Source organism: Pseudonocardia asaccharolytica DSM 44247 = NBRC 16224 (genome assembly GCF_000423625.1).
Taxonomy (GTDB): domain Bacteria; phylum Actinomycetota; class Actinomycetes; order Mycobacteriales; family Pseudonocardiaceae; genus Pseudonocardia; species Pseudonocardia asaccharolytica.
This window is the reverse complement of record NZ_AUII01000007.1, coordinates 1-57,671: the sequence shown is the minus strand read 5'-3', so window position 1 is coordinate 57,671 and position 57,671 is coordinate 1. Positions and strand designations below refer to the sequence as shown.

Genomic DNA, 57,671 nt, shown 5'->3' with positions numbered 1-57,671 from the left:
CCCCTCTGTGCGCTCGGTGCCGGACGACACAGGGTCGACGTATGGCAGCTGTTCGCCGCCAAACCGTACTCGGCCGGACGATTGAACCGGCAATGGCCTCCGTACCGCCGCTCGGGGTATACGACGCGACCGTTCGGCGACGATCCGCGGTTACCGGGCGGTCGCGCCGACGCAAGGCCACCCCCTCGGGAGGGACGCTGGTCCGAACGGTGCGCCCGGACCGCAAAGATGATCACGTAACGGAGTGGGCCGGTCGGCAGATAACCCCCGTGATGGCGAATGTTGTAGGTGACGATCAGGCGCGGCGAGCGCGGCCCGGTTCCGGTGAGCGCGAGCGTCCGAGCGGTGCGGCGGTGGGGAGATCAGCGATGCGACGTCATGACCCGCGGGTGTCGGTGGTGGTTCCGACGCGGAATGAGGCGCGGAACCTCGAGGTGGTGTTGCCGGCGATCGCGGCGGTGCGGCCTGCGGTGCATGAGGTCATCGTCGTCGATGGGCATTCGGTGGACGGGACGGTGGAGACCGCGCGGCGGGTGCTGCCGTGGGCGCGGGTGATCACACAGACGCGCCGGGGCAAGGGCAACGCGATGGCGTGTGGATTCGCGGCGGCCACCGGTGATGTGCTGGTGATGTTCGATGCCGACGGGTCGGCGGATCCGGAGGAGATCCCGGCGTTCGTCGCGGCGTTGGTGGCGGGGGCGGATTTCGCCAAGGGCAGCCGGTTCGTGGCCGGTGGGGACAGCGAGGACATCACGTTGTTGCGCCGGTCCGGGAACGCGGGGCTCAACGGGGTGGCGAATGTGCTGTTCGGGACGGCGTACACGGATCTGTGTTACGGATACAACGCGTTCTGGGCGGACGTGCTGCCGGTGCTGGAGCTGCCGGAGGTGGCGGCGCCGGGGCCGGCCGAGGGGATGTTGTGGGGGGACGGGTTCGAGATCGAGACGGTGCTGAACTGCCGGGTGGCGGCCGCCGGGTTGCGGATCACCGAGGTGCCCTCGGTGGAGCGGCGGCGGATCTTCGGGGAGACGAATCTGCGCACGTTCGTGGACGGGGCGCGGGTGTTGCGGACGTTGCTCGCCGAGCGGCGGCGGGCGGATCGGCGGCGGGCGCAGTTGCTGGCCCGGGCGCGGGCGGCGCGCGCCGGGACCGCCGAACCGCAGCAGCCACCGGCCGCGTCCCGGATGCCACAGCGCAACCCGCTGCCGCCTACCCAGGCACCCGTCGGCGAGCGTGTCCTGGTCCCGACGCCCGCCGCCGGCATCCCCACCCTGCCGGCGGAACCGGGTCCGCCCCCCGCGCTGCGGCGCCCGTCGCCGAAGCCCCGTCCCCGTCACGATGGGTGACCTCGACCTCGAACGGGTCTGATGGCCGCCGCCCGCGTGGTGGAGGCGAATTGCCCGGCAACCCCCGCCCTACACTCTGAGCCGGGCCGGGTCCGTCGGGGCATCCGGCCGGCCCCCGAGTCCGGCGACGAACGGAGCGATCTGCAGTGAGCGTGCCCACCGCGGCCGAGCTGACCCGTGCGCGCACGGCACGGCGGGTGGTCGCGCTGCTCCTGGTCGTCGCGGGCATCGCGGCCTGTGTGCTGAGCCTGTTGACCGTCACCGGCGGCGTCGTCGGCGAGCTGCGCCTGCTGCTGACGATCAGCTTCCTGCTGCTCGGACCCGGCTGGGCCGCGGCGGGGTTCCTGCGTCGCGCACCCGCGGCGCACGTGTGGCTGCTCACGATCGGCACCGGCGTGGCCACGACGCTGCTGGCCGGCCAGATCATGGTGAGCTCCGGTTTCTGGCATCCGGCTGCGGCGCTGTACGTGATGACCGTGGTGAGCGTGCCGTTCCTGCTGCGGCACGCGGTGGTGGCACAGTGAGCACCGGCAGCGGCGGCCCGGCACGCGGTCGACCGACGAAACGACCGGCCCGGGTCACCCGGTGACGACATGGAAGCCGTCCGCCGGCAGGGCACCGGTCGGGGCCGCGGGCACGCCCGACCACGGCCGGCCGGCGGGTGATGATTCCCCGACCGTGCGGATCTCCGCGCGCGGGCGGCCGGTCGAGGACCTGCCGACCGAGATGCTCCCCGCGGTCGACCCCGGGAGATCCAGCGGCAACGGGGGCGTCGGCGACGGTCTCGCGCTCTCGCTGAGCGCCGCGCTCGGACCGATCGCCGGCCTCCTGAGCTGGGTGATCGCCGCGCGGGTCATGCCACAGGCGGAGTTCGGCCAGGCATCGGCCGTGGTGTCGGCGTTCATCCTCGTCGCGGGCGCCGCGCAGCTGAACCTCGGCGTCGGCATCCTGCGCTGGCTCCCGGGGTCGGGGCGACGCGCCGGGCGGCTGGTCTGGTCCAGCCTGCTGTTGATCATGCCGCTGTCCGGGCTGATCGGGCTCGTCTACGTGCTGGTCGTTCCGGAGCTGGCCCGCACCGCGGCCGGACCGGACGGCAGCCTCGCCCTCGGGGTTGTGCTGTTCGTGCTCGCCGCCGCCGGCTGGGGCGTCTTCGTCGTGCACGACTTCATCCTGGTCGCGATCGGCAAACCGTGGTGGGCGGTCTGGCGCAACGGGCTGTTCGCCGTGGTCCGCATCGGGCTGCTGGTCGCCCTCTGCGCCTATGCCGGGCTCGGAGCCCAGGGCGTGGTGCTGTCCTGGGTCGGGCCGATCGTGGTCTGGATCGCGGCGGGATCGGCCGTGATCTGGGCGCTGGTGCGCCGCTACGGCCGCCGCGCCCTGGGCGGTGTGCTGCCCGGCCGCCGCGAGGCGGCGCGCTTCCTCGGGCCGACCGCGATCTCCCAGATCGGGACCACGCTGCTGTACAACCAGGTCACGCTGCTGGTGATCCTGCGCTACGGCCCCGAGACGGGCGCGGCGTTCTTCGTCGCCTGGCAGGCGGTGACCGTCATCGACATCGGGGCCACCTTCTTCATGAACTCGCTAGCCATCCACGTGGCCCGGGAGCCACACCGGCTGCCCGAGCTGGCCGCCGCCGCCCGCCGCCGGTTGCTGCTCCTCTTCCTTCCGGTGCTGGGACTGGGCGCGCTGCTCGCCCACCCGGTTCTGTCGATCTTCGGAGAGGGCTATGCCGAGGTCAGTACGATCCTTCAACTGCTGCTGCTCGGTCTGGCGTTCCGCCTCGTCGTCGCGCACGAGCTGGGGGTGCGCCAGGCCGCGGGCAGGGCGATGCAGTACGCCACGCTGCAGCTGGTCAGCACCCTGCTGGTGCTGTTGGTCGTCATCGTGATTCCGGTCCGCGACGGCAGCCCCGACCAGGCGCTGCTCCCGATCGCGATCGGCTATGTCGCTGTCCAGGTCATTTGCGCGGTCGGCGTCCGGATCCGGCGCCAGACCAAGCTGGAGGTTCGCCCGTGAGTGGGCTCGCAGGGCCATCGTTTCACCCAGCGTCGCAGCGGCGGCCGAGGAGTGCCCGGAGGGAGGGGCCATGACATCCACCGGCACCCGCTCCCCCGGCGATGGCCAGCGCCACGGCGACCTCGACCCGCCGACCACGCTGATCCCCGTCACCCCGCCGGCCGAGGCCCCGACGACGGCCCTGCCGGTGCAGCCGCCGAACCAGCCGGTTCCGCCGCCGAGCCGCCCGCAGGCGCAGGACACCGCCCCGGTGGCGGGGTGGTGGCGCTGGCTCTCCCCGGTACTGGCGGCGCTCGCCCTGCTGCTGCTGCCCGTCGCCGCGGCCACCACCGACCTCGACGCCCTCGACGGCTGGGGCCTGGCCAAGATTCTTCCGCCCGCGGCATGGGCGTCGCTCGCCCTGGCCGTCGCGGCGTGCGTCGCCGAGCTGTGGTCGCCACGTCCGCGCATCCCCATGCTGGGCGTCGCCACCGCCGTGCTCATCCTGTGCAGCGTCGGCATGCCCTCGGTCGTGCAACCCACCGCGCGGTTCACCACCGCCTGGCTGCTGGCCGGTTTCACCGACGCGATCGCAGGCACCGGTGTCCCGCCGACCGGTATCGACGCGCGCTTCTTCTGGCCTGCGTTCTTCGCCCAGTGGGCCTTCTTCCGGGACGCGGGCGGGGCGACCCAGCTGGACGAGGTGCTGCGCTGGTTCCCGCCCGTGGTCGTGGGCGTGTGGGCGATCGGCGTGTACGCGCTGGCCCGATCGATGCTCGGCGGCACCCGGACGCCGTGGGTGGCGGCGTGGCTGTTCGTCGGCCTGAACTGGATCGAACAGGACTACTACTCCCCGCAGGCCACCGGCATCGTGCTGCTGCTGACCGTGCTCACGTTCTGCCTCGGCCCGCTGGCCACCCGGCGGACCGACGCGGCGGGGGTTCCGAGCTGGCCCGCCGCCCATCCCGACGCACCCAAGCTGCCGCTGCTGCGCCGCTGGGCCGTCGCCGCGATGACCCCGCCGAACCGCCCGACGCTGCCGCCGCGCCAGCTGTTGCTCATCTACTTCTGCGCGGCGCTGTGCCTGCTGGCCGTCGCGCCCGCGCACCAGCTCACCCCGTTCGCGATCATCGGCCAGCTGGCTGTGCTCGCCGTCGTCGGCCGGTTCCGCGGCCGCGGGCTGGTGATCGTCGCGGTGCTGGCCGTCATGGTCTATTTCCTCATCGCGGCCCGCGACTTCTGGATGACCCAGCTCAGCCTCATCACCGGCAGCGGTGATGAGGAGGGCGCGCTGCAGGCCGGGATCGCCGACCGGCTCACCGGCGACACCGGCCAGGTCGTCGTCAAGCTGCTGCGCATCGCCGTGCCCGGCCTGACCTGGCTGCTCGCCATCGCCGGTGCCTGGGTCTACTGGCGACGCCGCCGTGATCTGGTGCCGATCGCGCTGGCCGCGGTGCCCATGGCCTTCGCGGCGCAGGGCTACGGCGGCGAGGTGTTCCTGCGCATCGTGCTCTACGGGCTGCCGATCCTGACGATCCTGGGTACCGACGCGCTGCGTTCGCTGGTGCGCCGCAACCGGGCGTGGGAAAAGGTGCTCGCGGTCGGCATGCTCGTCACCTTCGGCACGCTGGTGCTCATCCGCGGCGGCAACGACGCCTACATGCTCGTCACGCCCGAGGACGTCACGATGACCCGCCAGGTGTATGCCGAGGCGCCGCCGGGCAGCAAGGTCATGCCGCTGAGCAACGTCGGCCCGTACGGCCTGGAGGGGATCGGCGAGTACCACCGCGGCTCGAACGTCGACGGCTGTGTCCACCTGGCCAACGACCCGCTGCGCTGCATCGACGAGGAACTGCCCGACTACCTGCTGATCTACCCGTCGATCGAGAACGAGGGCGTGTACCTGAACGACAAGCCGCCCGGCTGGTCCCAGCAGCTGGTCCAGGAGCTGGTCGCGACCGGCAACTACGTGGTGCAGTACCAGCACGGCTTCAACGCCGTGCTGGTCAAGCGCGGCATGCCCGGGTGGAACACGCCGCTGGGCGGTGATCTGCCGTGAGCGGGGCCGGTTGGGTCTGGACGACGTTCGGGGTGCTGCTCGCGCTGATGGCCGCGCGGGCCTGGGTCGTGGAGACCGGCTACCGCAGGCTCGGCCGCACGCCGGTGAAGGTGCAGGTCCTGACCGGTGCTGTCGCGGTGGTGCTGGTCGGGCTCGTCGTCCTGCTCGCCGCGAACGGCGGGCTGCAGCTGGCCGACATGCTGATCAACGGCCAGGACACCACCGCGGCGACGGACCCGGCCGCCCCGGGAGACCAGGCGCCGCCCGCTCCCGACGCCCCTGGACCCGGCGCCCCGCCCCCTGCCGCACCCGGCGCCTGAGCAGCGCCGGCCCACCCCGACGGCGCCCGCCCTGCCCGGTTCGTGACCAGCGGCGGCGAGGCCTGGCCGAGGGAGTGTGCCCGATCAGCGCGGAACGCCGACGGCGACGTACTTGATCTCGAGGAACTCCTCGATCCCGACCGAGCCGCCCTCGCGTCCCAGACCGGACTGCTTGACCCCGCCGAACGGCGCGGCGGGGTTGGACACCAGCCCGGTGTTGAGCCCCACCATGCCGCTCTCCAGCCCCTCGCAGACCCGCAGCGCCCGGTTGAGGTCGTCGGTGAACACGTAGTTGACCAGGCCGAACTCGGTGGCGTTGGCCGCGGCGAGCGCCTCGTCCTCGTCGTCGAACACGCTGATCGGCGCGACCGGCCCGAAGATCTCCTCGTGGTTGAGTCGCGACTGCTGCGGCACGTCGGTGAGCACGGTCGGCCGGTAGAAGTAGCCGGGCCCGTCCACCGGCTCCCCGCCGACCTGCACGGAGGCCCCGTGCGCGACGGCGTCGGAGACGAGGTCGACGACCTTCGCCAACCCCTTGGCGTCGATCAGCGGGCCGACCTGCACACCGTCCTCGGTGCCGCGCCCGACCTGCAGCGCGCCCATCCGCTCGGCGAGCTTCGCGGCGAACGCCGGGGCGACCGAACGCTGCACCAGGAACCGGTTGGCCGCCGTGCACGCCTCACCCATGTTGCGCATCTTGGCGAGCAGCGCGCCGTCGACCGCGGCGTCGAGGTCGGCGTCGTCGAACACGAGGAACGACGCGTTGCCGCCCAGCTCCATCGACGTCCGCAGCACCTTCTCGGACGCCTGTTCGAGCAGCTTGCGGCCCACCGCGGTGGACCCGGTGAACGAGATCTTGCGGGCCCGGCCGTCGCGGATCAGCGGCTCCATCACCCCGCCGGCGTCGCTGGTGGTGATGATGTTGAGGACGCCGTCGGGCAGCCCGGCCTCCTGCAGGATGGAGCCCAGCGCCAGCATCGACAGCGGGGTCTGTCCGGCCGGTTTGATCACCATCGCGCATCCGGCCGCGACCGCCGGTCCGATCTTGCGGGTGCCCATCGCCAGCGGGAAGTTCCACGGGGTGATCAACAGGCATACCCCGACCGGTTGTTTCATCACCAGGAACCGGTTGGCGCCGTTGGGGGAGACGGCGTAACCGCCGTCGATCCGGACCGACTCCTCGGCGAACCAGCGGAAGAACTCGGCGGCGTAGGTGATCTCGGCGCGGGACTCGGCGAGCGGCTTGCCCATCTCGCACGTCATCAGCAACGCGAGGTCGTCGAGCCGTTCGGTGATCATCTCGTAGGACCGGCGGAGGATCTCCCCGCGTTCGCGCGGGGGCATCGCGGCGAAGCCGTCCTGGGCGGCGGTGGCGGCCGCGAGGGCGTCCATGCCGTCCTCGGGCCCGGCGTCGGCGACCTCGCAGAGCGCCTTGCCGGTGGCCGGATCCTCCACCGGGACCGTCCTGCCGGACGCCGCCGCCCGCCACCGGCCACCGATCAGCAGGTCCTTGGGGGCTCCGTCGAGCACGGCCTGCTCACGGTCGGAATCAGTCATGCCGCGATGCTGCCACCGCGTCCGGTCGCGTGCAGCCCCCGAAGCCCCGCGGGGTGCCGGCGATACCGAGAGCAGGGGCGGGGAGGCGAAGATGGGCCCGTGACCGAAACGCTGCCGAGGCTGCCCACGCTGGTGCCGCCACCGATCGAGCTGCCCGAACGGGCCGCCGCACTGCGGGCGGAGGTCCGGACGTTCCTTGCCGGGGAACGGGCTGCGGGCGCCTGGCATCCGCGGGCCGATGTCTGGCTCTCCGGCTGGGACGAGCGCTTCTCCACGGAGCTGGCCAAGCGCGGCTGGCTGGGCATGACGATCCCGGCCGAGTACGGGGGGCATGGCCGCACCGCGCTGGACCGGTACGTGGTCACCGAGGAGCTGCTCGCCGCCGGGGCGCCGGTCGCGGCGCACTGGGTGGCCGACCGGCAGATCGGGCCGTCGCTGATGCGGTTCGGCACCGAGGAGCAGCGGCAGCGGTTCCTGCCGGGCATCGCGCGCGGCGAGGTGTACTTCGGTATCGGCATGTCCGAGCCCGACTCGGGCTCGGACCTGGCGTCGGTGCGCAGCCGCGCGGAGCCGGTCGACGGCGGGTGGTCGCTGACCGGCACGAAGGTGTGGACCTCCGGTGCGCACCGCGCGCATGCGTTCTTCGCGCTGGTGCGCACCTCGCCCCGGGATGAGCGCAATCGGCACGCGGGCCTGTCCCAGCTGATCGTCGAGCTCGATGCGCCGGGGGTGACGATTCGCCCCATCCCGCTGCTCACCGGGGCGCACCACTTCAACGAGGTGGTCCTCAACCGGGTTTTCGTGCCCGACGCGATGGTGCTGGGTGAGATCGGCGCGGGCTGGCACCAGGTGACCAGCGAGCTGGCGTTCGAGCGGTCCGGTCCGGAGCGGTTCCTCTCGACGTTCCCGCTGCTGGTCGCGCTGGTCGGCGAGCTCGCCGGAACCGAGTTGGACCGGGGCCGCCGGCAGGCGCTGGGCGGGCTGGTGGCCCGGTTGTGGACGCTGCGCCGGATGTCGCTGGCGGTGGCGGGCTCGCTGGAGTCCGGGCTGGCGCCGGAGCTGGCGGCCGCGCTGGTGAAGGATCTGGGCACCCGCTACGAGAACGAGGTGATCGACGCTGCGCGGCTGCTGGTGTCGATGCCGCCGGATCCGGGCGCCGAGCACGGCTATGCGCGGTTGCTGGCCGATGCGGTGTTGCACGCCCCGGGTTTCACGCTGCGCGGGGGGACGAACGAGGTGCTGCGCGGGATCGTGGCGCGGGGATTGGGGCTGCGGTGAGGAACGAGCCGAGCATGCGGGGTGAGCACCGGCACGAGCTGCGCGAGCTCGCAGAGACGATCTTCGCCGATGCTCGGTCGCGGGCGTCCGCGTCGGAGACCGGGTTCGACGCCGGACTGTGGACGACCCTGGAACAGGCCGGACTCGCCCGGCTGACGTTGCCGGAGGCCGCGGGCGGCAGCGGCGGCTCGCTGACCGATCTGGCGGTCGTGCTCGAGGCGGCCGGGGCGTATGCGGCGCGGGTGCCGCTGGTCGAGACCGATCTGCTGGCCGGGTGGCTGGCGCACGCCGCGGGGCTGGAGGTGCCGGCCGGGCCGCTCACCGCGGCCACCGCCGAGCTCACGATCCAGCCCACCGGCGACGGGGCCACCGTCTCGGGCACGCTGCCGCGGGTGCCGTGGGCACGGGCGGCCACCGCGATCGTGGTGCTGGCCGGCGACCGTGTGCTGGTGCTCCCGCCGGCAGCGGTGGAGATCACCGAGGGCAGCAACGTCGCCGAGGAGCCCCGCGACACCGTGACCGTCGCCGACGTGACGCTCGGCCCGGGCGCGGTGGCCGCGGCACCCGACGGTGCGACGGCCCGGTTGGGGCTGCGCGCCGCGCTCGGCCGGACGCTGCTGCTGGCCGGTGCGGCCCGAGGCGCTCTCGCGGAGTCGGTGCGCTATGCGGGGGAGCGCGTCCAGTTCGGACGTCCGATCGGGAGGTTCCAGGCGATCCAGCAGCAGCTCGCGCTGGCCGCCGCCGAGGTGGCCGCAGTGGCGGCCGCGTCGGCCGCCGCGGCCCGTACCGCGGCGGCCGACGGGTTCGGTGCCGACACCACCGCGTTCGCCGTCGCCGCGGCGAAGGCGCGGGCGAGCGAGGCGGCCGGCGTCGTCGCGCGGATCGCGCATCAGGTGCACGGCGCGATCGGGTTCACCCGCGAACACGCGCTGCGGCTGGTCACGACGCGGCTGTGGGCCTGGCGCGACGAGGACGGCAGCGAGGCGAGCTGGAACGACGAGCTCGGCGCCCGGGCGCTCGCCGCGGGCGGGGAGGGTCTGTGGCCACTGGTGACGGGCGCGCCGTGACTCACCCGAGGGGCTTTGTGGGTGATCGCACACACATCGTGGTGCCCGCACACCCATTCGGTCGCCTGTGTGAGCACCACGACGCGTGTGTGAGCACGCCACGACACCGAGGCCGCGGCGGCGCGGAGCCGATCCGTCCGGTACCGGTCGCTCTTTGCCGTCCGGGCCGCGATCGTGCGGACCGGGCGAACGGGACACTGTCCGTATGGCACCCACCTCGGACGTCGTCTCGACGAGGCTCGCGGCGTTCCTCGCCGACCTCGACCGGGCGACGCCGTATCTGGTGCTCGACCCCGACGTCGTCGCGGCCCGGTACGGGGAGCTGACCGCCGCGTTCCCGGGCGCCCAGGTGCTGTACGCGGTGAAGGCCTGCCCCGAGCCCGCGGTGCTGCGCACGCTCGCCGCGCTCGGCGCCGGGTTCGACGTCGCGAGCCTGCCGGAGATCCGGCTGTGCCTCGACGCGGGCGCCGACCCGGCGGTCCTCTGCCTCGGTAACCCCGTCCGCGGTCCGGAGACGACCGCGGCCGCGCACGCCGCCGGGATCCGCCGCTTCGTCACCGACAGCCGCGAGGACCTCGCCGATCTGGCTCGGCACGCGCCGGGCGCCTCGGTGCTGGTTCGCGTGCTGGTCGACGACGGGGGCTCGGCCACCCCGTTCTTCGGCAAGTTCGGCGCGCTGCCCGCGGAGGCGGCGGAGTTGCTGCGCCGCGCCGGTGCCGTGGGTCTGCGTGCCGCCGGGGTGACCTTCCACGCAGGGTCGCAGCAGGTCCGGCCCGCCGCTTACGCCCGCGCGGTGCGGATCGCGCTGCGGGTGGCCGGGGCGGGCGGGCTGCGCCGCCCGGTGCTGGACATCGGGGGCGGGCTGCCGGTGGGCTATCGCAGCACGGTCCGCCCGCCCGCGGAGTTCGGCCGCGTCGTCGACGAGGCGGTGGCCGGGGTGGTCCGCGCGGGCGTCGTCGATGGGGCGGAGCTCGTGTTGGAGCCGGGCCGAGCCCTGGTCGCCGAGGCGGGGGTGCTGCGGACCCGGGTGCTGCGGGTGTCGCGGCGCCCGGGGGTGGATCACCGGCGTTGGGTCTACCTCGACGCCGGCCGCTACCAGGGCCTCGCCGAGACCGAGGGCGAGGCGATCGACTACCCGCTGCGGGTGCCGGGGCGGTCCGGTCCGCGGGGTCCGGTGGTGCTGGCCGGCCCGACCTGCGACGGCGACGACGTCCTCTACCGGCGCAGGTCGTATGCGCTGCCGTTGACGCTGCGCGCCGGTGACCACGTCGACCTGCTGCACACGGGCGCCTACACCGCCTCCTACGCCTCGGTCGGGTTCAACGGGTTCCCCCCGCTCCCGGTGCACGTCACCTGACCCGGTGAGTGCGTAACAGTGTTCTAACACTGTTACGCACTCACGGGGGTAGGCTGCCGGCACGTGTCCAGAACGCTCCCTCTCCCCATCGGACGGCACGTGCTCGCCGAGCTCACCGGTGTCGACCCGGCCGTCCTCGACGACGTCGAGGCGCTGCGCACAGCCCTGACCGACGCGCTGGTCGCTGCCGGGGCCCAGGTCCGCAAGGTGGTCGCCGAGGTGTTCGCTCCGCAGGGGGCCACGCTCGTGGCGCTGCTCGCCGAGTCGCACGCCTCGATACACACCTGGCCCGAGCACGGCACCGCCCAGGTCGACGTGTTCACCTGCGGCGAGCATGCCGACCCCGAGCTCGCGGTCCGGCTGCTGGCCGGCGCGCTCGGCGCCGCGGACATCCGCCTCGACACCGTCGAACGCGGGGGCCCGCCGCGTACGCTCACCGAGCCGATCAGCCCGGGGCTCGTGCGGCGCTGGGAACTCGGGCGGGTGCACCACCGGGCCAGGACGCCCTACCAGCAGGTGCTCATCGCCGACACCGCGCACGGCGTCACCCTGTTCTGCGACGACGAGCGGCAGAGCGCGGCGGCGACGCAGCTGGTCTACCACGAGGCCCTGTTCGTCCCGGCCGTCCTGCTCGTGAAGCGGTGCGAGCGGGTACTGGTGATCGGGTCGAGCGAGGGTGTGGTGAGCGAGCTGGCCGTCGCCGCGGGAGCCCGCCACGTCGATCACGTCGATATCGACCCGGACTGCGTGCGGGCGTGCGCGCGGCATCTGCCCTACGGCTACACCCCGGACGCGCTCGCCGCCGCGGAGCGCCACGACGGCCCGGTGCACGTGCACTACGGAGACGGGCGGCAGTGGGTGGAACACACCGGCGAGCGTTACGACGTCATCGTCGTCGACCTGCCCGACGAGCGGCCCGATGAGCCGGATGCGCAGCTCAACCGGCTCTATGCGGCCGATTTCCTGGGCCGATGTCGGGATCGGCTGGTGCCCGGCGGCGTGCTGGTGTCCCAGGCCGGCAATCCGGCGCTGTGGCGGGCGGACACGCTTCGGGCGGCCTGGCGGCGCTTCCGCGAGGTCTTCGGCGCGGACGGCGTGGTGTATCTGGGGAGTGACGAGCACGAGTGGTCGTTCCTGTTCGGCTGCCCGGCACCGCCGCCGGACCCGGTGGCCGTGATGCGCGAGCGGCTGGCCGGGCTGGCGTTCCGGCCCGTCTCGATCGACACGATGACGCTGCAGAGCCGGACCGTGCCGCCGATATCGATACGGGAAGACCGTTTTTTCCCGATCCACCCTTTTCGACACCCCTGACGTCCAATACCGGATTCGCTCGCTGCTGCACCGTTCTCGGGAGATCTCCGATCTGGCGGTGAAGTGATATTGCTAGGGTCCGCTTCGTGCAGGTGGGCGAGACGACGACTCCGATTCCCCAACAATCCGTCCCGGATTCCGTTTCTCGACACCGTCGAATTCCGTGGCTGCGCGGCTGGCGGGCTCCGGTGCATCGGGACGGGCTCGCCCTGGTGCTCAGCTCCGCGCTCACCTCGGGCGTGGGGCTGCTCTACTGGGTCGTCGTCGCGCGACTGTTCCCGCCGGAGGTCGTCGGTGTCAACCAGGTCGCGCTGTCGACGATGATGCTGCTCGGCGGCGTCTCGCACCTCAACCTGACCTACGCGTTGCTGCGCTTCGTCCCGGTCGCGGGCCGGGCCTCGCGGCGGCTCGTGGTCGCCGGCTATCTCGTCACGGCGCTGATCGCCTCGCTGGTCGGTGGCGTGTTCGCACTCGGCGCCCGGATCTGGGCGCCGCAGCTCCTCGAGGCGGTCGGCCAGCTGAACCTGCTCGTGTTCTTCATGCTCGCGACGCCGGTGTGGGCGATCTTCACCGTCCAGGACTACGTCCTCACCGGCATCCGGAAGGCGACGATCGTTCCACTGGAGAACCTCTCGTTCTCGCTGCTGAAGATCGTCCTGCTCGCGCTGGCCGCCTGGTTCACGGTGCAGGGTGGCATCGCGGTCTCCTGGGTCGCCGCGACCGCGGTGGTCGTCCTCGGGGTGAATCTCTGGCTGCTGCTGTGGGCCCTGCCCGCGCACGGCCGGGAGAACGCCGGCAAGGCCGTCCCGATCACCCTGGGCTCCATCGCGACCTATCTGCGGGCCGACTACGCGGGAGCGGTGTTCTGGCAGGCCGCGATCACGGGGCTGCCGGTCCTCGTGCTCGCCCGGCTCGGCCCCGGGGCGGCGGCGACCTACGGGATCGTCTGGCAGATCGGGATGGCGCTCTACCTGGTGGCCTCGGGCATGGGGCAGTCGATGGTCGCGCACACCGCCACCGACCCCGGCGGGCTCGAGGCGGCTCACAAAGCCCTGGTGACCAAGGCCCTGACCCTGATCGTCCCGGTCGTCGCGGTCCTGGTGCTCGCCGGCCCGGTGGCCCTGTCGATCTTCGGCCCGCACTATGTCGAGTTCGGTACCGGCGCGCTGGTACTGATCGCCTTGTCCGCCGTGCCCAATGTGATCACCGCCGCCACGGTCAGCTCGGCGCGGGTGCGGCAGCGGATGGGCGTGTTGTTCGCGGTCCCGGCGACCATCGCGACGATCGTCATCGTGCTGTCCTGGGCGCTCACGCCCTATCTGGGGATCACCGGGGTGGCGCTGGCCTGGCTGATCGGGCAGACCATCGTCGCCGGAGTCATCCTCGTCGTCACCGCCCCCTGGCTGCCGCCGCTGCTGGCCACCCGCATCGACGCCCTGCGCAGCGCCGCCCTGCTGCGCCGGGTCGGCCCGGACGCGGTGCTCACCGCCGGGGTGGACGACCCGGACCGCTGGGTGCTGCGCGAGCGGCTCGCCGGCGGGTCCGAGTCGGTCGTCGTCAGCGTGCAGCCGCAGGATGGGCCGGGTGCCCTGCTCAAGGCCTGCGACACCGTCCGCAGCGCGGCCGGGCTGCGCCGGCAGACCGAGGTGCTCGCCGCGTTGCACAGCGACGAGCGCATCGCCCACTGGGCCGTGCTGATCCCCAGGATCCTCGGCGCGGGCGACGTCGGGGGCAGCTACTGCGTCATGGAGTCGCGGATGCCGGGCGAGCCCGGCATGGCTGCGCTGCACGACCCGGCGCGGCGGCGGCTGTTCACCGCCAGCGCGATCAGCACGATCAGCGAGCTGCACCGGTGCACGTCGACCACGCTCGTGACGGGCGACGACCAGCTCCGCCGCTGGGTGCACGACCCGATGGACATCGTGCTCGACGCGCTGCCCCGGAACCTGCGCAGCAGCGCCTGCCGGATCGCCGACGAACTCGACCGGCGCCTCCGCGGCCGCCCACGGCCGTCGGATGGACGCACGGGGACTACGGCCCGGTCAACGTGCTGACCAGACCGGACGGCCGGATCTCGGCCGTCGTGGATTGGTGCGAAGCGGACGAGCACGGCCTCCCGGTACTCGATGTGCTCGTCTTCCTCCAGCTGTCGCAGGTGATCGCCGACGGCGAGGAGCTGGGGCCGATGGTGTTGCGCCGGCTGGAGCAGCCGCTGCCGCCGGGCGCGCAGCTGCTGGCCCGCGCGCAGCGGACGCTCGGCGGCGAGCCACTCGACTCACCCACGCTGGCCGTGCTGGGCTGGCTGCAGCACGTCAGCAAGACGATGGCCAAGTCGCGGGAGTACGCGGCCAACCCGGTCTGGAACCGGCGCAACCTGCGCGCGGTGGTGCGCGGCGCGGCGACGTCCTACGCGGCGGCCGGCCAGGCAGGACGCGGTCACACCGGGGCATAGCCGGGGTCACCGCCGCGTTCAGCCTCACCCGATGGCCCAGCCTCACCCGATGGCCGCGCCGAGGGCCAGCCCCAGCAGGTAGGTCACCGCCGCGGCGGCGGCGCCGATCGCGAGCTGGCGCAGGGCGCGGCGCAGCGGCGGCCCCCCGGACAGCAGCGCAACGGTACCGCCGGTGAGCATCAGCGCGATCCCGGTCAGCACCGCCGACACGATCACGGCGGACCCACCCGTGACGCCGAACAGGAACGGCAGCACCGGTACCACGGCGCCCAGTGCGAAGAACAGGAAGCTGGACGCCGCCGCGCGGATCCCCGACCCGACGACCTCACTGCCGTCGCCGCCGGCCTTCCGGGGGGGCGGATCGGGATGCGGGCGGCGCAGGACGGCATCCGCGTGCCGCTCCGCCTCCTCAGGTGGCATCCCCCGGGCTCGATACACCAGCGCGAGCTCGTTGGCGTCGACGTCCAGCTCGGGAACGAGCGATCTCGTCGACTCGTCGGGCTGCGCCGCGTCCAGCAGTTCGCGTTGCGAGCTGACCGAGACGTACTCGCCCGCGGCCATCGACAACGCCCCCGCGAGCAGCCCGGCCAATCCGGTCAACACCACGGTCCGGCCGGTCGCCCCGCCCCCGATCACCCCGAGGACCAGCGCGACGTTGCTCACCAATCCGTCGCTGGCCCCGAAGACCGCGGCGCGCAGGGTCCCGGACATCCGTGCCCGGCCCCGGGCGGCCAGCCCGCGCACCACCTCGCCGTGGATCCGTTCGTCGGCCGCCATCGCCGGCAAGGCGTCGACATCGGGCTGGTAGAGCCGGGTCTCGGCCTGCTGCATCAGCGCCAGCACGAACACCCAGCCGAACCGCCGGGCGAGGCTGGCCAGCAGCCGCATCCGCAGCGAGCCCCGCCGCGGCCGCCCGACCTGCTCACCGAGCAGGCCTTCCCAGTGTGCGGCGTGACGCCCCTCGGCGTCGGCAAGGCCGAGCAGGATCTCGCGCTCCTCGCCGTCACGGCGGGAGGCCAGCTCGCGGTAGACCCTGGCCTCCTCGCGCTCGTCGGCCAGCTGGCGTCGCCACCGCCGGATCGTCGCGGGTGATGGATTCGGCGCGGACCTGGCTTGCTGATCTCCCACGGTCGGCATCCTCCCAGGGTGGTCCGGTGGTCAGGGTGCGCGCCGGTCGGGCAGGGCGGCGCGGCGGCGACGGCCGAACCGGCCGAGGGCGGCGACGGCGCGCGGGGGCAGGCCGGCGAGCAGGCCGCGCTGCGGGACGCCGCGCACCTCCTCCGGCCCGGCTCCGACCTCCGCGAGCACGTCGTTGGCCGCCAGCACCCCGGCCGCCGCGGCCCGCTCCATCAGCCCGCAGACGAACGGGAGCTCGACGAAGTCGCCGGCGACCCGCACCCCGCGGGCGTCGGTGCGCACCCCGGGCCGCAGGCCCGCCGAACCGGGTGGGAAGGCCGGCGCGACGGCCTCCATCCGCTGCTGCAGATGCACCAGGGGGGTCTGCGCGGTCTCGGGCCACAGCGCGGCGAGCTCGGCGCGCATCCGCGTGGTGGCGGTGTCGGCGTCGGGCGCGTCGCAGGAGTACGAGTGCAGTTCCACGACCGCACCTCCGGTGCGGGCCGCCCAGTCGGCCGACGGCTGTTCCAGACGCGAGTAGACGGTGATCGAGTCGAGGGTCGGTTCCCGGCTCACCGCGCTGAACGTCGCCCGCTGCGCCGCCACGTCGCGTCCCAGCCACAGCCGGGTGACCGCGTACGGCGGTGCCACCCGCAGCGCCGCGGCCTGCGCGGCGAGCCGGGGCGCCGCCGCCGCGGCGGCCGGGGAGGCGGCCAGGACCGCACGCAGCGCGCCAGGGTCGAGCGCCAGGACGACGTGCCGGGTCGTCAGCTGGGAGCCGTCGGCGAGCGCGAGCCGCCACCGCGCATCCGCGGGGGCGAGCGAGACGAGCGCGGTGCCCGGCCGCACCCGGGCTCCCCTGGCCCGCAGGTAGCGGGCGAACGGGTCCCAGATGCAGCTGAGGTGGTCGGTGCCGGGCGCGTCGAAGCCGATGCCCTCGGGATTGCCGAGGAAGTAGTAGTGGAACATCGCGATCAGCTCGGCGGCCGACAGGCCGTCGGCCCCGGAGAAGAAGGACCGGGCGAACGCCTCGAACAGCATGGCCCGCGCCCGGTCCGACACCCCCAGACCGGCCAGGAAGTCGGCGGCGCTGAGGTGGTCGAAGGCCGGTGTGGTGCGGCCGCGTTCGAAGGTGAGCAGTTCGGTGCCGAGGGCGACGTCGGCGTCGCGCAGGTCGCGCACGGTGAGGCTGGGGGAGCGGGCGAACAGCGCGAGCAGGTTGAACGGCGGCGCGGCGGGCAGTCCGGTGAGGTCCTCCGGCGGCCAGCGCCGCGAGATCACCGGGTAGCCGCCGATCGGGCGCAGGAAGCCGAGCTCGGGATCGATCCGGCGCAGCACGGCACGCCAGGTGTAGTAGTGCCGGAAGAACGCGTGGAACCCGTGCTCGACGATCTGTTCGGTGCCGTCGGGCAGGGTGTGCGGCCAGGCGCCCAGCCGTCCGCCGAGGGTGGGTTTGGCCTCCAGCAGGGTGGTCGCCACGCCCCGCTCGGCCAGGATCGTCGCGGCGCTGATCCCGGCCACACCGGCCCCGACGACCACGGCCTCCGTCCCCGCCGGGGCCTCCCGCGCCACGGTGGGGTCGGCCGGCACCAGTACCCGAGGTCGCATCCGCAGCGGCGCCGCTCGGCCGATCAGCTGGTTCACGGCCCGAGCCTAGGTGCGCCGCGCCGCCGGCCCGGACACGGTGGCCGGGAGGGGCCTGCGCCGCACGGGTGTCCCCTGGGAGACACGCAGATCCAGCGACTCGCCCGCGGAAACACCGCGGCTCGCGGGCGCTCGGTGGTCAGGCCTCGGTGGTCAGGCCTCGGTGGTCAGGCAGAGCCTCGGTCGTCGGGGTGCAGCTGGGGGGCGTTGACCCCGCAGTGGGCGCAGCGTTCGATCGGCAGCCGCTGGGCCGGCGGCTCGCCGCCGAACGACACCCTGAGCGCCGCGAAGGCGATCGCGGCCGCGGCGACGAGCAGCCCCGCCCCGATCAGCATGGCGGTCCGGAACCCCGGGTCGAACGTGGCCGGGTCGGAGTAGCTGGCCCCGGTGATCCCGGCCAGGCCCGGGATCACCGCGACGGCGAGCAACCCGGCCGCCCTGGCGACCGCGTTGTTGACCCCGGACGCGGCGCCGGCGTGCCGTTCGGCGGCCGCGTCGAGCACGGTCGCGGTGAGCGGGGCGACGATCAGCGCCAGCCCGGCCCCGAACACCCCCACGGCGGGCAGCACGTCGGCGAGCCAGGTCGAGCCCGGCCCGATCCGGCGCATCAGCAGCAGTCCGGTGGCGCCGATCAACGATCCGACGGCCAGCGGCAGCCGCGGCCCGAGCCGCTGGGCCAGCGCGCCGACCCGCGCCGAGAACAGCAGCATGATCACGGTGATCGGCAGCAGCGCCGCGCCGGCCTGCAGCGGGGTGAACCCGGAGACGGTCTGCAGTTGGAGCACGAGCAGCACGAACACGACGCCCAGCGCGCCGTAGATCAGCAGCGTGACGACGTTCGCGGCGGTGAAGACCGGGTTGACGAACAGCTCCGTCGGGATCAGCGGATGCCGGGAGCGTCGCTCGACCAGCACCAACGCGGCGAGCCCCAGCAGTCCGACGGCAAGGGCGGCGAGCAGCGCCGGGGTGGCCCCGCCGCCGATCCCGGTGAGCGACCAGGTGAGCGCGGCCAGCCCGAGCACGGCGAGCGCGGTGCCCGACACGTCCAGGCCCGGTACGGCCTGTGGATCGCGGGTCTCCGGCACGTGCCGCAGCGCCACCACGATCACCAGCGCGGCGAGTGGCAGGTTGATGAGGAAGACCAGTCGCCAGCTCCACTCCACGAGCCAGCCGCCCAGAAACGGCCCGATCGCCGCGCCGAGCCCGCCCAGCCCCGACCATGCCCCGACGGCTGCCGCCCGGTCGCCGGGCCGGAAGGACGCGGAGATGATCGCGAGGCTGCCCGGGGTGAGCAGTGCGCCGCCGACGCCCTGCAGCGCCCTGGCCGCCACCAGCGCCTCGATGTTCGGGGCGATGCCGCAGATCAGTGACGCCAGCGCGAACCACACCACACCGGTCACGAAGACCCGGCGGCGACCGAAGCGGTCGCCGAGCGACCCGCCCAGCAGGATCAGCGAGGCAAGGGTGAGCGCGTAGGCGTTCACCGTCCACTGCAGGCCGCTGAACCCCCCGCCGAGGTCGCGGCCGATACGCTCCAGGGCGACGTTGACCACCGTCGAGTCGAGCATGGCCATGCTCGACCCGAGGACGGTGGCCAGCAGCACCCAACGGCCCGAGGACGTGCCCATCCGCAGTGGTTGCGGGCCCGGCGCGGCCATGGTGGCCAGGGTAGGGCCGGCCGGCGTCGGCCCGCCGGGCGGCCGCCCGATGCGCGCCGCGGACGTCGCCGGCCGGCCATCGCCCTGGGGCGCACCCCGCGTGGCCGGTCCATCACCGTATGGTCGCGAGGTCGTTGATCGGTCAAACGACGCTGATCAGTTGGGACGGCGCGGGAGGCGCGGATGGGCGCACACAGCCGGCGGCCGGGGCGTCGAGGTCACCTCGTGGCGCGGACGGCGGTGGTGGCGGTCGCGGTCGCGGTGGGCGGTTCCGTCCTGGCCGGTATCGGCGCCGCGCAGCCCGTCGCGCCCGGTCTGGTGCCCGGCACCCCCTGCACGCCGGCCGCTCGCGCCTGCGTCGACGTCGCCGGCCGCGTGGCCTGGCTGATCGACGGCGAGCGGATCGTGCGCGGACCGGTCCGGGTGCAGACCGGGGACCACGAGGACCCGACGCCGCGGGGCACGTACGCGGTGCAGTGGAAGGCCGAGCAGTACACCAGCCGCGAGTACCTGATCCAGATGCCCTATTCGGTGTTCTTCGCCCCGGGTGGAATCGCCTTCCACGAGGGCCGCCAGGACACGCCGTCGGCGGGTTGTGTCAAGCTGGTCCACGATGACGCGAAGGCATGGTTCGACTACCTCCAGGTCGGCGACGAGGTCCAGGTTAGGTAAACGTAACCACCGGCTTTCTACCCGGGGTAGAATGCCTGTTGTGCCGAGCCTGGGTGAGTTGGAACGCGCTGTGATGGACGTGTTGTGGGCCGCGTCCACACCATTGACCGCCCGCGAGGTGCAGGACGGGCTGGGGTCGCGGGAACTGGCCACGACGACCGTGCTGACCGTGCTGGGGCGGCTCGAGCGCAAGGCGCTCGTGACCCGCACCCGCGACGGCCGGGCACACCACTACCGGCCGGTGGCCAGCCGCGAGGATCATGTCGCCGAGCTGATGCGCGACGCGCTCGACGGCGCACCGGACCGCGGGGCGGTGCTCGCCCGGTTCCTGGGCTCCATCCCGCCCGACGAACGTGCTGCGCTGCGCGACCTGCTGGGTTGACCTGGGTTTCGTGCCCCGTGCCGTCATCGATGGAGCTGACCGCGCTGGCCTTGCTCGTGCTGGGTGTCGTCCTCGCCGAGCCGGCGAGCCGCGCGCTGGCCACCGCACGCTGGCCGGCCCGCGATCCGGTCGGGGCCCTGCTGGTCTGGCAGGCCATCGGCCTGGCAGGCGGGCTCTCGCTGCTCGGCGCGGGTCTCGTCTACGCGGTCGCGCCGCTGGGTGACTCGCCCGCGCCCGCGTTCGCCACGCTGGCCGACGCGGTCGTCGCGGGTCGGCTGCCACCCGAGGTGCGCACCGCACACGTGCTGGCTCTCGTCGCGACGGTCCTGCTCGGGATGCGGCTGTTCGTCGTGCTCGCCTCGGTCACCATCCGCACCCTCAAGGCCCGCCGCCGCCACCGCGACCTGCTCGATGTGCTGGCCACCCCGTGGCCCGACGCGCCGGGAACCCGGGTGCTCGACCATCCGCTGCCGGTCGCCTACTGCCTGCCCGGTCGCAGCTCCCGGCTCGTCGTGTCCGCCGGCGTGCTGGAGGTGCTCGAACCCGACGAGGTGCGCGCGGTGCTCGCGCATGAGCAGGCGCATCTGCGTGAGCGTCACGACCTCGTGGTGCTGCCGTTCGTGGCATGGGGCGCGACCGCCCCGTTCGTCCGCGGCATGGTGTGCGCGCAGCTGGCGGTGGCCGCGCTGATCGAGATGCGGGCCGACGACGTCGCGGCGGCCCGCGCGGAGCCCCATGAGCTGGTCGGGGCGCTGCGGGCGGTCGGCGGATCGGCTCCCGCCGCCGCGCTGAGCTCGTTCACCACCGCGCTGCACGCGCGGATCGGGCGAATCTCGGCGCCCCCGGAGCCGCTGGCGGCGCCGCTGCGGCTACTGGTGCGGGCGGTGGCGGTCGCGCTGGTCGCGGTGCCGACCGCGGTGCTGCTGCTCCCCGGGTAGCCGGCGGCCTCAGCGGGCGAGCTGCGCGTCCGTCGTCGCGAAGTACCCCAGCGTGCCGGCGATCGCGTCGCTGAAGCGGTCCAACGCGGTCCGGTTGAGGTTGTCCAGGCGGTCGCAGGCGGAGTGGTAGCAGGGGTCGAACACTTCCCCGGCCCGCCCGCCCCAGGCCCGGGCCTGCTCGCCGGTCTTGGTGTCGGCGTCGCCGGCAAGAACCCCGCCGGTCGGGATCCCGGCCTCGACGAACGGTTCGTAGTCCGAGCTTTCGTCGAACCGGGTCAGCTCGGCCGTGACCCCGGTCGAGGCGAGCTGATCGGCCAGCACCCGCCCGATGTCCGCCGACCCGGGCGGGCCGGACCTCGACGTCCGGCCGTCCGCGCTCCCCTGGACGAAGTAGCCGCCGTTGGGGGAGGCCACCATGTCCACGTTCACGTACAGCGCGATCGCGGAGCGCTCGGCATCCGCGAGTCCCTCGACATAGCCCGTCGAGCCGTAGAGGTCCTCCTCCTCGCCGCCCCAGAACCCGAACCGGATCGCATCGGCCACCGGTGGTGATCCGCCCAGCCGCACCGCGATCTCCAGCAGGGAGGCCACTCCGGAGGCGTTGTCGTTGATGCCGGGACCGTCGCGCACCGAGTCCAGATGTGCCCCGACCATCACGAGGTGCTCCGGGTTCCCGGTGCGGGTCTGCGCGATCACGTTCCGGACCGTGGCCGCGCCGCCGTCGTGCTGCCACATCCGGAACGTCGGTGTGCTCACCGCGAAGCCCGCGTCCCGCAACACCCCCGCGACGTAGTCGACGCTCGCGTCGTAGCCCGGGCCCGGGGACACCCGGGTCCCGCCGTTCTCGTCGGCGATCCGCTGCAGCGCCTGGGCGTGGGCGACGGCGCCCTCGCCCGTGACCTCGGCCTTCAACTGCGCGGACAGGGTGCCGTTGGGCTGCCCCGACGCGGGGCCGGGCGGCGCGCAGCCGGTCATGGCCGCCGCCGCGAGAACGGCCCCGATGACGGCCGCGGCCGCACGTGCTGCTGCCCGCATGTGATCCCCCAGTCGGCCGTCAGCCCGGCGGCGCCGCCGCCGCGAGCGGGCACGACGGCGGCGGACCATCCTGTGCGGCTCGGGAGGCGAGCGTCAAGGTTGTGGCCCGCGGGATGTCTGATATCTCCGGAAATCTCCGGACCAAATGTAATGCGAGTATCCGTCCATTTGCGGTGATCGCTGGCAGCGGAGCCATGGATCGTCGATCGGCGTCCCTCGAACGGCCGGGGAGGGGGACTGTCTGTGTGTCATGACATCGGCGGTATCAGGGGCCGAATGGGTGGTTGCGCGCCGAGGCCGAAACAATGCCGGGCGGCGCACCGACGGCATATGAGTCGGCGACGACGGACTGGGGTGATCCGCTCGCCGAAGAACGCCGTATCGGACAGTGCGGCGAGCCGGTCGGGTGGCCGGCCCGAAAGCCGCGATGGCCGCAAAGGTGACGACGGGACGGCGTGGGGGGAATGCGCCTGCTGCGCGGGCCCACGGGGGAGGATCGATGGCGCAGCCCGATGAACTCGAGGCCAGGACACGCCCGCGACTACGCGGGGACCTGCCGGGGTTGCGTCCTCCGCTTCGACCCGAGCCAGGTCCGCATGCCGGCCGACCCCGCATGCCGTTGCACAGGTATTTCGCGGATGTTCCCGCAGCTAATGCGGCACACGGTTGTTGTGTGCTTTTCCGGACATGTCAGGAAATTTCCGACCTCTGTTTCAAGGAGCTCCGGTGGTGGGAAAATCTGCCGAGGTCATGACGGCCGGTCTGGCTGACTCCTCGGCCACCCACAGCGGGTATGCCGGCCCTGCGACCGACACCGAGAAGACGCTTTCCGAGGTGCTGGCCGGCATCGTCCGCGTCGAGCGGGTGTCGGTGGTCAGCAACTTCTTCGACGATCTGGGCGCCGACTCGTTGGTGATGACCCATTTCTGCGCGCGGGTGCGGAAACGGGGGGGCCTGCCACCGGTGTCGATGCGCGACATCTACCGGCACCCGACGGTCAGGGATCTGGCGGCGGCGCTCGGGGACGCCGCGCCCGCCCCCGTCGAACCGCCGGCCCCGGAGCCGGTCGAGGCGACGGAACCGGCCGGCACGCTGCAGTACGTCCTGTGCGGGACGCTGCAGCTGCTGTGCTTCCTCGGTGCCCTCTACCTCGGCGCGGTGGTCAGCACCCTGGGCTTCGAGTGGGTCTGGGCCGGCCCGAGCCTGTTGGAGAGCTACCTGCGGGCGGTTCAGTTCGGCGGCGCGCTCTTCGTCGGCATGTGCACCCTTCCGATCCTGGCGAAGTGGCTGCTCATCGGGCGGTGGAAGCCGCAGCGGATCCGCGTCTGGAGCCTGGCCTATGTCCGGTTCTGGCTCGTCAAGACCTTGGTCCGGGCGAACCCGCTGCTGTTGTTCGTCGGTGGCCGGTCACCCACCAGCGCGACCTCGCCGCTGTATGCGCTCTATCTGAGGGCGCTGGGCGCCAAGATCGGCCGCGGGGTGGCGATCTTCTCCCGGGCCGTGCCGGTGTGCACCGACCTGTTGACCATCGGCGAGGGCACGGTCATCCGCAAGGCCTCGTCCGTCACCTGCTACCGCGCCCACGCCGGCCAGATCCAGACGGGCCCGGTCACCCTCGGGAAGGACGTGTTCGTCGGCGAGGCGACGGTGCTCGATATCGAGACCTCGATGGGCGACGGGGCCCAGCTCGGCCATTCCTCCACCCTGCACGCCGGGCAGGCCGTGCCCGAGGGCGAGCGCTGGCACGGATCCCCGGCGCAGCGCACCGAGGTGGACTACGCCGACCTCGCCCCGGCCCGCTGCGGCGCCCTGAGACGGGCGGCCTACGCCACCGGGCAGGTGCTGACCGCGTTGGTGATCGTCCTGCCGCTGGCGTTCGGCTTCCTGGGGATACTGCTCGATGAGACCCCGCGTAGTGGGTTCCTGGACGCGACGCCGATGGCCTTCACGTCCTGGACGTTCTACTACAACGCCCTGGTCCTCTCCTCGGTGTTCTTCTTCGGTTCCGTTCTTCTCGGCTTCCTCGTCGTGGTCACCGTCCCGCGCGTGCTCAACCTCGCCATCACACCGGACAAGGTCTACCGCCTGTACGGCATCCATTACTGGCTGCACCGGACGATCGCGTTTCTGACCAACCGCAACTTCTTCATGACCCTCTTCGGGGACAGCTCCTACATCGTCTACTATCTGCGCTGCATCGGCTACGACCTTTCCCGAATCGAGCAGACCGGGTCGAATTTCGGCACGATGGTGCTGCACGAGACCCCGTTCCAGGTCTCCGTCGGCAGCGGGACGATGGTCGCCGACGGACTGTCGGTCATCAATGCCGACTTCTCGAACACCTCCTTCCGCGTGTCCCGAGCGTCGATCGGGCCACATAACTTCCTGGGAAACCACATCGCCTATCCCGCGCAGAGCAGGACGGGCGAGAACTGTCTGCTCGCGACGAAGGTCCTGGTTCCACTCGACGGACAGGTCCGGAAGGATCATGGCCTGCTGGGCTCGCCCAGCTTCCCGATACCGCGCTCGGTCGAGCGGGACAGCAGGTTCGACCACCTGAAGAGCGGGGACGGGCTGCGCCGCGGCCTTGCCGCCAAGAACAGGTACAACCTGCGCACGATGGGCGTCTTCCTGCTGGTGCGGTGGGTCCACTTCGTCGGCATCATGCTCCTGGGTCTGGCACTGGCGGATTTCTACGGACAGTTCGGCCCGGAGGCGGTCGCCGTGGAGCTCTTGGCGTCCCTGCTGTTCACCATGACCTATTTCATCCTGCTCGAACGCGCCGTCGCGCGGTTCCGGGCCCTGCGTCCGCAATTCTGCTCGATCTACCAGCCCTATTTCTGGTGGCACGAACGGTTCTGGAAGCTCGTGATACCAGGATTCGACCTGATGTTCAGCGGCACACCGTTCAAGAACATCATCTCCCGGCTGCTGGGAGTCCGGATCGGCCGACGGGTCTTCGACGACGGCTGCGCCATGCCCGAGCGGACCCTCGTCGCCATTGGTGACGACTGCACGCTCAATGCGGGAAGCGTGATCCAGTGCCATTCCCAGGAGGACGGCAGCTTCAAATCCGACCGCAGCACGATCGGCGCCGGCTGCACCCTCGGGATCGGCGCTCTGGTCCACTACGGCGTGACGGTGGGCGACGGCGTGGTGCTCGCTCCCGGCTCCTTCGTCATGAAGGGCGAGGACATCCCCCGGTACGCGCGGTGGGGCGGAAACCCGGCCAGGGAGATTCGCGACAGCGTCGGCGCCGCACTGGTCAGGCGCACATAGCACGGCCCGACGGGGAGGGAGGCAAGACTCGATGGGGGTGCCAGCAGACGCCGGCCGGGAGTTCTGGCGCGGGATGCTCGTCGACGGCGGCTTCACCGCGATCCCCCGGTGGACCCTCGATCCGGTGCCGGGTGTCGCCGAGCACGAGACACCGATCCCCGGCGACCTCGTCGCGGCGGTGCGCCGGTCGACGCACGACACGGCGGGACCGCTGCGCTCGGTGCTGCTGACCGCGCACGCCGCGGTGCTCACCGCGCTGTCCGGCGAGCACGAGGTGACGCCCGGCTACGTCGCCGCGGCCGGCGACCCGCCGTTGCCCTGCCGGCTCACGACCGAACCCCGCACGTGGCGGGGGTTGCTGCGGCACGTCCGCCGGGCCGAGGCGCAGCTGCGCTCGTACCAGGACTTCCCGGTCGAGGATCTCCGGCGCGAGCTGGGCCGGACCGAACCGGAGTTCGAGACCGTGTTCGACCCGACCGGCGGCGACGGTGTTCTCCGCGACCTCGCCGAGGACATCGTGCTGTGGGTGGGCCTCGCCCACCGCGGCGGCCGGCTCGCGCTGCGGCTGCGGTACCGGACCGACGCGCTCGACGCGGAAGCTGCCGCCCGGATCGGCGGCTATCACCTCGCCGCGCTCGGGCTGATCGCCGCCGATCCGGACGCCGAGCACCGGCGGCAGAGCCTGCTGTCGGCCGACGAGCTTCGCTTCCAGCTCGCGGGGCTGGCCGGCCCGCGCCGGGAGCTGCCCGACCGCCGGTTCCACGAGCTGTTCGAGCGGCGGGTGCGGGCGCACCCGGACGCCGTCGCGGCCGTGCACGGCGAGCGGCGGTGGACCTACCGGGAGCTCAACGCCCGGGCCAACCGGCTGGGACGCGCCCTGCTGGCGCGGGGGCTGCGCCGCGAGGGTGTCGTCGCGGTGGTCACCGAGCGCAACCTGGACTGGATGGCCGCCGTCCTCGCGGTCTTCAAGGCCGGCGGCGTGTACCTGCCGATCGAGCCGCATTTCCCGGCCGACCGCATCGCGACCACGCTCTCGCGCGCCGAATGCGGGATCGTGCTGACCGAAGCCGGCAGCACCACCACGCTCGACAAGGCGCTCGACTCGCTGCCGGGAGTCCAGCGGCTCCTCGTGGACACCGCGTACGCGCAGCAGGGTGCCGACGGTGATCTCGGTATCGGTGTCGCTCCGGACCAGCTCGCCTACATCTACTTCACCTCCGGCTCCACCGGTGAGCCCAAGGGCGCGATGTGCGAGCACGCGGGCATGCTCAACCACCTCTACGCCAAGATCGACGATCTGGGGGTCGGCGAAGGGCGGGTGGTCGCGCAGACCGCACCCCAGTGCTTCGACATCTCGCTGTGGCAACTGTGCTCCGCGCTCCTGGTCGGCGGGCGGACCCTGCTGGTCGAGCAGGAGGCGATCCTGGACGTCGCACGGTTCGTCGACACGATCGCCCGTGGCCGGGTCGGCGTGCTCCAGGTCGTGCCCTCCTACCTCGAGGTCGTTGTCGCCTACCTGGAGGAGCACCCGCGCGAGCTGCCGGACCTGCGGTGTGTGTCGGTCACCGGCGAGGCGCTGAAGAAGGAGCTCACCCAGCGCTGGTTCGCGGTCAACCCCGCCATCAGGCTGGTCAACGCCTACGGGCTGACCGAGACCTGCGACGACACCAACCACGAGATCATGGACCGGGCGCCGGACTCCGACCGGGTCCCGCTCGGCCGGCCCGTCAACAACGTGGTCGTCTACGTCGTCGACGAGCACCTGTCGCCGGTGCCGCTGGGCGCACCCGGCGCGATCGTCTTTTCCGGGGTCTGCGTCGGCCGCGGCTACATCAATGATCCCGAGCGCACCCGGCTGGCCTATCTGCCCGATCCGCACCGCCCGGGTCAGCGGCTCTACCGCGGCGGCGACTACGGCCGCTGGCGGCCCGGCGGCACGCTGGAGTTCCTCGGCCGCCGGGACACCCAGGTCAAGATCTCCGGCTTCCGGATCGAGATCGGCGAGATCGAGAACACCCTGCTGCGGGTGCCCGGGGTCCGCGACGGCGCCGTCGTCGTCGCCGGGACCGACCAGGCCCGACATCTCGTGGCCTTCTACGCGGGCCGGCGGCCGATCGAGGTCGCCGTCCTGCGCGACCAGCTGGGCGAGTCGCTGCCCGAGTACATGGTCCCGTCGGGGTTCCACTGGCGGGAAAGCCTGCCGCTGACCGCCAACAGCAAGATCGACAGGAAGCGGCTGACGGCGCTCGCCCGCGATCTCGACGGCCGTGATGTCGCCGCGGAGGGCCACCTGGTCCCGAGCACGCCGACCGAGCGAAGGCTGGCGGCCGCATGGGCGAGGGTGCTGGGCATCCCGGCGGACCTGATCGGCCGCCGCGACGACTTCTTCGACCGGGGCGGCACGTCGCTGTCGGCGGTGCGGCTGGCGATCACCCTGGACCGTGCGGTGTCGCTGGCCGACATCACCCGGCACCCGATCCTGGCCGATCTGGCCGGGCTGGTCGACGGCCGGTCGCAGCGGCGCCCCGGGTTGCTGCAGGTGCTCTCGGAGTCCGGCGGCGCGCAGGCCGGTGCCCTGGTGTGCTTCCCCTATGCCGGCGGCAACGCGGTGAACTTCCAGCCGATGACCGCCGCGCTGCGGGGCGGGCCCGCGGTCTACGCCGTCGAACTGCCCGGCCACATCGTGGCCGGGCAGTTCGACGGCGCCGAGCGCGAGCCGTTCGCGCCGATGGCACGGGTGGTCGAGCAGGTCTGCACCGAGCTCACCGCCGAGCTCACCCGGCATGGCCTGGACGGGGTCGCATTGTGGGGCCACTCCTCGGGCGCCGCGTTCGCGCTCGCGACGGCCGGCGCGCTGGCCGAACGCGGGGTGGACGTCCGGCGGGTGTTCCTCGCCGCGCAGCTGCTCGGTGACGCCGCCGAGCGGCGTGCCGCCATCGCCGAGCTGACCGGGCGCAGCAGCGCCGAGCTCGCCGCGGAGCTCGCCGCGGAGCGCGGCTACCCCGAGCTCGGCGAACTGGATGCGCGGCGCGCCGAGCAGGTCGCTGCCGCCTACCGGCACGACTGTGTGTCCGCGCATCGCCACCTCGCCGACGCCCTGGACACCCCGCCCGCGGTGAAGCTGTCCGCGCCGGTCACGGTGGTCGTCGCCGCCGACGACCCGATCACCGCGGAGTTCCCGCGCCGGCACGGCGAATGGCGGCTGCTGGCCGAGCACGTCGACCTGCACGAGCTCGCCGACGGCGGCCACTACTTCCTGCGCACCCGCCCGGCCGCGGCGGCCAGGGCCGTGCTGCGCGCCCTCGAACCGTTGACCTCGTCCTGAGCACGAACCGGAAGGAAAGCGAGATGTCGTCCTCATCCCCGTCGCCCCTGCTCGAGGTGGACCTGCACGCCGGCAAGCCGCCGATGTTGCGGGCCGAGGCCACCGGCGACGCGCTGGGCTGGGCCGCCGAGCATCGGGACGCGCTGCGCGCCGCCGTCGCCGTGCACGGTGCGGTCCTGGTCCGCGGCATCGGGCTGCGCGACGCGGCCGAGATCGCCGCCGTCTTCCGGCGGCTGGCCGCCGGCCTGATGACCGAGCGGGAGGCCTTCGCCGCCCGCCAGACCTACTCCGACGGCGTGTACTCCTCCTCGAAATGGCCGCCGAACCAGCCGATGTGCATGCACCACGAGCTGAGCTACACGCTCGAGATCCCCGGCCTGATGCTGTTCGCGTGCCTCGAGGCGCCCACCGACGGCGGGGCGACCGGGGTGGCCGACGCACCCACCGTGCTCGACGCGCTGCCCGCCGAACCGGTCACCCGGTTCGAGCGGGAGGGCTGGCTGCTCGTGCGCAACTACAACGACGAGATCGGGGCGTCCTTCGCCGAGGCATTCGGCACCTCCGACCGTGGCGCCGTCGAGAGCTACTGCCGAGCGAACGCGATCGAGTTCGAGTGGCAACCCGACGGCGGGCTGCGCACCCGGCAGCGGCGCAGCGCCGTGGTGGCGCACCCGGTCACCGGCCGACGCTGCTGGTTCAACCAGATCGCGTTCCTCAACGAATGGACGCTGGATCCCGAGGTGCGCGAGTTCCTGGTGGACGTCTACGGCGCCGACGGGCTGCCGTTCAACACCTGCTTCGGCAACGGCGACCCGATCGGCGAGGACGTCGTGCGGCTGCTCAACGAGGTCTACGAGGCCCACACCGCGCGTGAACCGTGGCAGCCCGGCGACCTGATGCTCGTCGACAACATCCGCACCGCGCACAGCAGGGAGCCGTTCACCGGATCGCGCGAGGTGCTCGTCGCGATGGCCGATGCGGTGCGCGTGGCCGACTGCTCGCCGACCGTCGAGGTGACGGCTCGATGACCACCACCCGTTCCGCCGCATCGCAGGCCGCGGCCCGGGCGACGGGGCCCGAGCCCACCGCCGTGCCACCGTTCGCGGTGATCTCCGGGGCCCAGGTCCAGCGCGCACTGGCCGGGCGCGAGAAGCAGATCGTGGAGCTGGTCGGGGCCACCTACCGGCTGCACGGTGCCGGTGACTCGGTGAACCCCCCCTCCTACTTCCTGCGGTTCCCGGACCGCCCGTCCTCCCGGATCATCGCGCTGCCCGCCTCGATCGGGGGGCCGGTGCGGGTGGACGGCCTGAAATGGATCTCCAGCTTCCCGGAGAACGTGGCGGCCGGCATCCCGAGGGCCTCGGCCGTGCTGATCCTCAACGATCACGACACCGGCTACCCGTTCGCCTGCCTGGAAAGCTCGATCATCAGCGCTGCCAGGACGGCCGCGTCGGCGACGCTGGCGGCCGACTGGCTCAGCCGCGGCCGGCGCCGCCCGGCGCGCGTCGGCTTCTTCGGGGTGGGCCTGATCGCCCGCTACATCCACACGTTTCTCGCCGGCACCGGCTGGTCGTTCGACGAGATCGGCGTGCACGACCTGTCCGCCGATGCCGCCGTCGGCTTCCGCGGCTACCTCCAGCGGTCGGGGATCGCCCACCCGATCACCGTGCACGAGCGCGCCGAAGAGCTGATCCGCTCCAGCGATCTGGTCGTCTTCGCCACCGTCGCCGGTCAGCCGCATGTCAGCGACCCGTCGTGGTTCGACCACGGTCCGCTGGTGCTGCACGTGTCGCTGCGCGATCTCGCCCCGGAGATCGTGCTCGCCTCGACCAACATCGTGGACGACATCGAGCACTGTCTGAGGGCCGGCACCTCGCCGCATCTGGCCGAACAGCGCACGGGCAACCGGGACTTCGTGACCGGCACGTTGGACGACGTGATGACCGGTCGGGCGACGGTCCCGGCGGACGGCCCGCTGGTGTTCTCGCCCTTCGGCCTCGGCGTGCTCGACCTCGCGGTGGGCAAGTACGTCTACGACGAGGTGGCCCGCTCGGGCGAACTGCAGATCATCAACGACTTCTTCCACGAACTGAGCCGATACGGATGAGCCTATGACGGCGGAGCGGTCGACCGCTCCGCGACAGATGAGGAGGCGATGGTGCCAGTCATCTCCGTTCCACATGTCTTCAACGAGGAGGATCTCTACGTCGACCTTCGGCCGAGCTTCGGGCACTCGCTCTTCCTGAAATGCGAAGGCTTCAACTTCGCCGGCTCGATCAAGTTGAAGGCCGCGACCGAGATGGTGGAGGCCGCCGAGGTGGACGGGCGCCTCACCCCGGGGTCGGTCCTGGTCGAGTCCTCGTCGGGAAACCTGGGCGTCGCGCTCAGCATGATCGCGGCGAGCAAGGGCTACCGGTTCCTGTGTGTGACCGACCCGCGCTGCAACCTGTCGACACGGCGGCTGATGGAGGCGTTGGGCAGCGAGGTGCACGTCATCGCCGAACCGGACACCAACGGCGGCCTGCTCGGCGCGCGGCTCGCCCACGTCCGCGCGTTGTGCGCCTCCGACGACCGGTACGTCTGGCTCAACCAGTACACCAATCCGGGCAACTGGAGGGCGCACTACCGCACGACGGCACCGGCGATCGCGCGCCAGTTCCCGCGACTGGACGTGCTGTTCGTCGGGGCCGGCACCACCGGGACGCTGATGGGCTGCGCGCGCTACTTCCGGGAATGTCGCCGGCCGGTGCGGATCGTCGCCGTGGACAGCGTCGGTTCGGTGACCTTCGGTGGGGCGCCGGGCCGCCGGATGATTCCCGGCCTGGGCACGAGCGTCCCCCCTCCGCTGCTCGATGAGTCCTACGTGGACGATGTGGTGCGCGTCGAGGAGGCGGACACCATCCGGGTCTGCCATCGGCTGGCCAGAAGCGGGTTCCTGTTCGGCGGCTCCACCGGCACGGTGGTCAGCGGCGCGACGGGCTGGTTGGGCCGGCACGACGGGACCGAGCTCACCGCCGTGGCCATCGCCCCGGACCTCGGTGAGCGCTACCTCGACACCATCTATCAGAGCAACTGGCTGCAGGCCCTCTACGGCGAGGACGTGCTCAGCGCCGACGGGCTGGCCGCCGGTTCCCGGTACGTCGCCTGACCGGCGCCGCGCACCATCAACCGCACCGATGACCCCAGAAGCTGAACTCGGCTCGAGGTCAAGGCGGGCGAAGCGAGCGGGCCGGCCGGACCGGGGGGCGTAGCGTGGTCGGCGTGCCCGTCACACCGCCTTCCGATCTTCCCCGCACGCTCGGCGCGCTGTGCGCCTCCGGCCACGAGCAGCGGGGAGTCAAGACCGAGATCCGCGACAACCTGGTCACCGCGCTGCGTGCCGGCCGGGACCCATGGCCCGGGATCGTCGGGTTCGGCTCGACGGTCCTGCCGCAGCTGGAACGGGCCCTGCTCGCGGGCCACGACGTCGTGCTGCTCGGCGAGCGCGGCCAGGGCAAGACCCGGCTGCTGCGCTCGCTGGTCGAGCTGCTCGACGAGTGGACACCCGTCATCGACGGCTCCGAGCTGGGCGAGCACCCGTTCGAACCCATCACCCCGATCTCGATCCGCCGGGCCGCCGAGCTCGGCGACGAGCTCCCGGTGGCCTGGCGGCATCGCGGCGAGCGCTACACCGAGAAGCTCGCCACCCCCGACACCGCGGTGGCCGACCTCATCGGCGACGTCGACCCGGTCAAGGTCGCCGAGGGCCGGTCGCTGGGTGACCCGGAGACCATCCACTACGGCCTGGTGCCGCGCGCGCACCGGGGCGTCGTCGCCATCAACGAGCTGCCCGACCTCGCCGAACGGATCCAGGTCGCACTGCTCAACGTGATGGAGGAACGCGATATCCAGGTCCGCGGCTACACGCTGCGGCTGCCCCTGGACGTGCTGCTGGTTGCGAGCGCGAACCCGGAGGACTACACCAACCGCGGGCGGATCATCACCCCGCTCAAGGACCGGTTCGGCGCCGAGGTCCGCACCCATTACCCGCTGGAGGTGGCCGACGAGGTCGCGCTCGTCGAGCAGGAGGCCGACCCGGTCGCCGACGTGCCGCGCCATCTCCTCGAGGTGATCGCCCGGTTCACCCGGCTGCTGCGCGAGTCCAGCGCGGTCGACCAGGGTTCGGGGGTGTCGGCCCGTTTCGCCGTCGCCGCCGCGGAGACCGTCGCCGCCGCCGCGCTGCACCGGGCCGCGCTCACCGGGGAGCGCCACCCCTACGCCCGGCCCATCGACCTGGAGTCGGTGCCGGCCGTGCTGCGCGGCAAGCTGGAGTTCAGCTCCGGCGAGGAGGGCCGGGAGGACGAGATCCTCGAGCACCTGCTGCGCCGGGCGACCGCCGAGACCGCACGGTCCCGGTTGCGCGGGGTCGAGCTCGGCGAGCTCGCGGACGCCGTCGCCGCGCATCCGGTGCGCACCGGGGTACGGGTGCCCGCCGCGCAGGTCGTCGCCGCGCTGCCGGCCGTGCCCGCGCTGACGGAGGTCGCGATGCGGCTCGGTGCCGCGGGCACCGAGGATCCCGGCCCGATGGCCTCGGCCGCCGAGCTGGCGCTGGAGTACCTGTTCCTCACCCGCAAGCTGGCCAAGGACGAAGATCAGGACGACACCGTCAGCTACCGGTAGTCCTACCGCGGCGGGCCACCGCGGCCACCGGGCAGACTCCCGCCCATGATCCGACGCATGATGGTCCGGGTGCTCGCCGGAGCGGCCGCGCTGGGCGTGCTCTCCGGCTGCAGCGCGGCCGACCGGGCGGTGCTCACCGCACCCCGCTGCACCGACGCCGACGCCGCCCCGCTGCCCGTCCGGCATGCGCCGGGGCAGGTGGTCGCGTTCGCGCCGGCGTTCTCCACGCCGGAGGTCACCGGCCCGATCCCCGGCTGGGACGACGTGGTCTCCGTCGCCGACACCGGGCACACGGTCGCGGTCGTGCGCACCGACGGCACCGTGTCGGCCTACGGGCTGGGCCACCTCGGCTCGCTCGGTGACGGCGTGCGCGCACGGCACGTCGTCACCGCGCCGCGGTCGGTGCCCGGAATCACCGACGCCGTCTCGGTGCATCCCGTGGGCTCGGCGTTCGTCGTCGTCCGGGCCGACGGGACCGTGCTGATCTGGGGCGATGCGTTTCTCGCGAACGGCGGGGTGCGCGGCGGGGAGCAGGCGCAGCCGTCCCCGGTGCCGGTGCCGGGCGTCTCCCGGGTCGTCGACGTCGCGACCGGCGACCTGCAGGCGCTCGCGCTACGGACCGACGGGCGGGTCACGGGTTGGGGGATCAACCTCACCGACGTCCTCGGGGATCGGCAGGGCACGAAGGTCCGTACTCTGCGGGACCGCCCCGGGCTGGTGAGCATCGCCAACGCCGGCGGCGCCGGGATCGGCGCGACCGGGGCGGGCGAGGTGTGCGCGTGGGGAAACAACGTGCACGGTCTGCTCGGGGTCGAGCCGCGGGGCGGACAGACGCCCAGCGCCGTGCGGGTCGGGTCGCTGAGCGGGATCGTGCAGGTCGCCGCGGGGACCGACGTGGCGTTCGCCCTGGACGGCGCGGGCGCGGTCTGGGCGTGGGGACGCGGAGCGCAGGGGGTGCTGGGCGAGGGCGACACCTCCGACCATGTCTCGACGGTCCCGCGGCGGGTGCCGGGGCTGCCGCCGGCGCGGTGGATCGGGGCCTACGGGCTGACGGCCTACGCGATCGACCGCGACGGCGGGCTGTGGGCATGGGGGTCGGGGCTGGTTCTGGGTGACCTGGCGTCGGGGGCGGTGACGGCGCCGATGCGGATCGACCTCCCCGGCCCCGCGGTGATGGTGTCCGGTCACCACGCCCTGCTGGCGGGCTGACTCCGGCACACCCGCCGCGCCCCGCGGACCCGGGTGGTCTGGCCCCTCCCGGCGTAACGTGGACGAGGTGCGCAGGCGAGAACGGCGGGTACGGTACGGCCCCTACCTCGACGGGCCCGACCCGCTCGCCCCGCCGTTCGACGTCCGGGCGGCGATGGAGGAGATCGGCCGCGACGTGATGGAGGGTGCCTCGCCGCGCCAGGCGCTGCAGGAGCTGCTTCGCCGCGGGCACGACGGCCGGCGCGGCCTCGACGACCTCACCCGGCAGGTGTGGCAGCGCCGCCGCGACCTGCAGCGCGACAACCGGCTCGACGGCACGTTGCAGGAGCTTCGCGAGCTGCTGCAGCGTGCGCTCGACGCCGAGCGCGCGGAGCTGGCCCGCCGCGACACCGACGACGCCCGGTTCCGCGAGATGCAGCTCGACGCGCTGCCCCCGGACACCGGCGGGGCGGTCCGCGAGCTCGACTCCTACGACTGGCAGTCCGCTTCCGCGCGGGAGGCCTACGAGCAGATCCGCGACCTGCTCGGCCGGGAGCTGCTCGACCAGCGTTTCCAGGGCATGAAGGAGGCGCTGCAGAACGCCACTCCACAGGACGTCGAGCGGATCCGCGAGATGCTCGACGACCTGAACTCGCTACTGGCCAACCACGCCCAGGGCCGCGCCACCACCGAGCAGTTCGCCGGGTTCATGCGCCGCCACGGCGAGTTCTTCCCGGAGAACCCGCGCACCACCGACGAGCTGATCGACCTGCTCGCCGCCAGGGCGGCCGCCGCGCAGCGGATGCTCAACTCGATGTCGGCCAGGCAGCGCGCCGAGCTGGCCGAGCTGGCCCAGCAGGCCTTCGGCGACCCGCGGCTGGCGCAGTCCCTCGCGCAGCTCGACGCCCAGCTGCAGGGGCTGCGCCCCGGCGAGGACTGGACGGGCTCGGGCCGGTTCCGCGGGGACAACCCGCTGGGCATGGGCGAGGCCACCCGGGCGATGGAGGAGCTGGCCCAGCTCGACGCGCTGGCCGAGCAGCTCGCGCAGAGCTACCCCGGGGCCCGGCTGGAGGACGTCGATCTGGAGGCGCTGGAGTCCCTGCTCGGCGAGCAGGCACGGGTGGATGCGCACCGGCTGGCCGAGCTGGAACACGAGCTGACCCGCCAGGGCCTGTTCGAGCGGGCGGCCGACGGCTCGCTGCAGCTCTCGCCGAAGGCGCTGCGCAGGCTGGGCGAATCGGCGCTGCGCGAGGTCGTCGACCGGATCGGCGGGCGCCGCGGGGAGCGGGAGACGCGCCGCGCCGGTGCGGCCGGCGAGCCGACCGGGGCGACCCGGCCGTGGACGTTCGGCGACACCGAGGCCTGGAACGTGCCCCGGACGCTGATCAACGCGCAGCTGAGGCGGGCGGGCGGGGACGAGCGGCGGCTGGACGTCACCGACGTGGAGATCGTCGAGACCGAGCAGCGCAGCCGGGCCGCGGTGGCGCTGCTGGTCGACACGTCGTGGTCGATGGTGGCCGAGGGTCGCTGGCTGCCGATGAAGCGCACCGCGCTCGCGTTGCACCAGCTCATCTCCACCCGGTTCCGGGGCGACGACCTGTCGTTGATCGCCTTCGGCAGGCATGCCCAGACCGTCGAGCTCGGCGAACTGGTCGGGCTCGACGGCGCCTACGCCCAGGGCACGAACCTGCACCATGCGCTGCTGCTGGCGGGACGGCATCTGCGGCGGCATCCCGACGCGACCCCGGTGGTCCTCGTCGTCACCGACGGGGAGCCGACGGCCCACCTCACCCCCGGCGGGGAGGCGTTGTTCGACTATCCGCCCAGCCCCTACACGATCAGGGCGACGATCGGTGAGGTCGACCGGCTCACCGGGCAGGATGCGGCGTTCACGTTCTTCGTGCTCGGCGACGATCCGCGGCTGGCCGCGTTCATGGACGGCGTGGCGCGCCGCTGCGGCGGGCGGGTGGTGGCCCCGACCCTCGACGGGCTGGGCGCCGAGGTCGTCGCCGACTACCTGCGCCTCCGGCGCCGGTGAGTGTGTAACAGTGTTAGAACACTGTTACACACTCACCGGCGCGGTTGATCTGCGGGAACGTCGTGCAGCCGGTCGCCTGCGGCGAGGATGGTCGCGGCCAGCGCGCCCGCCGGGCCATCGGCGACAGGGCCCACGGTGAACAGCACGAAGTCGAACGACCCGAGCTCGGGCAGCCTGGCCCGCGACGGAGCCGGCACCAGACCGGCCGGGACCAGCGACTCGGCGTGCGCCCAGACCCCCAGCCCGGCCAGGGCGGCGGCGCGCAGGCCGCTGAGGCTGCCGCTGGTGCAGCTGATCCGCCACGCCCGCCCCGCGCCCTCCAGCGCGGTCACGGCCGCGGCCCTGGAGATGCTCGGCGGCGGGTAGGCGACCAGCGGCACCGGTTCGTCCGGGCCGAGTCGGGGCAGGTCGGGGCCGGTGACCCAGACGAACCGGTCGCGCCACACCCGCGTGCCATGCGTCTCCCCCGGGGCCCGCTTCCCGAACACCAGATCCAGCTCGCGCCTCGACAGGGCCTCCTGGAGGGTGCCGCTGAGCCCGACGGTGAGCTCGACGTCGACGAGCGGATGGCGCAGCCGGAACTCGCACAGGATCGTCGGCAACCGGGTCAGCACGAGATCCTCCGACACCCCGAACCGCAGCCGGCCGCGCACCTGCGACCCGCTGAAGTGCGCGAGCGCGCGTTCGGTCGTGTCGAGGATGTTGCGTGCGAAGTCCAGCATCGCCTCGCCGTCGGGGGTGAGGGCGACGCTGTGGGTGTCGCGGTCGAACAGCGGGCGGTCGGCCACCGCCTCCAGCTTGCGGACGTGCTGGCTGACCGTCGACTGCCGGACCCCGAGCCGCTCGGCGGCGCGGGTGAAGCTGAGCGTCTGTGCGACGGCGAGGAACGAGCGCAGCTGCACCGGATCGAACACCCCGCCCAGCTTATCGGGATCTGTGATGACAGTCAGTTCGCCGTGCGTGTTTCCGCATCGCCGTGCGGGGGCGACCATGGACGGGTGTTACGTCGCCTGCGCCTGGACCCGTACCTGCTGCTGTTGCTGGCCACCGTCGGCGTCGCCTCCCTGCTGCCCGCCCGCGGTGGCGCGGCAACCCTCGCCGGGCACGTCGTCACCGTCGCGATCGGCGTGCTGTTCTTCCTCTACGGCGCCCGCCTCGCCCCGCGCACGGCGCTCGCCGGGTTGCGGCACTGGCGGCTGCACGGCAGCGTGTTCCTCGCGACGTTCGTGCTGTTCCCCCTGCTCGGCCTGGCGGTACAGCTGCTGCCGCCGTCGATCCTGTCCCCGCACCTCGCGATCGGGGTGCTGTTCCTGTGCTGCCTGCCCTCGACGGTGCAGTCCTCGATCGCGTTCACCTCGGTCGCCCGCGGCAACGTCGCGGCCGCTGTGTGCGCCGCATCGTTCTCCAACCTCGCGGGCGTTGTGGGTACGCCGCTGCTCGCGGGCCTGCTGCTGGCCGCCCACGGCGGGTCCTCCGGACGCGCCCTCCTCGACATCGGACTGCAACTGCTCGCCCCGTTCCTGCTCGGCCAGCTGCTGCAGCCGTGGATCGGCGGCTGGATCGGGCGGCACCGCCGGCTGCTCGGCGTCGTCGACCGGGGCTCGATCCTGCTCATCGTCTACGTCGCGTTCAGCGCGAGCATGGTCGCCGGGATCTGGCGACAGCTCACACTGCCCGATATCGGTGTGCTGCTCGCAGTCGACGCCGCGGTGCTCGCCGTCATGCTGCTCGTCACCGTCGTCGCGTCGCGGGCGCTGGGCCTGGAGCGCGCCGACCGGATCACGATCCTGTTCTGCGGATCGACGAAGAGCCTGGCCGCCGGCCTGCCGATGGCCAGCGTGCTGTTCGCCGGGCAGCCCGTCGGCCTCGTCGTGCTCCCGCTGATGCTGTTCCATCAGCTCCAGCTCATGGTCGGCGCCGCGTTGGCGCCGCGGCTGGCCCGACGGGACGGGATTGCGGATGCCCGCCCCGTGGCGGTCGGGTAGGACCGGTGGTCGTGCGGGAATCCCGGGTCGGCTCACCACCGCGGTCGGCCCGTCTCGCCGTCGCCGCCACCTTCGCCGTCAACGGCTCCCTGTTCGGCTCGTGGGCGCCGCGGATCCCGGAGGCGAAGGCCGCGCTCGGACTCTCCGACGGCGTGCTCGGGTTGGCCCTGCTGGCGCCGGGGATGGGGTCGCTGGTCACGTTGCCGCTGGCCGGCGGGGTCGCGGCGCGGTGGGGGAGCGCGCGCACGACGCGCCTCGCCGTCGTGCTGTTCTTCGCCTCGGCGCTGCCGATCGCGCTGGCCGGCGGGACCGCGACGCTGTGGGCGGCGTTGTTCGGGTTCGGGATGGCGATGGGTGGCCTGGACGTGCTGATGAACGCCCAGGGGGTCACGGTCGAGCAGGCCTACGGACGGCCGGTGCTGTCGTCGTTCCACGCGGTGTTCAGCCTGGGAGCGCTCACCGGCACGCTGATCGGCAGCATCGCGGCCGGACGCGAGGTTCCGCTGCTCGTGCAGTTCCTCACGCTGGGTGCGCTGTCGCTGGCGGTGGTGCTGCCGCTGTCGCGAGCGTTCCTGCCCGACCCGGCCGTCCCCGACGACGCGCCGCCGGTCCCGGTGTTCGCGCTGCCCCGCGGACCGTTGATACCGCTGGCGGTCGCCGCGTTCGCGGTGCTGCTCGCGGAGGGTTCGACGGCGGACTGGTCGGCGGTGCTGCTGCGCGAGTCGCTGGGGGCGGGGGTGGTCGCCGCCGGCGCGGGGTTCGCCGCGTTCTCCGCGACGATGACGCTGGGCCGGCTCGTCGGCGACCGGGTGCTGGCCAGGCTGGGGCGGCGGCGCACCATCCGCTGGTTCGCGGGCGGTGGCGCGGCGGGGCTGGCCGCCGGGCTCGCGGTCGCCGAGGCGCTCGGCCCGGGACCGGCCGCGATCGCCGCCGTCGTTGTCGGGTTCACCCTGCTCGGCGCGGGCATCTCGGTCACGTTCCCCGCGCTGCTCGCGGAGGCGGGCGCCACCGGCGGCCGGGCCGCCCCGGCGCTGGCCGCGGTGTCCACCGGCGGGTACATCGGATTCCTGATCGGCCCGAGCGTCATCGGTGGGCTGGCCGAGATCATCGCGCTGCCGGTCGCCGTCTGGGTCATCGTGCTGATGGCCGCACTCCCTTTCCTGTGCGTGCGACCAGCGGATCCCGCCGACGGAGGCCGGCGGCGCAGATGATCAGCGGGTTCGGGCGGTCATTTCGGGCACCATCGATCCCATGGAGCCCGGGAGACCTGCCACATCTGCGGTAGCCGGCGCGACCGGACGGATCCCTCGGCGCTGGCCTGGGGCAGCGACCGGGACGACGAGGGACAGGTCCGCAGGCTCTGCCCCGGCTGCGCGCGCCGGTCACCTGCGCGATACCGGGGCGCGGCTGCCCGAGCAGTGGTGGTGACCCGTCCCGGACATCCGATTCGCGGTATCCACCGCGTAAGTTGGGTCGCATGCAATCCTGGGCTCCGGTCGACGTTCCCCGGCTCAAGGGCAGCGGCCCGCCGCTGCGCCTGCACGACACCGCCACCGGACTCGTCCGGCCCACCGCACCGGGGCCCGAAGCGCTGATGTACGTCTGCGGCATCACCCCCTACGACGCCACGCACCTCGGCCACGCCGCCACCTACCTGGCCTTCGACCTCGTCCACCGGGTGTGGCGCGACCTCGGTCACGACGTGCACTACGTGCAGAACGTCACCGATATCGACGACCCGCTGCTCGAACGCGCCGCCCGCGACCAGGACGACTGGGTGGTGCTGGCGATGCGCGAGACGGCGCTGTTCCGCGAGGACATGGAGGCGCTGCGGGTCCTGCCGCCCCGGCACTTCATCGGCGCGGTGGAGGCGATGGCGGAGATCGCCGAGCTGGTCGGCAAGCTGCTGGCCGCGGGCGCGGCGTATCGCATCGACGACGCCGAATATCCCGACGTCTACTTCGACTCCGCGGTCACCGGGAACTTCGGTTACGAGTCGAACTACGACGAGGCCACCATGATCGAGCTCTCCCGCGAGCGCGGCGGCGACCCGGACCGGCCCGGCAAACGACACCCCGTTGACGCCCTGCTGTGGCGGATGGCGCGTCCCGGCGAGCCGTCCTGGGAGTCCGACTTCGGCGCGGGCCGCCCGGGGTGGCACGTCGAATGTACGGCGATCGCGCTGAATCGGCTGGGTACCCAGATCGACCTCAACGGCGGCGGCTCGGACCTGATCTTCCCGCACCACGAGTTCGGCGCGGCGCACGCCGAGGCGCACACCGGCGTGCATCCGTTCGCCCGGCACTACACCCACGCCGGGATGATCGGCCTGGACGGGGAGAAGATGTCGAAGTCGCGGGGCAACCTGGTCTTCGTCTCCAAGCTGCGGGCCGCCGAGGTCGACCCGAACGCGATCCGGCTCGCGCTGCTGGCCGGGCACTACCGCACCGACCGGGAATGGACCCCGGCGCTGCTGACGCAGGCGCAGACCCGGCTGGCCCGCTGGCGCGAGGCCGTCGCACTCGATGCCGCCGAACCCGCCCACGACCTCGTGGCGCGGTTGCGCACCCACCTCGCCGACGACCTGGACAGCCCCCGAGCGCTGGCCGCGGTCGACGCGTGGGCGGCCGCGACGCTGGAGCGGCGCGGCGGCGACCGCGCGGCACCGGCCCTGGTCCGCACAGCCGTCGACGCGCTGCTCGGCGTCGCGCTCTGAACGCCGGCGGCGCGGGTCAACCGGCCGGCTTGCGGGCCACCACGAGATGCGTCGCGAACGGCGCGTCGAGCTCGCCGGTCGCGGTGAGGAACGATCGCCACACCTCGTGGGCACCGGCGCGGATCCGCGCGTAGGTCGCCGCGTCGAGCCGCTCGACCAACGGGGTGCTCTCCACCTCGGTCGTCACCGCCGCGTCCACCGATGGGAAGCGGTAGCGGCCGGTCACCGTGCGCACGGTCAGGTCGGCCAGCCCCGCGCCGCGGAGGAACGAATCGAGGCGCTCGACGTCGCCGCAGCGGAAGTAGGCGGTCAGCAGGTCGGCGGCGGCCGGGCCGACGTGCCCGGCGGCCATCGCGACGAACGGGGCGAACGCCTCCTGATCTGCCAGGGCCGCCGGGACGTCGATGCCCACGGTGCCGCCCGGCGCCGCGACCCGGACCATCTCTGCGACCGCTCGTTCGGGGTCCGGGACGAACATCAACGCCATCTGGCACAGCACCGCGTCGAACGATCCGTCCGGGAACGGCAGCTCGACCGCGTCGCCCTGGCACCAGGTGATGCCGGGACGCACCCGGCGGGCGACGTCGAGCATCGCCGGGTTGAGATCCAGCCCGGTGACGGCGCCGTCTCCGGCCCGGTCCGCGGCGAGCCGGGCGACGATGCCGGTCCCGCACGCCACGTCGAGGATCCGCTGACCCGGCCCGACGCCGGCGAGATCGAGCAGCGGCGGCACCCACTGGGCGAAGAACGCCGGGACGAACGCGGCCTCGTAGGTCTCGGCGGCCGCGGGGGTGAGCTGGAAGGTCTGGGTGGTCGTCTTCATGCCGGGAGGATGGGGCCGCCGGCGGAGCCGAGCATCGGGCGAGTGACCTATTCCGTGGGACGATGTCCGGCATGCCGGATCCGGTGGCGGCCGGCTGGGCGGCCCTGGCCGGGGGGCGGTGGCAGGACGCGGCCGAGGCCTTCACCGCTGTGGTGGCGCAGGACGCCACGGCGGAGGCGTTGCACGGCCTCGGCACGGCGCTGTGGTGGCTGGGCCAGCAGCGCCGGCACGTCGAACTGCTCACCGCCGCGTTCGCCGGATATCGCCGCAACCGCGACCATGCGAGCGCGGTGCTCGTCGCGCTCGACCTGTGCTGCACCTTCAAGTCGAACTACGGGGACGTGGCGGTGGCCGCCGGCTGGCTCCGCCGCGCCGAGCGACTGGCCTCGGAGGGCGTGCCCCGGGCCTGGGTGCAGGTGATGCGGGCGTATCTCGCGCCGGCCGACCCGGGCGCGCTCGACCGCGCCCGCAGCGCGCTCGACGCGGGCGTCCGCCACGGCGACACCGACCTGGAACTGTGCGCGCTGAGCACGATCGGGCATGCTCTGGTCCTCGCCGGGCGGGTGTAGGAGGGGCTCGCGTTCGTCGACGAGGCGATGGCCGGCACGCTGGCCCGCGAGTGCGCGCGGCACGAGACCACGGCGTTCACCAGCTGCGAGATGCTCGACGCTTGCGCCGCCGCCGGGGACCTGCGCCGGGCCACGCAGTGGTGCCGGGTCGCCGAGGAGTTCGCGGCGCGCTATGGCTCGCCGTACCTGTACGTGCGTTGCCGCGTGCTCTACGGCGCGGTGCTGGTGCGGGCGGGGGAGCTGGCGCGGGCCGAGGCCGAGCTGCGGGCCGCGCTCGAGGCGGCCGACGGGGCCGGTCCGCTGTGGCGGGCGCAGGTGCTCGCCGCGCTCGCCGAGGTCCGGCTGGCCCGCGGCGGGCTGGAGGAGGCCGAGGTCCTCGTCGAGCGGTGTGCGGGGCATCCGGCCGCCGCCGCGGCCGCCGCCGGGGTCCGGCTGGCCCGCGGCGACGCGGCGGGTGCGGCCGCGGTCCTCGAACGCCGCTGTGGTCCCGCCGTCGGGCGGCCCGCCGACGGCATGGTCTCGGTCGCCGGGTCGGCGGCGGTCCCGGCGCTCGCGCTGCTGGTCCGCGCCCGGCTGGACCTCGGCGACGTGGCCGGGGCGGCGGCCGCTGCCGCCTGCATGGAGGCCGGCGGCGAGGCCACCCTCGCCGCCGGCCGGGTCGCGCTGGCCGCGGGTGACGTCGCGGGAGCCGTCGACGCGCTGGAGCGGGCGGTGTCGCGGTTCGTCCTCGACGAGGATCCGCTGCAGGCCGCGCGGGCCCGTGTCGAGCTCGCCCGTGCCCTGGTGTCGTCCCGTCCGCAGGCCGCGGTGGCGGCCGCCCGCGCGGCGCTGGCCTGCCTCGACGCCGCGGGAGCGGGACCCGACGCCGACGCTGCGGCCGCGCTGCTGCGGGCGCTGGGCGTCGCCGGGAGGACCGGTCCACGCGGGCTCGGCGTGCTCAGCGAGCGCGAGCAGCAGGTGCTGCGCCTGGTCGGGCTGGGTTTGTCGAACGCGGAGATCGCGGAGCGGTTGCACATCAGCCCGAAGACCGCGTCCCACCATGTGAGCCATGTGCTCACCAAGCTCGGCGTCCGGAACCGGGCCGCCGCCGCCGCGCACGCGGAGGCCCAACGACCGGTCGGATAGCTGCTCAACACGGACTGTGAGTGCGTCACAGTGTTAGAACACTGTGACGCACTCACGGGAGGGGATGACATGGCGCACAATGTGCTCGGCGAGGAGTTGGCGAGCTGTGGCACCGAGCCGATGACGGGTTTCTACCGCAACGGCTGCTGCGACACGGGCTCGGAGGACAGCGGGGTGCATACCGTGTGCGCCCAGGTGACGGCCGAGTTCCTGCAGTTCAGCGCCGCGGCGGGCAACGACCTGAGTACCCCGCGCCCGGAGTACGGGTTCCCCGGTCTCACACCGGGCGAGCGCTGGTGCCTGTGCGCGCAGCGGTGGGCCGAGGCGCACGCGGCGGGCGTCGCGCCGCCGGTGGTGCTGGAGGCGACGCACGCACGCACGCTGGAGTGGGTCGATCTCGCCGACCTGCGCCGGCACGCGGTGCCGCAGCCGTGATCGGCGCTGAGCCCGGCTCCGCGGCCCGGCGGGCGAGTTTGACGCCGCGCCCAGCCCCAGGCCCAGGCCCAGGCCCCGAGGATGATCGCCGTTTGGGAGCGGAGAGCCGCGAACGCCGCGGTTCCCGCCGCCGATCCGGTGATCATGGGTGGTGGGCGGGATGCGGCAACGGCTACCCGAGCGTGATCGCCAAAAACGGGACATACGTCGCAGGAGTACGGTGCATGTCCCATTCTTATCGATCATGTACGTGCCGCCACCCAGAGCGGCGTGGGGAGCCGGGCACATGTGGTCGACAAGGGGCCGGCAGCGGGCTCGCTCGACGGACAGACCCGGTTGGCGTGCACCGCCCGCACGGCGACCAGCGACCGCCGACCCGCCGCCGCGCATCGGCACAGATCTCGATGGGCCCGAGGACCCGGATCTCCACGGATTCCTCCCCGAGGAATGCCGTTGGCCGGGCCTCGACGCAAGCCGTCCATCGGCTCAGGCGCGTCGGACCGCCGCCGGCACCACGAGCGCCAGCAGCGCCGCGGGCAGCAGGAAGGCGAGCAGTGGATCGGCCACGTACACGGGGGTGATCACCGCCGGGGCCAGCGCCCCGCCGCCGAAGCGGACGGCCTGCACCACCGACATCGCCCCCCCACGATTGGCCTCCGACGAGCTCAGCGTCAGCGCGTTCACCCCGACCAGCACGAGCTGGGTCGCGACCCCGCCGACCGCCCACAGCACCGCGACCAGCCCGACGACCGGGGCGAACCCCAGCCCGAGCACCAGCCCGACCCCGAGCAGCGCGCCGAGCAGGACGCATCGCCGCGGACCCATCCGATCCACCCCGCCGCCGACGAGCCGGGCGCTCAGCAACCCGGCCACCCCGAGGCCGGTGAGCACGAGCCCCCGCGGCCCGGCCCCCACGCCGAACGCATCCTCCAGCCGCAGCGCCACCAGGAACCCCAGCCCGGACAGGCAACCCCAGCCGACAGCGGCGACGACGCCGAGCCGGAGCACCGCGGGCCGGAACGCCGAACGCAGCGAGGGTCGCGCCGCCCCGGCGGCTGCGGGTGAGGCCGGGATGCCCACCGCGGCCAGCAGCACCGCCACCGCCGCGACGCCGATGAAGGCGTAGCGCCAGTCGAGCTCGGCCGTGAGGCCGCCGACCAGCGGCGCCGAGGTCTGGCCCGCGGCCTGCAACGACCCGAACCAGCCGAGCGCCCGCCCGAGCCGCTCCGGCGGCGCGGCGGCGCCCAGCGCGGCCAGCAGCAGCGGGGTGGTGAAGGCGTTCGCGATGCCCTGTGCCGCGCGGGCGACCAGGAACAGCGAGAACGTCGTCGCCAGCACGCAGGCCACCGACGCCACCGCATACAGCAGGTAGGCGCCGACGACGGTGCGCCGCCGGCCCCACCGTTCGCCGAGGGTGCCCGACACCAGCATCACCGCCGCGAACGGCAGCAGGTACGCCGTCAACGACCCGGTCGCCGCCTCCGCGGACACCGCGAACGAGGTCCCCAGCTCCGGCAGCATCGCGACGGTGACCCCGCCGCCGAACGGGCCGAGGAACGCGCCCGCGTACAGACCGGCCCGAGAGAGCCGGGTTCGGACGCGAGGAACCGAGGACCCGGCCGGTTGTGTGGGCGGTGCCGGGCTCAGGACCCCGTGCCTCCCGAACCGCGCCGGCGCAGGTACCGCTCGAAGTCCGCGGCGATCGCGTCGCCGCTCGACCCCGGAAGGTCGGAGACATCCGCCCGCTCCTCCTCGGAGGCCTGCTGTTCGAGCTGGCGGACGTACTCGCGCACCTCGTCGTCGGCGTCGGCCATCTCCGAGACGGTGCGTTCCCATTCCTCGGCCTGTTCGGGCAGGGCGCCGAGCGGGACCTCGACGTCGAGGATCTCCTCGACCCGGTGCAGCAGCGCCACCGCTGCCTTGGGCACCCGGGCCTGCGAGACGTAGTGCGGCACGGCCGCCCAGAACGACACGGCCGGGATCCCGGCCTCGACGCAGGCCTGCTGGAACACTCCGACGATCCCGGTCGGCCCCTGGTAGGTGGACGGCTCGACCCGCAACCGGCCCACCGAGGACTTGTCATAGGAGATGCCGCTGACCGGAGTGGGCCGGGTGTGTGGGGTGTCGGTCAGCAACGCGCCCAGGGTGATGACCTTCGTCACACCCAATCGGTCGGCGTAGCCGAGAAGCTCGGCGCAGAAGGTCCGCCAGCGCAGGTTCGGCTCGATGCCGTTGACGAGCACGACGTGCCGGTCGGTGCCCGGCAGGGTGGCCACCGACAGCCGTGTGGTGTGCCACTCGATCTTGCGGGTCACCCCCTCGGCCAGCCGGACATGCGGACGGGTGACCTGGAAGTCGTAGTACTCCTCGGGATCGAGGGCCGCCAGCGGGGTGGCGTCCCAGCTCAATTCGAGATGCTCAAGCGCGGTGCTCGCCGCCTCCCCGGCGTCGTTCCAGCCCTCGAAAGCGGCGATCATCACCGGGTTGGTGAGGGCCGGCAGATCTGGTTCCGCCCCTGGTCGCGGCTCGCGGTCGGTCATCAGTCCAGCCTACGGCCGAGCGGCCGATTGCGAGGGTCCCGGGCCCCGAGCCGCTAACCTCTTCGTCGTGGCATCTCAGACGCCCGCTGTGGCTTCCCGCGAATTCGATACCACTCTGCTCGACACCCTGGCCGAGCGTGTCGTCGTCGCCGACGGCGCCATGGGCACGATGTTGCAGGCCATCGAGCTGACCCTGGACGATTTCGGGGGCCTCGAGGGCTGTAACGAGATCCTCAACGACACCCGGCCGGACGTCGTGCGCGAGATCCACCGCGCCTACCTGGAGGCAGGTGCCGACGCCGTCGAGACGAACACGTTCGGGGCCAATCTGCCCAACCTCGCCGAATATCAGAGCGCCGAGCGGATCCGTGAGCTCGCCGAGAAGGGGGCGAGCCTGGCCCGCGAGGTCGCCGACGAGCTGACGACGCCGGACCACCCGCGCTACGTACTCGGCTCCGTCGGCCCCGGCACCAAGCTCCCGACGCTGGGACATGAGACCTTCGCCCGGCTGCGCGACGCCTACACCGAATGCGGCCGCGGCCTGCTCGCCGGCGGCGCCGACGCCTGCGTCGTCGAGACCTGCCAGGACCTGTTGCAGGTCAAGGCCGCGGTGCTGGGCCTGCGCCGGGCGATGGAACTGGAGGGCCGGCGGATCCCGCTGATCACGCAGGTCACCGTCGAGACCACCGGCACGATGTTACTGGGCAGCGAGATCGGGGCCGCGCTCACCGCGATCGAACCGCTGGGTGTGGACCTCATCGGGCTCAACTGCGCCACCGGCCCCGCCGAGATGAGCGAGCACCTGCGCACACTGTCCAAACACGCCCGCATCCCGCTGTCGGTGATGCCCAACGCCGGCCTGCCGCGGTTGGGCCCCCGCGGCGCCGAGTACCCGCTGACCCCCGACGAGCTGGCCGAGGCGCTGGCCACGTTCGTCCGCGACTACGGGCTGCGCCTGGTCGGCGGCTGCTGCGGCACGACCCCGGAGCACGTCACCGCCGTCGCGCAGGCCATCGCGGCGGTGACCCCCGCGGCACGGCACCCGCGCCCGGAGCCGGGGGTGAGCTCGCTGTACTCCTCGGTGCCGTTCCGGCAGGACACCTCGGTGCTCATGGTCGGGGAGCGGACCAACGCGAACGGCTCCAAGGCCTTCCGCGAGGCGATGATCGCGCAGGCCTGGGAGGAGTGCGTCGCGATCGCCCGCGAGCAGACCCGCGAGGGTGCGCACATGATCGATCTGAACGTCGATTACGTCGGCCGGGACGGCGCCGCCGACATGGCCGAGCTCGCCGGCAGGCTGGCCACCGCCTCCACGCTGCCGATCATGATCGACTCCACCGAGCCCGAGGTGCTCAAGGCGGGTCTGGAGCGCCTCGGCGGGCGCTGCATCGTCAACTCGGTCAACTACGAGGACGGCGACGACGAGGGCTCGCGGTTCCAGCGGGCGATGGCGCTGGTCCGTGAGCACGGGGCCGCGGTCGTCGCGCTGTGCATCGACGAGAAAGGGCAGGCCCGCACCGCGGACCACAAGGTCCAGGTGGCCGACAGGTTGATCCGCGATCTGACCACCAACCACGGGATGCGGGTCTGCGACATCGTCGTCGACACGCTGACCTTCCCGATCACCACGGGCCAGGAGGAGGTCCGCCGCGACGCGCTGGAGACGATCGAGGCCATCCGCGAGATCAAGCGACACCACCCGGAGGTGCAGACCACGCTGGGCATCTCCAACGTCTCCTTCGGACTGAACGCCGCCGCCCGGCAGGTGCTCAACTCGGTGTTCCTGCACGAATGTGTCAACGCGGGGCTGGACACCGCGATCGTGCACGCGTCGAAGATCCTGCCGATGTCGAAGATTCCCGACGAGCAGCGCGCCGTCGCCCTCGATCTGGTCTACGACCGGCGCCGGTCGGGGCCCGAGGGCGACTACGACCCGCTGAACCGGTTCATGGAGCTGTTCGCCGGGGTCACGGCGTCGTCGGCGAAGGCAGGCCGGGCCGAGGAACTGGCCGCGCTGCCGCTGTTCGAGCGGCTGGAGCGGCGCATCGTCGACGGGGAGCGCGGCGGGCTGGAGGAGGACCTCGACGCGGCGCTGCGGGAGCGGCCCGCGCTGGAGATCATCAACGACACGTTGCTGGCGGGCATGAAGACCGTCGGCGACCTGTTCGGCTCCGGGCAGATGCAGCTGCCGTTCGTGCTGCAGAGCGCCGAGGTGATGAAGAGCGCGGTCGCGCATCTCGAACCGCATATGGAGAAGTCCGACGCGGCGGGCAAGGGGACCATCGTGCTCGCCACCGTGAAGGGCGATGTGCACGACATCGGCAAGAACCTCGTCGACATCATCCTGAGCAACAACGGCTACTCGGTCGTCAACCTCGGCATCAAGCAACCGATCTCGACGATCCTGAGCGCTGCCGAGGAGCACCGGGCCGACGCGGTGGGCATGTCCGGGCTGCTGGTCAAGTCGACGGTGGTGATGAAGGAGAACCTCCAGGAGATGAACTCCCGGGGGATGGCGACGAGGCTGCCGGTGTTGCTCGGCGGGGCCGCGCTGACCCGCTCGTACGTCGAGAACGACCTCTCGGAGGTCTACGAAGGCCGGGTCTCCTACGCCCGCGACGCGTTCGAGGGCCTGCGGCTGATGGATGCCACGATGGCGCGGGCCCGCGGCGACGCGCCGGCCCTCGATCTCGAGGAGGAGGCGAAGGCCGCCGAGCGGAAGGCCCGCCACGAGCGCTCCAAGCGGATCGCGGCCAAGCGCAGGGCCGCCGAGGCCGAGGCGGCCGGCCCGCTGCCGGAGCGGTCCGACGTCGCGCTGGACAACCCGCTGCCCACGCCGCCGTTCTGGGGCACCCGGGTGGCGCGCGGGATCGCGCTGGCCGAGTACTCCGGCATGGTCGACGAGCGGGCGCTGTTCCTCGGTCAGTGGGGGTTGCGCGGCTCCAAGGGCGGGTCGGGGCCGTCCTACGCCGAGCTCGTCGAGGCCGAGGGCAGGCCGCGGCTGCGCTACTGGCTGGAGCGGCTGGCGACCGAGGGGGTGTTCGCCCACGCGGCCGTCGTCTACGGGTACTTCCCGGCCGTCGCCGACCGCGACGAGCTGGTCGTCCTGACCGAGCCGCGGGCCGACGCGGCCGAGCGCTTCCGGTTCCGCTTCCCGCGCCAGCGTCGCGACCGGCACCTGTGCCTCGCCGACTTCTGGCGTCCGCGGGAGCTGGCCGTGGCCGACGGTGAGGTGGACGTGCTGCCGTTGCACCTGGTGACCATGGGCAGCCCGATAGCCCAGTATGCGGCAGAGCTGTTCGCCAAGGACGCCTACCGCGACTATCTGGAGGTGCACGGCCTGGGCGTGCAGCTCACCGAGGCGCTGGCCGAGTACTGGCACCGGCGGGTCCGCGAGGAGCTGACGTTCGACGGCGGTGACAGCGTCTCCCTCGAGGACCCCTCCGACGTCGAGGAGTTCTTCAAGCTCGGCTACCGCGGTGCCCGCTACTCGCTGGGTTACGGGGCGTGCCCCAACCTGGAGGACAGGCGCAAGATCGTCGAGCTGCTGGAGCCGGGCCGGATCGGCGTCGAACTGTCCGAGGAACTGCAACTGCATCCCGAACAGTCCACCGACGCCCTGGTCTCGCACCATCCGGAGGCGAAGTACTTCAACGCGGGCTAGATCCCCCCGTGAGTGCGTAACAGTGTTGGAACACTGTTACGCACTCACCGGCCACGCTCATCAGCGGGGACGGCGCAGTGCGAGCAATATCACAGGATCCCGGGGCGGCTACCGGGGCCGTCCGCACACCGCAGGGTTTCCGCCGATCCCGCGCCATGCGACCGTTGGGCCTGTCCCGAGATCCGCTCACCGTCGGCTGGTTCGCTCGGACAGCGCCCTGAGCTGGGGGACCGCCGGGCCCGCCGCGCCGTCCAGCGCAGCGCGCGATCCGATAGCAGCACGACGGGCCTGCCGGACGGTGGGCGGATGCGAGGGGTAGAACACTGACTGACACCGAGCGGGCGCGGATACCCAAGGGGATAATCGACGTGAAGACCTTTGACGAGCTGTTCGTCGAGCTCACCGAAAAGGCGGCCGGCCGACCGGCCGGATCGGGAACGGTGGCCGCGCTCGACGCCGGTGTCCACGCGCAGGGCAAGAAGCTGCTCGAGGAGGCCGGCGAGGTCTGGCTGGCGGCCGAACACGAGTCCGACGACGCGCTCGCCGAGGAGATCTCGCAGCTTCTCTACCGCGTCCAGGTGCTGATGCTCGGTCGCGGGCTCACCCTCGAAGACGTCTACAAGTTCCTGTAGTTCGCACCACGACGCTCGTTGTAGCGGAAAGAGGAAGACCCATGCTGCGCGTTGCCCTCCCGAACAAGGGCACCCTCGCTGAGCCCGCGGCCACGATGATGCGGGAGGCGGGATACCGGCAGCGGTCCGACTCGCGCGATCTCAGCGTGATCGACGAGGAGAACGGAATCGAGTTCTTCTACCTGCGACCGAAAGACATCGCGACCTACGTCGGCTCGGGTGATCTGCAGCTCGGGGTGACCGGGCACGACCTCATGGAGGAGTCGGGCAGCCAGGTCCACGACGTGCTGCCGCTCGGTTTCGGGGCGTCGAAGTTCCGGTTCGCGGCTCCCGCGCGGTTCGACTGGAAGCTCGAGGACCTCGACGGGAAGACCATCGCGACGTCCTACCCGCGGCTGGTCCGCTCGCACCTGAGCGGCAAGCGGATCGGTGCGAAGATCATCAAGCTGGACGGTGCGGTGGAGATCTCGGTGCAGCTCGGCCTCGCCGACGCCATTGCCGATGTGGTGTCCTCCGGTCGCACGCTGCGCCAGCACGGGCTGAAGGTCATCGGTGAGCCGATTGCCGAGTCCGAAGCCATGCTCATCGAGCGCGAGCCGCGTCCGGACCGTGTCGAGACCGACGAGGTCAAGCGAGCCAAATCGGTCTTCACCGAGCGGCTGCGCGGCGTCGTCTACGCCCGGCAGTACCTGATGCTCGACTACGACTGCCCGCTGCGCGTGCTCGAGGAGGCCAAGCAGATCACCCCGGGGTTGCAGGCCCCGACGATCTCTCCGCTCGCCGACCCGAGCTGGGTCGCGGTCCGCTCGATGGTGCGCCGCCGATGCGCCAACGCCGTGATGGACCAGCTCGCCGAGCTCGGCGCTCGCGCCATCCTGTCCTCCGAGATCCGCTCCTGCCGCGCGGTCGACGGCCGGGGCCCAGGACACCCGTGAGTGCGTAACAGTGTGAGAACACTGTTACGCACTCACGAGGCCTCGTTACCTGGGCCGAATCGTCAGGCTCTGGGCCGCGCGCCCGGTATGCCCGGCCTCGTCGAACAGCAGCGCCGACACGGTTCCCGCGCCGTTCGGGCCGACGACCGTCGCGGCGTCCACGCCGATCCACTCCCCGGTGGGCGACCGGTGCAGGTGCAGCGTCAGCTCGGTGTTGACGAACAGCCACTGCCGCACGTCCAACGGCGCGGCGACACCGTTGGCCGAGTCGGCCACGACAGCGAGCCGCTGCAGGGCGCTGGGCTCCTCGCCGTCCACCAGCGGAACCCGCTGGCGCATCCACGCCCGGCCGGGACCCTGCGTGCCCAGCCACCCGCGGAGCCAGCGCCACTCCATCGCGTCGAGGAATCCGGGCAGCCAGCCGTCCGGTCGCTCCGGGCGGGCCGTAGCCTGCTCCGGCCCGGGCAGCGGCTCGGCCTGACCGACGGCCACCGCCGTGGTGTCGCTGACCGCGAGCCGCCACGCCCGCGCCCGCAGCACGGCCCGTCCGCCCGCGGTCATCTCCGCGGCGAGCAACTCGATCGTCCGGCCGGGCCGCTCGACCCCGGCGCGCACCTCGACCTCGCCTGCCGGGACCGGGCCGAGCACCTCGACCGTGATCCGGGTCAGGGTCATCGCAGCCCCGTCGGGCCGGCCCCGCGCGCAGCGTTCGAGGGCGCGGATGAGCAGCGCCGACGGCGGGCCGAGATGTTGGACGTCGGCGAACCAGGGACCGGTCGTGGAGAAGGTCGCGAAGAAGCGGGCGCCCTCGGGATCGTCCAACGGCTTGTAGAAGGGCTCGAACTCGCTCACCCGACCGATCATGCCTTCCGGCTCAGTCGGTGCGCTCGACGAGGGTCTCGACGTCGGCCGCGCCGGGCCCGTCCGGCCGGTCCGGATCCGGCCAGCCCGGATACTCCGGCGGAGTGCCGTCCCAGGCCGGGCAGAGCGGGCGATAGCTGCACCATTCACACAGTCTGCTCGGGTTGGGCCGGAAGTCGCCATCGCGGCCGGCGCGCAGAATGGCCTCCCAGATCGCGTCGAGGGTGCGTGCGAAACGCCGCAGCTCCGCCTCGTCGGGCCGGTAGGTCAGCGCCTCCTCGTCGGCCAGATAGATCAGTCGGAGCTGGGTGGGTACCACACCGCGCAGCTGCAACAGCGCCAGCGCGTAGAACTTCATCTGGAACAGGGCCCTGGCCTCGGCCACCTCCCGGGGGGCCGCACCGGTCTTGTAGTCGACGACGCGGATCTGCCCGGTGGGTGCGACGTCGAGCCGGTCGATGTAGCCGCGCAGCAACAGCCCGGAGTCGAGCTCGGTCTCCACCAGCAGCTCACGGGCCTCGGGCTCCAGCCGGCGCGGGTCCTCGAGCCGGAAGTAGGCATCGAGCAGCTCGCAGGCCGACTCCAGCCAGCCCGGCAGCTCCGGATCCTCCGGCCCGGTGAACAGCTCCTCGAGCAGCTCGGGAGCCTGCTCCAGAAGCTCGGTCCACACGGGTTCGACCAGCGCCTTCGCCGCCGCGGGCACCCGCTCGACGGCGGGCAGCTCGAACAGCCGCTCCAGGACCGTGTGCACCACCGTGCCGCGGATCTGCGCCCGGCTGGACCTCTCGGGCAGCCGGTCGATCGCCCGGAAGCGGTAGAGCAGCGGGCACTGCTTGAAGTCGCCCGCTCGCGACGGGGACAGCGCAGGGCGCCGCCGGGCGGGCGCCGGCTGCCCGGCGGTCGCGACAATCTCGGTCACGGCGATCACGGTAGGGGATGGTGCCGACACTCCCGGTCGGTACGGCCTTCCCGGCCGGGCCGGCGTCGGGGGTGCGCCGGGGTGGCCGCGACCGCACCGGATAGCGTTCCCCCTCGTGTCCGAGCCCGCTCCCGCTCCGCGCATCGTGCCGCGCCGGGGCCCGTTCCGTCCCGGTGACCGGGTCCAGCTCACCGACCCGAAGGGACGCAAGTACACCCTTGTGCTGGAGGAGGGCAAGCAGTACCACACCCATCGCGGCGGGCTCGCCCACGACGATCTGATCGGCAAACCCGAGGGCAGCCTCGTCGTCTCCCCGGTCGGCACCCCGTATCTCGCGCTGCGCCCGCTGCTGCCGGACTATGTGCTCTCGATGCCCCGCGGGGCGCAGGTGATCTACCCGAAGGATGCCGCGCAGATCCTGATGTGGGGCGACGTGTTCCCCGGCGCCCGGGTGCTGGAAGCAGGCGCGGGCTCCGGGGCGTTGACGTGCTCGCTGCTACAGGCCGTGGGTCCCGAGGGCAGCGTGATCTCCTATGAGGTCCGGTCCGACCACGCCGAGAACGCCGAACACAATGTGCGACGGTTCTTCGGGGAGATTCCACCCAACTGGACGCTGGAGATCGCCGATCTGCGGAGTCACGTCGGCGAGGTCGACCGGGTGATACTCGACATGCTCGCGCCCTGGGACCGGTTGGAGACCGTCCGGACGGCCCTCGTCCCCGGCGGCGTCCTCGTCGGTTACGTCGCCACCACCACACAGTTGTCCAGGCTCATGGAGGCGCTGCGCGAGCAGCAGTGCTGGACCGAACCCCAGGCGTGGGAGTCGCTGGTCAGGCCGTGGCACGTGGTCGGGCTCGCCGTCCGGCCGGAGCACCGGATGATCGGTCACACAGCGTTTCTGGTGACGGCCCGACGCCTCGCCGAAGGGGTGGTACCGCCACGCCCGCAGCGTCGGCCGACGAGCCGTTGAAGGGAAGTAGGCCGTATCCTCTCGCTCCGTGCTACAGAAAGCAGACATGGGTACCGGGTCAAGGTGCCGTCCGGCTGAGTGATGGATCACCGATTCGCCGCACGGCTGCGGATCGGGTTCGCAGGTACCGTATGGAAACGGAACACGGAGGGAGGACGCCGTGAACCCCTACGATGACGGTCCCGGCAGGCACGGCTCGGGTGACCACGGGAATCTGACTCCTGCCGAGGCGAGCGCCCAGATCCGCTTCCTCGAGGAAGAGGTCGCGCTGCTGCGGCGCAAGCTCACGGAATCCCCCCGGCACACCCGGATTCTGGAACAGCGGCTCGCGGAATCGGCCAGCAGGCTCTCCCAGCTGAGTGCCCGCAACGAGAAGTTGACCGAGACCCTGAAGGAGGCGCGCAGCCAGCTCGTCGCGCTGCGCGAGGAGGTCGACCGGCTCGCGCAGCCGCCCAGCGGCTACGGGGTGTTCCTGGCGCGTTACCCCGACGAGACGGTGGACGTGTTCACCTCGGGACGGCGGATGCGGGTCGCGGTGTCCCCGGCCGTGCAGACCGAGGAGCTGCGCAACGGCCAGACCGTGCGACTGAACGAGGCGCTCACCGTCGTCGAGGCCGGCGACTACGACCGCATCGGCGAGGTGTGCGGGTTGCGCGAGGTGCTGGCCGAGCCCACCGCGGACGGCGTTGCCGGACGCGCACTGGTGGTCGGGCACGCCGACGAGGAGCGGGTGGTCTGGCTCGCCGACCCGCTGTTCCCGAGCGAGGACAACCCGGACGCGGTGCCGCTCAAGCCCGGCGACTCGCTGCTGGTCGATACGAAGGCCGGCTATGCCTACGAGCGGGTGCCCAAGGCCGAGGTGGAGGATCTCGTGCTGGAGGAGGTGCCCGATGTCGCCTACGACGATATCGGCGGCCTGTTCCGGCAGATCGAGCAGATCCGCGATGCGGTCGAGCTGCCGTTCCTGCACGGCGAGCTGTTCCGGGAGTACGAGCTGCGCCCGCCGAAGGGCGTGCTGCTCTACGGTCCGCCCGGCTGTGGTAAGACGCTCATCGCGAAGGCGGTGGCGAACTCGCTGGCCAAGAAGGTGGCCTCGGTGCGGGGCGACGATCCGGATGAGGCCAAGTCGTTCTTCCTCAACATCAAGGGCCCGGAGCTGCTCAACAAGTTCGTCGGCGAGACCGAGCGGCACATCCGGTTGATCTTCCAGCGGGCGCGCGAGAAGGCGTCCGAGGGAACTCCGGTCATCGTGTTCTTCGACGAGATGGACTCGATCTTCCGGACCCGCGGCTCGGGGGTGTCCTCCGACGTCGAGACGACGATCGTGCCCCAGCTGCTGAGTGAGATCGACGGTGTCGAGGGCCTGGAGAACGTCATCGTCATCGGTGCCTCCAACCGCGAGGACATGATCGACCCCGCCATCCTGCGGCCGGGCAGGCTCGACGTGAAGATCAAGATCGAGCGGCCGGACGCCGAGGCGGCGCGGGACATCTTCTCCAAGTACCTGACCGAGACGCTGCCGATCCACGACGACGATCTCGCCGAGTTCGCCGGCAACCGCAAGGCCTGCATCGACGCGATGATCCAGCGCGTGGTCGAACGGATGTACGACGAGTCCGAGGAGAACCGGTTCCTCGAGGTCACCTACGCCAACGGTGACAAGGAGACCCTGTACTTCAAGGACTTCAATTCCGGCGCGATGATCCAGAACATCGTGGACCGGTCGAAGAAGTCGGCGATCAAGTCGGTGCTGGAGACGGGCCAGCCGGGCCTGCGCGTGCAGCATCTGCTCGACGCGATCGTCGACGAGTTCGCCGAGAACGAGGACCTGCCCAACACGACCAACCCGGACGACTGGGCGCGGATCTCGGGCAAGAAGGGCGAGCGGATCGTCTACATCCGCACGCTGGTCACCGGCAAGAACGCCGAGACCGGGCGGGCGATCGACACCGCCTCGAACACCGGCCAGTACCTGTAGCCAACCGCCACGAGCGGGTCCCGCCCGGTCCGGGCGGGACCCGCTCGTGGCGTTCGGTCGCGCGCCCCGCCCCAGGCAGCGACGTCATGGCTCCACAACGCGGCTGAGGACGCGGCCGGGGGCGCGTTATGGCTCCACGATGCGCGGGGGGCGTCATTGCGGGCTGGCCGATCCGTTCACGACGGCGCGGGGGAACCCGCATTACGGTCCCGGCATGAGTTGCCCTGGGTCAAGCCGCGGCCGATTGGTCTTGGTTGAGGACGCGTTGGAGCGCGTGGTGTCGGCTTGGGTCGTAGGGCGTGGGAGTGGTCCAGCAGGCCCAGATGATGTTGGTCCGGGCGCGGGCGGGGACGCGGACGGCGTGCGGGTGGTCGTGTCCGCGGTCGCGAGCTCGGCGGTAGAGGTCGGCGGCCCAGGGGTTGGCCTTGACGCTGTCGCCGGCGAAGTCGCAGAGCGCGTCGCGGAGTTGCTTGTCCGCGCCCCAGCGGAAGCCGAGGGCGCGGATCTTGCCGGACTGCCGGGTGGAGGGTGCGACGCCGGCGAGGCAGGCCAGGGAGTCTGCGGTGGGGAATCGGCCGCGGGTGTCGCCGATCTCGGTGAGCAGCCGGGCGGCGCGCAGGGTGCCGGCGCGGGGCAGGCTGGTGAAGATCGGGGCGTCGGGGTGCAGGGCGAGCTGCTCGGCGATCCGGGCGGCGAGCGCGTCGATCTGCGCGTTGATCGCGCGCAGGGTGGCGACGAAGGCGGCGGTGACCGCGGCGGCGGTGTCGCCGGCCGGGCCGGTCGCGCCGCGGGGGGCGCCGGTGAGCCGCTCGTGCAGGGTCTGCGCGGGGGTGCGGCCGCGGT

45 protein-coding genes and 1 pseudogene are annotated in these 57,671 nt (G+C 72.6%); 34 read left to right on the top strand and 12 right to left on the bottom strand.

Translation table 11 applies throughout. The features are described from left to right. Window positions 1–368: 368 nt before the first annotated feature. The 5 genes from G567_RS28020 to G567_RS0110365 all read left to right on the top strand — a co-directional run bounded on the left by G567_RS28020 (window position 369) and on the right by G567_RS0110365 (window position 5,720). Window positions 369–1,346, top strand: coding sequence for a glycosyltransferase family 2 protein (locus tag G567_RS28020; protein WP_245585616.1), 978 nt, complete (start codon window positions 369–371; stop codon window positions 1,344–1,346). A 146-nt stretch (window positions 1,347–1,492) separates the two neighbouring features. After that, complete coding sequence (locus G567_RS0110380) at window positions 1,493–1,870, top strand: hypothetical protein (protein WP_028929937.1); 378 nt, start codon at window positions 1,493–1,495, stop codon at window positions 1,868–1,870. Window positions 1,871–2,024: 154 nt separating this feature from the next. Further along, window positions 2,025–3,362 carry a lipopolysaccharide biosynthesis protein gene (locus G567_RS0110375; protein ID WP_154667138.1) on the top strand — a complete coding sequence of 446 codons (1,338 nt, stop codon included), beginning with the start codon at window positions 2,025–2,027 and terminating at the stop codon, window positions 3,360–3,362. 70 nt (window positions 3,363–3,432) lie between these two features. Continuing rightward, complete coding sequence (locus tag G567_RS0110370) at window positions 3,433–5,400, top strand: hypothetical protein (RefSeq protein ID WP_028929935.1); 1,968 nt, start codon at window positions 3,433–3,435, stop codon at window positions 5,398–5,400. Continuing rightward, window positions 5,397–5,720, top strand: coding sequence for a hypothetical protein (locus tag G567_RS0110365; RefSeq protein ID WP_028929934.1), 324 nt, complete (start codon window positions 5,397–5,399; stop codon window positions 5,718–5,720). The genes G567_RS0110370 and G567_RS0110365 overlap by 4 nt, the downstream gene beginning before the upstream one ends. 84 nt (window positions 5,721–5,804) lie before the next feature. On the opposite strand, the gene G567_RS0110360 is transcribed toward G567_RS0110365, so the two are convergent. Next, window positions 5,805–7,277 (bottom strand): NAD-dependent succinate-semialdehyde dehydrogenase, encoded by a 1,473-nt coding sequence (locus G567_RS0110360; protein ID WP_028929933.1) that lies wholly within the window; start codon window positions 7,275–7,277, stop codon window positions 5,805–5,807. A 99-nt stretch (window positions 7,278–7,376) separates the two neighbouring features. Between G567_RS0110360 and G567_RS0110355 the strand changes: the two genes are divergently transcribed. The 7 genes and pseudogenes from G567_RS0110355 (at window position 7,377) to G567_RS34095 (ending at window position 14,742) form a co-directional block, all read left to right on the top strand. Next, window positions 7,377–8,555, top strand: coding sequence for an acyl-CoA dehydrogenase family protein (locus tag G567_RS0110355; RefSeq protein ID WP_245585615.1), 1,179 nt, complete (start codon window positions 7,377–7,379; stop codon window positions 8,553–8,555). A gap of 14 nt (window positions 8,556–8,569) precedes the next feature. Continuing rightward, window positions 8,570–9,622 (top strand): acyl-CoA dehydrogenase family protein, encoded by a 1,053-nt coding sequence (locus tag G567_RS0110350; RefSeq protein WP_028929931.1) that lies wholly within the window; start codon window positions 8,570–8,572, stop codon window positions 9,620–9,622. A 205-nt stretch (window positions 9,623–9,827) separates the two neighbouring features. Beyond that, the gene (locus tag G567_RS0110345) at window positions 9,828–10,979 is read left to right on the top strand and encodes a type III PLP-dependent enzyme (RefSeq protein ID WP_028929930.1); all 1,152 of its coding nucleotides are present in this window, start codon (window positions 9,828–9,830) and stop codon (window positions 10,977–10,979) included. 63 nt (window positions 10,980–11,042) lie between these two features. After that, a pseudogene (speD, locus tag G567_RS36140) lies at window positions 11,043–11,396 on the top strand (adenosylmethionine decarboxylase); the annotation flags it as partial. A gap of 42 nt (window positions 11,397–11,438) precedes the next feature. Next, complete coding sequence (locus G567_RS31965) at window positions 11,439–12,290, top strand: spermidine synthase (protein WP_342662918.1); 852 nt, start codon at window positions 11,439–11,441, stop codon at window positions 12,288–12,290. A 188-nt stretch (window positions 12,291–12,478) separates the two neighbouring features. Beyond that, window positions 12,479–14,344, top strand: a complete 1,866-nt coding sequence (locus G567_RS34100; protein WP_028929929.1) for an oligosaccharide flippase family protein — start codon at window positions 12,479–12,481, stop codon at window positions 14,342–14,344. Then, on the top strand, window positions 14,338–14,742 hold the full coding sequence (locus G567_RS34095; RefSeq protein ID WP_028929928.1) for a hypothetical protein: 405 nt from the start codon (window positions 14,338–14,340) through the stop codon (window positions 14,740–14,742). Before G567_RS34100 ends, G567_RS34095 begins: the two co-directional genes overlap by 7 nt. A 42-nt stretch (window positions 14,743–14,784) precedes the next feature. Here the strand turns inward: G567_RS34095 and G567_RS0110325 are convergent, their stop codons facing one another. The 3 genes from G567_RS0110325 to G567_RS0110315 all read right to left on the bottom strand — a co-directional run bounded on the left by G567_RS0110325 (window position 14,785) and on the right by G567_RS0110315 (window position 19,160). Next, a complete protein-coding gene (locus G567_RS0110325) occupies window positions 14,785–15,879 on the bottom strand; it encodes a VIT1/CCC1 transporter family protein (protein WP_037056720.1) in 1,095 nt (364 codons plus the stop codon). A gap of 21 nt (window positions 15,880–15,900) precedes the next feature. Beyond that, the gene (locus tag G567_RS28010) at window positions 15,901–17,502 is read right to left on the bottom strand and encodes an FAD-dependent oxidoreductase (protein WP_245585614.1); all 1,602 of its coding nucleotides are present in this window, start codon (window positions 17,500–17,502) and stop codon (window positions 15,901–15,903) included. A 167-nt stretch (window positions 17,503–17,669) separates the two neighbouring features. Beyond that, window positions 17,670–19,160, bottom strand: coding sequence for an MFS transporter (locus tag G567_RS0110315; RefSeq protein WP_028929926.1), 1,491 nt, complete (start codon window positions 19,158–19,160; stop codon window positions 17,670–17,672). A 225-nt stretch (window positions 19,161–19,385) separates the two neighbouring features. Here G567_RS0110315 and G567_RS0110310 point away from each other — a divergent pair, with 225 nt between their 5' ends. Genes G567_RS0110310 through G567_RS0110300 form a run of 3 tightly spaced genes read left to right on the top strand, consistent with a single transcriptional unit; the run spans window position 19,386 to window position 21,152 of the window. Beyond that, entirely contained in the window at window positions 19,386–19,832 is a 447-nt protein-coding gene (locus tag G567_RS0110310) for a L,D-transpeptidase (protein WP_245585613.1), read from the top strand. 40 nt (window positions 19,833–19,872) lie between these two features. Next, window positions 19,873–20,214 carry a BlaI/MecI/CopY family transcriptional regulator gene (locus G567_RS0110305; RefSeq protein ID WP_028929924.1) on the top strand — a complete coding sequence of 114 codons (342 nt, stop codon included), beginning with the start codon at window positions 19,873–19,875 and terminating at the stop codon, window positions 20,212–20,214. Window positions 20,215–20,231: 17 nt separating this feature from the next. Beyond that, complete coding sequence (locus tag G567_RS0110300; protein ID WP_245585612.1) at window positions 20,232–21,152, top strand: M56 family metallopeptidase; 921 nt, start codon at window positions 20,232–20,234, stop codon at window positions 21,150–21,152. 9 nt (window positions 21,153–21,161) lie between these two features. On the opposite strand, the gene G567_RS0110295 is transcribed toward G567_RS0110300, so the two are convergent. Then, on the bottom strand, window positions 21,162–22,187 hold the full coding sequence (locus G567_RS0110295) for a M28 family peptidase (RefSeq protein WP_037056716.1): 1,026 nt from the start codon (window positions 22,185–22,187) through the stop codon (window positions 21,162–21,164). 726 nt (window positions 22,188–22,913) lie between these two features. Between G567_RS0110295 and G567_RS28005 the strand changes: the two genes are divergently transcribed. The 8 genes from G567_RS28005 to G567_RS0110255 all read left to right on the top strand — a co-directional run bounded on the left by G567_RS28005 (window position 22,914) and on the right by G567_RS0110255 (window position 36,676). Beyond that, complete coding sequence (locus G567_RS28005) at window positions 22,914–25,466, top strand: Pls/PosA family non-ribosomal peptide synthetase (RefSeq protein ID WP_037056714.1); 2,553 nt, start codon at window positions 22,914–22,916, stop codon at window positions 25,464–25,466. A 31-nt stretch (window positions 25,467–25,497) separates the two neighbouring features. After that, the gene (locus G567_RS0110285; protein ID WP_028929921.1) at window positions 25,498–28,791 is read left to right on the top strand and encodes a non-ribosomal peptide synthetase; all 3,294 of its coding nucleotides are present in this window, start codon (window positions 25,498–25,500) and stop codon (window positions 28,789–28,791) included. Window positions 28,792–28,814: 23 nt separating this feature from the next. Beyond that, entirely contained in the window at window positions 28,815–29,819 is a 1,005-nt protein-coding gene (locus tag G567_RS0110280) for a TauD/TfdA family dioxygenase (RefSeq protein WP_028929920.1), read from the top strand. Further along, window positions 29,816–30,898: a 2,3-diaminopropionate biosynthesis protein SbnB gene (gene sbnB, locus G567_RS0110275; RefSeq protein WP_028929919.1), complete on the top strand. Its 1,083-nt coding sequence runs from the start codon at window positions 29,816–29,818 to the stop codon at window positions 30,896–30,898. The genes G567_RS0110280 and sbnB overlap by 4 nt, the downstream gene beginning before the upstream one ends. Before the next feature lie 51 nt (window positions 30,899–30,949). Further along, window positions 30,950–31,939, top strand: coding sequence for a 2,3-diaminopropionate biosynthesis protein SbnA (sbnA, locus tag G567_RS0110270; RefSeq protein ID WP_028929918.1), 990 nt, complete (start codon window positions 30,950–30,952; stop codon window positions 31,937–31,939). 113 nt (window positions 31,940–32,052) lie between these two features. Next, window positions 32,053–33,450 carry an ATP-binding protein gene (locus G567_RS0110265; protein WP_028929917.1) on the top strand — a complete coding sequence of 466 codons (1,398 nt, stop codon included), beginning with the start codon at window positions 32,053–32,055 and terminating at the stop codon, window positions 33,448–33,450. A gap of 45 nt (window positions 33,451–33,495) precedes the next feature. After that, complete coding sequence (locus G567_RS0110260; RefSeq protein ID WP_028929916.1) at window positions 33,496–34,659, top strand: RCC1 domain-containing protein; 1,164 nt, start codon at window positions 33,496–33,498, stop codon at window positions 34,657–34,659. Window positions 34,660–34,726: 67 nt separating this feature from the next. Next, window positions 34,727–36,676 carry a VWA domain-containing protein gene (locus tag G567_RS0110255; protein WP_028929915.1) on the top strand — a complete coding sequence of 650 codons (1,950 nt, stop codon included), beginning with the start codon at window positions 34,727–34,729 and terminating at the stop codon, window positions 36,674–36,676. 32 nt (window positions 36,677–36,708) lie between these two features. On the opposite strand, the gene G567_RS0110250 is transcribed toward G567_RS0110255, so the two are convergent. Continuing rightward, the gene (locus G567_RS0110250; protein ID WP_028929914.1) at window positions 36,709–37,590 is read right to left on the bottom strand and encodes a LysR family transcriptional regulator; all 882 of its coding nucleotides are present in this window, start codon (window positions 37,588–37,590) and stop codon (window positions 36,709–36,711) included. A gap of 84 nt (window positions 37,591–37,674) precedes the next feature. On the opposite strand from G567_RS0110250, the gene G567_RS28000 reads away from it, so the two are divergent. The 3 genes from G567_RS28000 (at window position 37,675) to mshC (ending at window position 41,377) form a co-directional block, all read left to right on the top strand. After that, the gene (locus G567_RS28000) at window positions 37,675–38,661 is read left to right on the top strand and encodes a bile acid:sodium symporter family protein (protein WP_037056707.1); all 987 of its coding nucleotides are present in this window, start codon (window positions 37,675–37,677) and stop codon (window positions 38,659–38,661) included. A gap of 11 nt (window positions 38,662–38,672) precedes the next feature. After that, complete coding sequence (locus G567_RS27995; RefSeq protein WP_147200907.1) at window positions 38,673–39,872, top strand: MFS transporter; 1,200 nt, start codon at window positions 38,673–38,675, stop codon at window positions 39,870–39,872. Between the two features lie 266 nt (window positions 39,873–40,138). Next, window positions 40,139–41,377 carry a cysteine--1-D-myo-inosityl 2-amino-2-deoxy-alpha-D-glucopyranoside ligase gene (gene mshC, locus G567_RS0110235; RefSeq protein ID WP_028929913.1) on the top strand — a complete coding sequence of 413 codons (1,239 nt, stop codon included), beginning with the start codon at window positions 40,139–40,141 and terminating at the stop codon, window positions 41,375–41,377. A 16-nt stretch (window positions 41,378–41,393) separates the two neighbouring features. On the opposite strand, the gene G567_RS0110230 is transcribed toward mshC, so the two are convergent. Beyond that, entirely contained in the window at window positions 41,394–42,200 is an 807-nt protein-coding gene (locus tag G567_RS0110230) for a class I SAM-dependent methyltransferase (protein WP_037056705.1), read from the bottom strand. A 71-nt stretch (window positions 42,201–42,271) separates the two neighbouring features. Between G567_RS0110230 and G567_RS31960 the strand changes: the two genes are divergently transcribed. The 3 genes from G567_RS31960 (at window position 42,272) to G567_RS0110220 (ending at window position 44,329) form a co-directional block, all read left to right on the top strand. Then, window positions 42,272–42,769 carry a hypothetical protein gene (locus G567_RS31960; protein WP_051232737.1) on the top strand — a complete coding sequence of 166 codons (498 nt, stop codon included), beginning with the start codon at window positions 42,272–42,274 and terminating at the stop codon, window positions 42,767–42,769. A 27-nt stretch (window positions 42,770–42,796) separates the two neighbouring features. Next, on the top strand, window positions 42,797–43,894 hold the full coding sequence (locus G567_RS27990) for a helix-turn-helix transcriptional regulator (RefSeq protein WP_051232735.1): 1,098 nt from the start codon (window positions 42,797–42,799) through the stop codon (window positions 43,892–43,894). 69 nt (window positions 43,895–43,963) lie between these two features. Next, window positions 43,964–44,329 (top strand): DUF2237 family protein, encoded by a 366-nt coding sequence (locus tag G567_RS0110220; protein ID WP_028929911.1) that lies wholly within the window; start codon window positions 43,964–43,966, stop codon window positions 44,327–44,329. A 486-nt stretch (window positions 44,330–44,815) separates the two neighbouring features. Here G567_RS0110220 and G567_RS0110215 read toward each other — a convergent pair whose 3' ends face one another. Beyond that, window positions 44,816–45,901 (bottom strand): MFS transporter, encoded by a 1,086-nt coding sequence (locus G567_RS0110215; protein ID WP_261763814.1) that lies wholly within the window; start codon window positions 45,899–45,901, stop codon window positions 44,816–44,818. 71 nt (window positions 45,902–45,972) lie between these two features. Beyond that, the gene (locus G567_RS0110210) at window positions 45,973–46,869 is read right to left on the bottom strand and encodes a PAC2 family protein (protein ID WP_028929909.1); all 897 of its coding nucleotides are present in this window, start codon (window positions 46,867–46,869) and stop codon (window positions 45,973–45,975) included. A 67-nt stretch (window positions 46,870–46,936) separates the two neighbouring features. On the opposite strand from G567_RS0110210, the gene metH reads away from it, so the two are divergent. The 3 genes from metH to hisG all read left to right on the top strand — a co-directional run bounded on the left by metH (window position 46,937) and on the right by hisG (window position 52,100). After that, window positions 46,937–50,533 carry a methionine synthase gene (gene metH / locus G567_RS0110205; protein WP_084796035.1) on the top strand — a complete coding sequence of 1,199 codons (3,597 nt, stop codon included), beginning with the start codon at window positions 46,937–46,939 and terminating at the stop codon, window positions 50,531–50,533. Between the two features lie 368 nt (window positions 50,534–50,901). Beyond that, entirely contained in the window at window positions 50,902–51,165 is a 264-nt protein-coding gene (locus tag G567_RS0110200) for a phosphoribosyl-ATP diphosphatase (RefSeq protein ID WP_028929907.1), read from the top strand. Window positions 51,166–51,206: 41 nt separating this feature from the next. Further along, window positions 51,207–52,100 carry an ATP phosphoribosyltransferase gene (gene hisG, locus G567_RS0110195; RefSeq protein WP_028929906.1) on the top strand — a complete coding sequence of 298 codons (894 nt, stop codon included), beginning with the start codon at window positions 51,207–51,209 and terminating at the stop codon, window positions 52,098–52,100. A 45-nt stretch (window positions 52,101–52,145) separates the two neighbouring features. On the opposite strand, the gene G567_RS0110190 is transcribed toward hisG, so the two are convergent. Both G567_RS0110190 and G567_RS0110185 read right to left on the bottom strand, forming a co-directional pair. Beyond that, complete coding sequence (locus G567_RS0110190; RefSeq protein ID WP_028929905.1) at window positions 52,146–52,952, bottom strand: thioesterase family protein; 807 nt, start codon at window positions 52,950–52,952, stop codon at window positions 52,146–52,148. Window positions 52,953–52,974: 22 nt separating this feature from the next. Next, complete coding sequence (locus G567_RS0110185) at window positions 52,975–53,880, bottom strand: RecB family exonuclease (protein WP_037056759.1); 906 nt, start codon at window positions 53,878–53,880, stop codon at window positions 52,975–52,977. A gap of 115 nt (window positions 53,881–53,995) precedes the next feature. On the opposite strand from G567_RS0110185, the gene G567_RS0110180 reads away from it, so the two are divergent. Further along, window positions 53,996–54,850 carry a tRNA (adenine-N1)-methyltransferase gene (locus G567_RS0110180; RefSeq protein WP_373865877.1) on the top strand — a complete coding sequence of 285 codons (855 nt, stop codon included), beginning with the start codon at window positions 53,996–53,998 and terminating at the stop codon, window positions 54,848–54,850. A gap of 214 nt (window positions 54,851–55,064) precedes the next feature. After that, window positions 55,065–56,828 (top strand): proteasome ATPase, encoded by a 1,764-nt coding sequence (gene arc / locus G567_RS0110175; RefSeq protein WP_245585623.1) that lies wholly within the window; start codon window positions 55,065–55,067, stop codon window positions 56,826–56,828. 229 nt (window positions 56,829–57,057) lie between these two features. On the opposite strand, the gene G567_RS0110170 is transcribed toward arc, so the two are convergent. Further along, the coding region (locus tag G567_RS0110170) for a transposase (protein WP_028929901.1) at window positions 57,058–57,671 on the bottom strand (614 nt) is incomplete at its 5' end.

Bases quoted from the DNA above. Each gene is read 5' to 3' on its own strand.
- G567_RS0110285 (WP_028929921.1), top strand. From the start codon at position 25,498: ATGGGGGTGCCAGCAGACGCCGGCCGGGAGTTCTGGCGCGGGATGCTC.
- G567_RS0110370 (WP_028929935.1), top strand. From the start codon at position 3,433: ATGACATCCACCGGCACCCGCTCCCCCGGCGATGGCCAGCGCCACGGC.
- G567_RS0110260 (WP_028929916.1), top strand. From the start codon at position 33,496: ATGATCCGACGCATGATGGTCCGGGTGCTCGCCGGAGCGGCCGCGCTG.
- hisG (WP_028929906.1), top strand. From the start codon at position 51,207: ATGCTGCGCGTTGCCCTCCCGAACAAGGGCACCCTCGCTGAGCCCGCG.
- G567_RS0110210 (WP_028929909.1), bottom strand. From the start codon at position 46,869: ATGACCGACCGCGAGCCGCGACCAGGGGCGGAACCAGATCTGCCGGCC.
- G567_RS0110345 (WP_028929930.1), top strand. From the start codon at position 9,828: ATGGCACCCACCTCGGACGTCGTCTCGACGAGGCTCGCGGCGTTCCTC.
- mshC (WP_028929913.1), top strand. From the start codon at position 40,139: ATGCAATCCTGGGCTCCGGTCGACGTTCCCCGGCTCAAGGGCAGCGGC.
- sbnB (WP_028929919.1), top strand. From the start codon at position 29,816: ATGACCACCACCCGTTCCGCCGCATCGCAGGCCGCGGCCCGGGCGACG.
- G567_RS31960 (WP_051232737.1), top strand. From the start codon at position 42,272: ATGCCGGATCCGGTGGCGGCCGGCTGGGCGGCCCTGGCCGGGGGGCGG.
- G567_RS0110315 (WP_028929926.1), bottom strand. From the start codon at position 19,160: ATGGCCGCGCCGGGCCCGCAACCACTGCGGATGGGCACGTCCTCGGGC.
- G567_RS0110350 (WP_028929931.1), top strand. From the start codon at position 8,570: ATGCGGGGTGAGCACCGGCACGAGCTGCGCGAGCTCGCAGAGACGATC.
- G567_RS0110325 (WP_037056720.1), bottom strand. From the start codon at position 15,879: ATGCCGACCGTGGGAGATCAGCAAGCCAGGTCCGCGCCGAATCCATCA.
- G567_RS0110360 (WP_028929933.1), bottom strand. From the start codon at position 7,277: ATGACTGATTCCGACCGTGAGCAGGCCGTGCTCGACGGAGCCCCCAAG.
- G567_RS28020 (WP_245585616.1), top strand. From the start codon at position 369: ATGCGACGTCATGACCCGCGGGTGTCGGTGGTGGTTCCGACGCGGAAT.
- G567_RS27990 (WP_051232735.1), top strand. From the start codon at position 42,797: ATGGCCGGCACGCTGGCCCGCGAGTGCGCGCGGCACGAGACCACGGCG.
- G567_RS0110230 (WP_037056705.1), bottom strand. From the start codon at position 42,200: ATGAAGACGACCACCCAGACCTTCCAGCTCACCCCCGCGGCCGCCGAG.
- G567_RS0110220 (WP_028929911.1), top strand. From the start codon at position 43,964: ATGGCGCACAATGTGCTCGGCGAGGAGTTGGCGAGCTGTGGCACCGAG.
- G567_RS0110295 (WP_037056716.1), bottom strand. From the start codon at position 22,187: ATGCGGGCAGCAGCACGTGCGGCCGCGGCCGTCATCGGGGCCGTTCTC.
- G567_RS0110280 (WP_028929920.1), top strand. From the start codon at position 28,815: ATGTCGTCCTCATCCCCGTCGCCCCTGCTCGAGGTGGACCTGCACGCC.